Here is a 40,709-nt window from a genome sequence, read left to right on the forward strand (position 1 = left end):
GTTTGACGACGAAGGCATGCCGGTCATCCTGATCGGTGACAGCCTGGGCATGGTGATGCAGGGCCACAGCGATACCCTGCCGGTGACCATAGACGACATGGTCTACCACACCCGCTGCGTGCGCCGCGCCACCAGCAAGGCGCTGGTGATCGCCGACCTGCCTTTCATGACCTATGCCGACCCCTCAAGCGCCTGCGCCAATGCCGCCAAGCTGATGGCCGCCGGCGCCAGCATGGTCAAGATCGAAGGCGGCGACTGGCTGTGCGATACCGTGCGCCAGCTCAACCGCAACGGCGTCCCGGTGTGTGCCCACCTGGGGCTGACGCCGCAGTCCGTCCATGTGTTTGGCGGCTTCCGCATTCAGGGCCGGGATGAACAGCAGGCCGACGAGATATACCATCACGCCCTGGCGCTGCAGGCCGCCGGCGTCCAGCTGCTGGTGCTGGAATGTGTGCCCGCCGCCCTGGCCGAACGCATCACCAAGGCGCTGCGCATCCCCGTCATCGGCATAGGCGCAGGCAATGCCACCGACGGCCAGGTACTGGTGATGCACGACGCCTTCGGCGTCACCTCCGGCTACACCCCCAAGTTCACCAAGAATTTCCTGGCCGAGACCGGGGATGTCCGTGCCGCCGTGCGTCAGTACATGGCCCAGGTGGCCGACGGCAGCTTCCCCGGCCCGGAACAGACCTTCAACTAAACCGTTCAACCCGACTCGTATCAACCACGACTCCTGCGCCCCGCCCTCACGGGCGGGCAACGCGAAGCGTACCAAGGAGAAGTTCATGCACGTCGCCAACGACATTGCATCCTTGCGCCAAGCCATCCACTCGTTTCGCCACGCCGGCGATCGCATCGCCTTCGTGCCCACCATGGGCAACCTGCATGAGGGCCACCTGACCCTGGTGCGTGAGGCCCGTCGCCACGCCGCTCGGGTGGTGGTCAGCATCTTCGTCAACCCGCTGCAGTTCGACCGAGCCGAAGATCTGGCCAACTATCCCCGCACCCTGGAGGCCGACTGCCAGCTGCTGACCGGCGAAGGGGTGGATCTGGTGTTCACCCCCACCCCGGAGATCATGTATCCCAAGGGACTGGCCGCCCAGACCTTCGTCGAGGTACCCGGACTCTCCGACCTGCTGGAAGGTGCCCTGCGCCCAGGGCATTTTCGCGGCGTGGCCACCGTCGTCACCAAGCTGTTCAACCTGGTGCAACCGGATGTGGCCTGCTTCGGCCAGAAGGATTACCAGCAGCTGGCCCTCATTCGCCAGATGGTGGCGGATCTGGCCCTGCCCATCGAGATCATAGGTGTGCCCACGGTACGGGCCGCCGACGGCCTGGCCCTCTCCTCCCGCAACGGTCGCCTGACCCCGGCCGAGCGCGAGGTCGCCCCGACCCTGGCCAAGGTGATGGGCTGGATCGCCAGCCAAGTCGAGCATGGTGAACGGGACTGGGCCGCCCTGCGCCAGCAGGCCAGCCTGCAACTCAGCGCCGCCGGCTTCAAGCCCGACGCCATCGATCTGGTGGATGCCGACACACTGCAACCGGCCGATGCACAGAGCCAATCCCTGGTGATCCTGATGGCGGCCTTCCTGGGAGCGGTGCGGCTCATCGACAACCAGGTGGTGAATTTGCGCCCATAGGGCAGATGGTTTATAGTCCCGCCGCCGGATTTAACCCCGGTCGAGACGTGAAGAGGAATCGCAATGCAACGAATCATGCTCAGAGGCAAACTGCATCAGGCCCGGGTCACCCACGCGGTGCTCAACTACGAAGGCTCCTGCGGGATCGATCTCGATCTGCTGGACGCCGCCGGCATCCTCGAGAATGAACAGATCGACATCTATAACGTCGAGACGGGTGATCGCTTCCATACCTATGCCATCGCCGGCGAGCGGGGCTCCAAGATGATCTCCTTGAACGGCGCCGCCGCCCGCAAGGCTGCCGTGGGTGACCGCGTCATCATCTGTGCCTACGGCCTGTTTGATGAAAGCGAGCTGGCCGGCCACAAGCCGCGCCTGGTCTACCTGGACGCGCAAAACAACATCGCCCGCACCGGCAAGGACATTCCGGTTCAGTTGACCTGAGTCGGACAAGGCGGACGACGAGGCGGCCCAAGGCCGCCTCATTGTTTTTCGCCGCCCCCTGAGCCGCGTCTGCGGGTTGTGAGCAGGGGTGGGGCTGGCTAGAATATTGGGCTTGCCGGGGCGGCCGGATAAAAAACGAGCAGATGGCGTGAACAATCCAATCAAGCTAATCGTGGGGCTGGGTAACCCGGGTCCCGAATACAGCCAGACCCGGCACAATGCCGGCGCCTGGTATGTGACCGAGCTGGCTCATCGCCACGGCGGCAGCCTGCGGGAAGAGGCCAAGTATTACGGTCTCACCGGCCGCATCCAGCTGCTGGGCAAGGAGGTGCGGCTGCTGATCCCCACCACCTTCATGAACCTGAGCGGCAAGTCGGTGTCGGCTCTGGCCGGTTTCTTCCAGATCCCGCCCGAGGCCATCCTGGTGGCCCATGACGAGCTGGATCTGCCGCCGGGGGTCGCCCGCTTCAAGCAAGGCGGAGGCCATGGCGGCCATAACGGTCTCAAGGACATCATCAGCAAGCTGGGCAACAACAAGGAATTCCATCGCCTGCGGCTGGGCATCGGCCATCCGGGCGACAAGAACAAGGTGGCCGGCTTTGTGCTCAACAAGGCACCACAGAGCGAACAACAGCTCATCGATGCCGCCGTCGATGAGGCGGTGCGCTGCACCGACCTGCTGTTCGAACAAGACATGATCAAGGCCATGAATCGGTTGCATACCTTCAAGGCTGGCAGTTAACACACTCTCTTAAAGGATCTCACAATGGGTTTCAAATGCGGCATAGTCGGCCTGCCTAACGTCGGCAAGTCCACCCTGTTCAACGCCCTCACTCAGGCGGGTATCGAAGCGGCCAACTTCCCCTTCTGCACCATTGAGCCCAACACGGGTGTGGTCCCCATGCCGGATCCGCGCCTGGATGCCCTGGCCGAGATCATCAAGCCCCAGCGCGTGGTGCCCACCACCATGGAGTTCGTGGATATCGCCGGTCTGGTAAAGGGCGCCTCCAAGGGCGAAGGTCTGGGCAACCAGTTCCTCACCAACATCCGTGAGACCGACGCCATCGGCCACGTGGTGCGCTGCTTCGAGAACGAGAATATCGTCCACGTCGCCGGCGGCGTAAACCCGGCCGAAGACATCGACACCATCAACACCGAGCTGGCCCTGGCCGACCTGGACACCTGCGAACGGGCCATCCAACGGGTACAGAAGAAGGCCAAGGGCGGTGACAAGGACGCCAAGCTGGAACTGTCCGTGCTGGAGAAATGCCTGCCGGTGCTGGAAGAGGCCAAGATGCTGCGCACCCTGGATCTGACCGTGGAAGAGAAGGCCGCCATCCGCTACCTGAGCTTCCTGACCTTGAAGCCCACCATGTACATCGCCAACGTCAACGAAGATGGCTTCGAGAACAACCCCTACCTGGATCAGGTGCGGGCCATCGCCGCCGCCGAAGGCTCAGTGGTGGTGCCGGTGTGCGCCGCCATCGAAGCGGATCTGGCGGAGATGGACGAAGACGACCGTGCCGTCTTCATGGAAGAGATGGGCCTGACCGAGCCAGGGCTGAACCGGGTGATCCGTGCCGGGTACAGCCTGCTGAACCTGCAGACCTACTTCACCGCCGGGGTGAAGGAAGTGCGGGCCTGGACCATTCCGGTGGGCGCCACCGCCCCCCAGGCCGCCGGCAAGATCCACACCGACTTCGAGAAGGGCTTCATCCGCGCTCAGACCATCGCCTATGAAGACTTCATCACCTACAAGGGTGAACAGGGCGCCAAGGAAGCCGGCAAGATGCGCGCCGAAGGCAAGGACTACATCGTCAAGGATGGCGACGTGATGAACTTCCTGTTCAACGTCTAATCCTTGTTTTGAAATAAAAAGCCGCGCCTGTCGCGGCTTTTTGTTTTCCGGGATTACAGGGTTCCAGACAATGCCTAGACTCAATAGGGCCAGTGTACGCCTAGAAGGGGGCGACCTCGGTTTTTATACCTTTAGAGTTATAAAAAAACCGTTGGTCAATAACTAAATTCATAAAGGTGTAAATATATCGCAACTTTTAACTAACAAGGTTTGCAAGCCGGTAACGCCCCCCTAGAATACCGACGCAAAATTCCACGCCTGCCTGATGGGGTTGTTAGATGACAAAAAAATGGATGAGATGGCTACTGCCATCGCTGGCCATGCTGCTGAGCGGCTGCGACATGGCTCTCATGGATCCGAAGGGTGCCGTTGGTCTGGAGCAGCGCAGCCTGATCCTCACCGCTACCGGCCTGATGCTGATCGTGGTAATCCCGGTCTTCATCATGACCGTCTGGTTTGCCTGGCGCTATCGCGCCGCCAACAAGCAAGCCACCTATGCGCCCAAGTGGGCTCACTCCAACAAGATTGAGCTGGTGGTGTGGACTGTCCCCTGCATCATCATACTGGTGCTGGGCTATATCACCTGGCAAACCAGCCACAGCCTGGATCCCCACAAGCCACTGACCTCCGACAAGCCTGCGTTGCAGATCGATGTGGTGGCCATGGACTGGAAATGGCTGTTCATCTACCCCGAACAGGGCATAGCGACGGTGAACGAGATCGCCATTCCGGTGGATGTGCCGGTGCATTTTCGTGTCACCTCTTCCACCGTGATGAACTCCTTCTTCATCCCCCGTCTGGGTAGCCAGGTCTACGCCATGGCCGGGATGAACAACGATCTGCATCTCATCGCCAACGAGGCCGGCACCTACAAGGGTATCGCCGCCAACTACAGCGGCCATGGCTTCTCCGGCATGAAGTTCGCCACCCATGCGGTGTCCGACACTGACTTTGCCGCCTGGGTGGACAAGGTCAAGCAGGCGCCTATGGGGCTGGACAGCGCCCAGTACGCCGAGCTGATGAAGCCGAGCCAGAACGTGCCCGTGACCTACTTCTCCTCCGCCAAGCCCGGCCTGTATGAGGAGATCATCCAGACGTTCATGGGCGAGATGCCGATGCACGAACACAAGGCCATGCCCGCCACCATGGCGGATGGCGAGGCCATGGAAGGCATGCATGATCACGCCATGCACGCCGACACTTCCGGTACTGGGGAATAAACAATGCTAGGTAAATTGACTCTCGAGGCCATTCCGTATCACGAGCCCATCATCATGATCACCCTGGCGGCGGTCGGCCTCATCGGCCTGGGCCTGGTGGGTGCGCTGACCTATTTCGGCAAGTGGCGCTGGTTGTGGACCGAATGGCTCACCTCCGTCGATCACAAGCGGATCGGCATCATGTACATCATAGTGGCCATGGTGATGCTGCTGCGCGGCTTTGCCGACGCCATCATGATGCGCCTCCAGCTGGCGCTGGCCTCCGGCGGCTCGGACGGCTTCCTGCCGCCCCACCACTACGATCAGATCTTCACCGCCCACGGCGTCATCATGATCTTCTTCATGGCCATGCCCTTCATGGTGGGTCTGATGAACATCATAGTGCCGCTGCAGATCGGTGCCCGTGACGTGGCCTTCCCCTTCCTCAACAACCTGAGCTTCTGGCTGTTCGTGGTAGGCGTAGCCCTGATCAACATCTCCCTGGGGGTCGGCGAGTTCGCCCAGACCGGCTGGCTGGCCTACCCGCCCCTGTCGGGCCATCAATACAGCCCGGGGGTCGGCGTCGACTACTGGATCTGGAGTCTGCAGATCTCGGGCCTGGGCACCCTGCTCTCCGGCGTAAACTTCTTCGTCACCATCATGAAGATGCGCGCCCCGGGCATGAAGCTGATGAAGATGCCGGTGTTCACCTGGACCGCCCTGTGCTCCAACATTCTCATCATCATCGCCTTCCCGATCCTGACGGTGACCATAGCCCTGCTGACCCTGGACCGTTACCTGGGCACCCACTTCTTCACCAATGATCTGGGCGGCAACCAGATGATGTACGTCAACCTCATCTGGGCCTGGGGCCACCCCGAGGTGTACATCCTGATCCTGCCGGCCTTCGGCATCTTCTCCGAGGTGGTGGCCACCTTCTGCAAGAAGAAGCTGTTTGGTTATACCTCCCTGGTGTGGGCCACCGCGGTCATCACCATACTGTCGTTCATCGTCTGGCTGCACCACTTCTTCACCATGGGCGCCGGCGCCAACGTCAACGCGTTCTTCGGTATCGCCACCATGATCATCTCCATCCCCACGGGGGTGAAGATATTCAACTGGCTGTTCACCATGTACCGCGGGCGCATCGAGTTCAGCACGCCCATCCTGTGGACCATCGGCTTCCTGTTCACCTTTACCCTGGGTGGCATGACAGGGGTGCTGATGTCGGTACCGGCGGCGGACTTCGTGCTGCACAACAGCCTGTTCCTCATCGCCCACTTCCATAACACCATCATTGGTGGCGTGGTGTTCGGCTATCTGGCCGGCTTCAACTACTGGTTCCCCAAGGCCATGGGCTTCAAGCTCAACGAGAAGCTGGGCAAGGCCGCCTTCTGGTTCTGGATCACCGGCTTCTTCTTCGCCTTCGTGCCCTTGTACCTGCTGGGCTTCATGGGCATGACCCGGCGGGTGAGCCAGAATATCGATCCCGAATACCACAACCTGCTGCTGGTGGCGGTGTTCGGCGCCGGGCTCATCTTCATCGGCATCCTGTGCCAGCTGCTGCAACTGGCGGTGAGCATCAAGGACAGAGCCAAGAACCGGGATCTGACCGGCGATCCCTGGGGCGGTCGCACCCTGGAGTGGGCCACCTCCTCGCCGCCGCCCTTCTATAACTTTGCCACCACGCCCCAGGTCAAGGAGCTGGATGCCTTCTGGGAGATGAAGGAAGACAAGAGCGCCTATGTGCAGCCCAAGTCTTACCAGGAAATCCATATGCCCAAGAACACCAGTGCCGGCATCTTCATCGGCCTGTTCAGCCTGATCATGGGCTTCGCCCTGATCTGGTACATCTGGTGGATGGCCATCGCCGGGTTTGTCGGTGTCATCGCCACCTGGATAGTCCACTCCTTCAAGGACGACGTGGACTACTACGTGCCGGTGGATGTCATCACCCAGACGGAAAACGCCCATTTTGCTCAACTCAAACAGGCAGGAGTCCAGCATGTCGGTTGAAACCATGACCCATTCCAGCGTCCACGAGGCGCACCAGGATCACGAGCACCATGATGCCGGCGGCAGCAAGGTCTTCGGTTTCTGGATCTACCTGATGAGCGACTGCATCCTGTTCGCCTGTCTGTTTGCCACCTATGCAGTACTGACCACCGGCACCGCCGGTGGTCCTACCGGCAAAGAGATCTTCGAACTGCCCTATGTGCTGGTGGAAACCTTCTGCCTGCTCATCAGCAGCGTCACCTATGGCTTCGCCGTGCTGGCCATGAACCAGGGTAACCAGGCCGGCGTACAACGCTGGCTGGGCATCACCTTCCTGTTCGGTCTGGCGTTTATCGGCATGGAAATCAACGAGTTTGCCCACCTGATCCACGAAGGCTACGGCCCACAGCGCAGTGGCTTCCTGTCCGGCTTCTTCACCCTGGTGGGCACCCACGGTCTGCACGTGACGGCAGGCCTTGTCTGGATGCTGGTGCTGATGGTGCAGATTGCCCGCAAGGGCCTGACCGCTCGGATGAACACCCGGATCATGTGCCTGAGCCTGTTCTGGCACTTCCTGGACGTGGTCTGGATCTGTGTCTTCTCCATCGTCTATCTGCTGGGAGTCCTGTGATGAGTCACGCTAGCCACCTGCCTAACGACGCCGCTCACGGCAGCGTCAAATCCTATGTGACCGGCTTTATCCTGTCGGTCATCCTGACCCTGATCCCCTTTGCCGTGGTGATGACCGGGGATCTGGGCCACGCCGCCATCATCGCCATCATAGTGGTGACGGCCATCGCCCAGATCCTGGTCCAGCTGGTCTACTTCCTGCACATGAACACCAGTTCGGACGGCAGCTGGAACCTGCTCTCCTTCGTGTTCACCGTGCTGATCATCGCCATCGTGGTGGTGGGCTCCCTGTGGATCATGTACAACCTCAACGTCAACATGATGTTGTAAGAGCGGCGCCCATGTTCAAGCAGTACCTGCTCGTCACCAAGCCGGGGATCATCTTCGGCAACCTGGTCTCCGTCATTGGCGGTTTTTTCCTGGCGTCCAAGGGCAGCCTGGATCTGCCCCTGTTCCTGGCCACCAGCCTGGGGGTGTCGCTCGTCATCGCCTCGGGCTGTGCCATCAACAACGTCATCGACCGGGACATAGATTGCCTGATGGAACGCACCCGTCACCGGGTGCTGGTCCAGGGGCTGATCTCCCCCGCCGTGACCCTGCTCTATGCCACCGGCTTGGGGCTGGCAGGGCTGGTACTGCTCTATCTGGGCGCCAATCCCCTGGCGGCCCTGTTGGCCCTGCTGGGTTTCGTGGTGTACGTGGGGCTCTACAGCCTCTGGCTCAAGCGCACCTCCGTCTACGGCACCCTGGTGGGCAGCCTGTCGGGGGCGGCGCCGCCCGTCATCGGCTATTGCGCCGTCACCGGGCGCTTCGATGCCGCCGCGGGTATGCTGCTGCTGATCTTCAGCCTGTGGCAGATGCCCCACTCCTACGCCATCGCCATCTTCCGCTTCAAGGATTATCAACGGGCCGCCATCCCTGTGCTGCCCGTCAAGCACGGCATCCATGCCGCCAAGCACCATATCCTGCGTTACACCCTGGCCTTTGCCCTGGCCGCCCTGATGCTGACCCTGGGCGGCTACGCCGGCTATCGCTACGGCGTCGTGGCGGCGATCGTCGGTGCCATCTGGGTAGCTATGGCCCTGGGCGGCTTTCGCACCCGGGATGACAGTGCCTGGGCCAAGCAGCTGTTCATCTTCTCCATCCTGGCCATCACCACCCTCAGCGTCATGATGTCCATCGACTTCGCCACGCCGGATCCGGCTCAATTTCTGACCCTGCTGGATTGAGCATGTCGCCGTTTACCATGAACGCCAGCGAGCGCCGGGCCAGTCTCGGCCTGGGGCTGGTGTTTGCCCTGCGCCTGTTTGGCATCTTCATCGTGCTGCCGGTGCTTACCACCTACGGCATGGCGCTGCAGGGCGCCACCCAGTCGCTGATTGGCCTGGCCATCGGCATCTATGGCCTGACCCAGGCCCTGCTGCAGATCCCCTTCGGCCTGCTCTCCGACAAGCTGGGGCGCAAGCCGGTGATCATCGGCGGCCTGCTGTTGTTTGCCTTGGGCAGCCTGCTGGCCGGCAGCAGCGACAACATCTGGGGCATCATCGCCGGGCGCGCCCTGCAGGGGGCCGGCGCCATCTCCGCCGCCGTGCTGGCCCTGCTCTCGGATCTGACCCGCGAGCAGCACAGAACCAAGGCCATGGCCTTCATCGGCGTCAGCTTCGGTCTGACCTTCGCCGCCGCCATGGTGCTGGGCCCCCTCATCACCCCGCACCTGGGGCTCAACGGCCTCTTCTTTGCCATCGCCGTGCTGGCGCTGCTGGCCATCCTCATCACCTGGCGCCTGGTGCCCGCCGCGCCGGCACAGCGCCGCAACCGGGAAGCCAACCTGGTCACCGCCAGCCTGGGCCGGGTACTGACGGATCCGCAGCTGATGCGGCTGAACCTCAGCATCTTCTGTCTGCACAGCCTGCTGATGGCCAGCTTCGTCGCCCTGCCGCTGATGCTGGTAGACAGCGGCGTGGCCAAGGAGCAGCAATGGCCCATCTATCTGGTGACCCTGCTGGTATCCTTCGTCGCCATCGTTCCCTTCATTCTCTATGCCGAGAAGCGCCATCAACACAAGCGGGTACTGCTGGGAGCCATCAGCATACTGCTGCTGACCGAGCTGTTGTTGTGGCAGGCCCAGGGCAGCCTGCCCCTGCTGGCGGGCATCCAGTTGTTCTTCGTGGCCTTCAACCTGCTGGAGGCCTTGCTGCCGTCCCTCATCAGCAAGGAGGCCCCCGCCGGCTACAAGGGCACGGCCATGGGCGTCTATTCCACCAGCCAGTTCTTGGGCGTGGCGGTGGGCGGAGCCCTGGGTGGTCGACTGCTGGATCTGTTGGGTCCCCATGCCGTGTTTGTCGGTGGCGTGCTGATCAGCCTCTTATGGCTGCTGTTGGCCAGCGGTCTGCGGGCGCCCGCCAGCCTGCGCACCCTGCGCCTACCCCTGCCGGTGGCACTGGATGCCCAGCAAAGCCGCGTGATCCTGGAACGCCTGCAGGCCCAACCCGGCGTGGCCGAAGTGGCCCTGGTGAGCGAAGAAGCCAGCGCCTACCTGAAAATCGATCCCCGTCAGGTGGACAGAGCACAGCTGGAATCCTTGCTGGTCAACTAGACCTGAGGTCGTCATTAAAGCAGTCTGCCATGTTTACCGGCACGGATGCTGAGGCGGGATATGTCCTGGGCACCCGGTCATGGCTGCCCAGGGGATGTCTCCGTGGAATTAATTTGCCACTGTCTCGTTACGCAAGCTGAGCGATCTTTTTATGGGCATATCCACGGCAAACCTCGCCTTATCACTTGGTGATGGGCTGTTCATCGGTTTTCGGCTGGGCAGCTCGGTAGGCGTCCATGATGGGCGCCCAGGCCATGCCCAACGGGATGGGATATTGTTTAAACAGGGCACCGTATTTTTCATCAAATACAGCCAAGTTGTTTTTATATTGACGTGCTATGGGTATCCGTTTATCCCGCCAATCATCCGTCACCTCGCTGGCGATGCCGCGGGCCAGTAATATATCCGGGCTTACCCCGAGGAGCCCTCCCTGTAACAGCACCTCGTAATAGCCCCCCGGTGCTAAACCAAAATAGAGGAAGTCGCGCCTGTCATGGCGCCCATCAACCAGATAAACCTGTTGCATCTGCCGGCCCAGATCGGCAGGTAGATCCACCTCGATGCGGTAACGCTTGTGATCGTGGTAGGAGACCATCTCCAGCAGCGCCTTATCCGGCACAGGTGTCCCCTTGGTGGGGAAACCACCTCGCCCCCCCCAATAATTAGATTTCCGCATAATGCCTTTTTTAGTGGCGCCAACATAAATCCCCGCGCCGCTGTCGCTATAGACCTCTCGTTGATTGCGGTAAAATACCGTCCTGGTAGCCTCGATATCATCAATATTACTGCCGACCCCGTAACGCCATGGCATATAACTGACAGGCTCACTGGCTTGGGCCAGTAGCGAAAGGCATAGGCACAGCATCACCAATACTTTTCTCATCATTCATCCAAATTCCCGATTAGTTGCCGCCGCTGCCTGCTGACGATCTTTTTATGGGCATCTCCACGACAAACCTCGCCTTATCACTTGGTGATGGGCTGTTCATCGGTTTTCGGCTGGGCAGCACGGTAGGCATCCATGATGGGCGCCCAGGCCATGCCACTGGGGGTGGGGTATTGCTTGTAAGCATCCCTGTAATCCTTGTCAAAACGGGCCCAAGCATTTTTAAACTGACTGGAGAGTGGGTAACGTTGATCATAGGGGTCATCTGTGACCTCTTTGGCGATCCCCCTGGCCAGCAGGATATCCGGCGTCACTCTGACACTGGTTAAAAAGGCTTCCACATAGCCGCCGGTGGCCATGCCTAAGCCGATATTATCCCGCCGCTCTTCACGCCATTCTTTGCCAACCTTTACCCGGTAACGCTGCGCAATCATACTTTCCAGCTCAGCTGGCAACGCCAGGCTAATGCGATAGCGCTTCTTGTCATGATATGAAACCCACTCCACTTCTACCCGATCGGGTGCTGGGTGAATATCACGGCGGCCCTTGCCAATGCGCCAACGATAATCTTTGGCCTTAAGAGCTTTAGGGCCGACAAAACCGGCTGAACCATTGGTTGAGGCATCTACCAATTTGTCCTGACAATAAAAGAGTACCTCCGTCACCCATATCTCATCAGCATTCGAACCCACCATATGGCGCCAGTCCAGCGGTTTGGGGCCTGTGGGGGCAGCTTGGCAGGCTGCGACTAGCGGCAACAGCAGCAATAAGAGGATCAGGCGGATCGAAGTCATCATTTCACTGGGCAGTATCTGTCTTGGGCTGTGCTACGCGGTAAGCGTCCATAATCGGAGCCCAATCCATCCTGCTAGGAGTTGGGTATTGCTTGAATAGTTCGCCATATTTTTTGTCGAAATCATCTATCCCATATTGGCGATCTATTGGCACTTTCTGGTCATACCAATCATCGGCCACCTCTTCGGCGATACCACGGGCGAGCAGTAGGTCCGGGCTGAGTTGCAATCCGCCTCCGGTTAATATGACTTCGAAATACCTACCAGGAGTCAAACCAAAATAGAGGCGATTTCGTCTATCATAACGCCCATTGACCAAATACACCTGACGCATTATCTGCTCTAGATCGTTGGGTAAATCCACCTTGATGCGATAACGCTTGCGATCATGGAACTAAACCATCTCAATCACAGCTTTATCGGGGATGGGAACGCCATCGGTAGGTAAGCCACCGCCGCCCGCCCAATAGTAACGCTGTCCCTTGATTCGGTCGGCAAGTAAACCTCCTGCCCCACCTCCAGCCAAGCGGTCGGCATAAACCAGTTTTCCTCTAAGATAGAATTCGGTCTTGGTGTTCTTAGTAAGGTCTATATTACTGCCTGTACCATAACGCCAAGAAAATGGCTTGATCTGTGTATCCGCAGCACAAGCCAAAAGTGGACAAAGCAGGCCAAGTACTAACATCCATCGCCTTAACATCATGACACCTTATTCCCTATCAGTTCGCGCCTCTCTTTACTGACACTCGTTTCGTCTTTATTTGTATTGGCCGGATTTGCGATGCCATTGTTGCTGGCACTGTGGTGCAGATAATAACGACGCAAGGCGCGGTGACTCCGCCACAATAACGACCCCTCTCTAACCGACAAAGCACATCATGGTTGTATCACGGTAAAGCCACCGCCCTGCTTTTTTAATTTCTCGATGATCTCATCACCCCAGTCTTTCTCCTTTTTCTGCTCGTAGTAGCGGTATGGCCGGGGATCGTATTCATTGATTGCCACATCGCCATTGGGATAGTGCACTTCGCTTCTGTTGGTTTTCTTGGCCTTACTCCCTGAATATTTGTCATAGACCACATAGTCCATATCCACTGTGGGAGAGAACTCGATGACGCCCAGCTCCTCCCGACCATCGGTAGGGTAGATAAAATCGCTGTCCACTGGCATCCGCCACGGAGTCTCGCCTGCCGTAGCAAAGGAAAATAGCCGGTAAATATCCGAATCGAATGACGCAATAAACGATGGATAATAGGCGGACTTCAGATGCAGAGGTTGCTCGACGGCTTTAGTTACCTTGAACCGCGACTGCGTAATTTGCACCGTATCCGGGTAGACATGCACGGTTTCATAACTGGCCGCATGCTCGAATTTTATCGACTGCCAGTCAGACGGCAGCTTGGCCTGATAGGGAGCGACGCTCTTGGCCCCAGTAAAAAACAGGATATCGTATAATTGCCAGTCACAGCGGCTGCCGCCATGCAGATAGACCCGGCCCTGATAGCTGCCATCCGGCTCGGGCCGTATGATGATCTCATAATCGGCAATGCTGCCCTCCGCGCCTACGCTGCCATCGTCATGGGCCCGAGGCCGCATGCAGACAGTGGATCGGTATTTTGCATAGAGAAAGCCGTTGATATTGGGCGGCAGTTTGCCCCGGATGGTGAACCACTGATTCTGTTCTGGCGGGTCAATCGGCGCGTAGTCATAGTGATAGCGGCTGCAACCGCCCAGCCCGCAGGCCAGGCCGATAAGCAGGCTGGTGATTAGCGTGTTGTGCTGGGTGCCGCACCATAGACCGCCGCTCATGGTTGTATCACGGTAAAGCCACCGCCCTGCTTTTTTAATTTCTCGATGATCTCATCACCCCAGTCTTTCTCCTTTTTCTGCTCGTAGTAGCGGTATGGCCGGGGATCGTATTCATTGATTGCCACATCGCCATTGGGATAGTGTATTTGACTTCTATTGTTTTTCTTGACCTGACTCCCGGTGTATTTTTCATAGACCACATAGTCCATATCCACTGTGGGAGAGAACTCGATGACGCCCAGCTCCTCCCGACCATCGGTAGGGTAGATAAAATCGTTGTCCACTGGCGGCAGGTCCGGGCTTGAATTGGCCACATCAAAGAACAAACGCCGATGATTATCCGGGTCGAAAGACGCCGTAAAGAATGGATAATAGGCGGACTTCAGACGCAGAGGGTGCTCAACGGCTTTAGTTACCTTGAACCGCGACTGCGCAAGTTGCTCCGTATCCGGGTAGACATGCACGGTTTCATGATTGCTCACGGTCTCGAATTTTATCGATTGCCAGTTAGGCGGCAGCTTGGCCTGATAGGGAGCGACGCTCTTGGCCTCGGCAAAAAACAGGATATCGTATAATTGCCAGTCACAGCGGCTGCCGCCATGCAGATAGACCCGCCCCTGATAGCTGCCATCCGGCTCGGGCAGTATGGTGATTTCATAATCGGTGATGCCATCCACCCTGCTCACGTTGCCATTGCCATCGTTGTGCGGCCGCATGCAGACGCTGGAGCTGTATTTGGGAACGAGTGTGCCGGTCACGTTGGGCGGCAGTTTGCCCCGGATGGTGAACCACTGGTTCTGCTCCGGCGGGTCAATCGGCGCGTAATCATAGTGATAGCGGCTGCAACCGCCCAGCCCGCAGGCCAGGCCGATAAGCAGGCCGGGAATGAGATATTTCTGCATCTTGGCTCCCTGAGAAAAGTTGCGTCCTAATTGTTGGTCGGTGCCTGGGCCTGCTCCAGGCGCCGCAGGCCGCGCTGCAGTGGAATGCCATCGGCCGGAGGCAGGGTCTGCGCCAGGCGGCTATCAAGCTGCAACAGGGCATTTTCCCGTTGGCTGACCTCACTGGGCAGTTGTGGCATATAGTCCGTCAACGCCCGGAGATAGGCGCTATTTTGTGTCGTATTAGGGTCATCCGAAGCCAGCAGACCGGCCAGGCGACCATAAATATAGCGCGCATATTCGGCACTGCGATGGGCCGCCGGTGCAATACCCGCGCGCATGGCGGGGTTGTCGTGGGTCGGCAAGGCACGCCTTAGGGCCTGACACTGTTTGGCCTCTTGGGCCTGGCGCTCTTGTTCTTCCAGGCGCTGGCACTCCTGCTGGGCCAAGGCGGGCACCAGATAGAGCTTGGTCTGCTGGGGCAGCAAGACCGGATAATGGCTTTCGCCCCGCCCTATGGGCACCTCGTAGCTGACCTGAGTCTGATAGAAGTGCACCACCTGACCATGGTGCTGGTAGGGATCCATGTCTGGGGTCAGCAGTGAGACGGGCGCATGGATCGGCGCCAGTGCATAGCCCAGCACGGGCACATCAAACAAGGGGTTGTCAAAGCCGCGCCCCGGCGGCACCGCCGGCACCGGGTCGTCTTCGTTGAGGTGCCGGTAGTGGGTGAAGGCCAGCTCGGCCACCGCCGCCTCGGTAAAGGTGCGGGGCATGCCATAGCTATAAAGCAGAGGATCGTGTCCCTCGTTCTTGAGGGTGGCGGCATGGATCAGCGCCAGGGCACCGCCCAGGGAGTGACCGCAGATATAGAGCTTTTTCTTCTGAATTGATCGGCTGATGGTCTCATAAACCTCCCTGATTTCCTGTTTCGGATGCTGCTCCACCGCTCGAAACTGGTGATAGAAGCCATCATGCACCTTGCCCTGGCAGGCCATCTGCGGCGGGCAGGGCACGGGGCGAAAGCTCAGATCGGTGAGCGCATCGAACTTGCTTTCGGTGCCGCGCCAGCACACGAGCAGCTCCTCGTCCCGCTCTACGTAGAAAAACTGGGTGTCAAAGGGGAAGTTAAAATCACCCTTGACGGCAGAGGCATCGATAAAGACGGGCGGGCTATAGCGAGAATGGAAGGGGACATCCTTGACCAGCAGGGGGAATTCATTGGTATTCAGATGCCGAGGCAGGCAGGAGAGATCCTGTAACTGACGATTAAAAAAGTCATCTATGGAGCCAGAAGCGCTGTCCCGCCCTGGTTTGTCCCCCCCTTTGGCATAGGTCAGCACACTCATCAGCGCCAGGTTATAAGCATTGCCCAGGTCATATTCGGGGGTGTGATTAAGGGCCAGCACCCAGGCGCGGAACGGGCAGACCTCGATGGTCAGTTTGAATACCCCGTTTGAGGTAGGTAAGAACCCCAACGGCAGCCCCCTGAGCACCTCGCCCCCTTTAGGAAAGTGGTAAGCCGGCGGGGTGGCCTCATGCCAGTCGGGAATATGCGGCATCGTAGCCACCAGGTCACCCAGGCGGGCGTAGCGATAGGCCCGCCCTTCGGCCAGGGCCTGCTGGCGCACCGCCGAGTCCTCCAAGCGCCTGGATAAGCGCAGATAGCGATCCGGCTCCTCTAATACCTTGGCTAACCGAGCGGCATCCAGCACCAGACGCAAAGAACCGGCCGGCAGCTCTGTTTGTACTATCCGACCATCGCCATCACTGATCCCTTCCCGAGGGGGAATGGAAGCCTTATCGCCTTTCAGTGCCAAGCTGGCCTCGCTGGCTCCGTCATAGAGTCGATAGGGCACGTTGGGGATGGGCGTCCCTTGTTCATCCACCAACAGGATATCGACGCTGTATTTGAGTTTTTCACAGGGTATGCAACCGCTCATCATGCCTGCCTTTTCATTGTGTTATCCCTTGTCTTCAACCATGCCTGTGCCGTAGGCAGCGTGGCCTCGCGCACCCGGCCCCCATCAGCCAGCCAGGCTTGCAACCAACGCTGGAGTTGTACACTTAGGGGCGCATGGGCTTCCCATTCTTCGGCCTGGGCCGGATCCTGCTCCCACAGGGCCAGGGTCAGTTCCAGAATTTTGTTCTCTTGCCCCAATGGGCTGTCATGCCAGGCATGGCTGAGCGGATCGGGCAATGCCCAGGGAAAGGCATCGTTGAGCGGCTGCCAGGCCACCGGCCGTTGGTAGATCTCCGTGCGGGAGAGAAACACGGTAGCGATGGGTGCCAGCAAGCCATGCCATAGGGCCTCCTGCGGCTCGGCAAGCCAGAGAGAGAGGATGCGGGGATCCTGAAACCGGACGGCCCTGAGATCGCCATCAATCACTATCCGTAGATAGTTTTGCCAGTGTTGGCGTTGTGCCCACCAGGCTTGCGGGCTGGCATAAAGCCATCCCCAGCTCGGGCTGGTTTGTGCGTCGCACCAGGCCAGCACCTGATGGAGACACTCGGGCTGGATCTGCAGCAACCAGGGACTGGCCGGCAGTATGCTTTCCATCGGTGTCAGGATGTAGAGCGGTATTTGCTCCGCCGCCCAACCCTGCTCGCACCAATGCTGGACAGGGTTTGGCGTCGCCAAGGGGTTAAGCATGGCATAAAGGTAATGGGGGGCTTGGCCTGGCCGAGCCAAGAGGAGCTCTTCACTTGTCATGATGGCTCGCACTCATTGATGGACATACCGCCGGTCTGCTCGGCCAATAACGGGCAGGCAGCCCCGCCCTTAAACACAGGCGGCGGCGTGTAGGGCGGGCAGGCCACCTCGCCGGGTTGTTTGGGCGGCTGGGGGGCGCAGCCGGCGCCGGTGCCCGGGCTGCCGCCTGAGTTCATCTTGATGCTGGGGCCGGACAGGGTGACGCCGCCGCTGTCCACCTTGATAAAGCTGCCCCCCACCTTGACGGAAATCTCGCTGCCGGCTTCCAGCACCACCTTGGCGCCGGCCTTGATATGCACCTGCTGGCCGGCCTGGGTCAGCCAGCTTTGCCCCAGCTTGTGGTGCTGGCTGCCGTCCACGGTGAGCGAGTAGTCCTGCTGGATATGGTCGCGCTTCTCCCCTTGCACCGTCAGGTGGTCGTGGGCCTGGATGCGGGTCACCCGCTCGTGGTCGATGTCTGTGTGCAAGTCGTGTTTTATGTGCCAGGCCGCATCATTTTCGATGAGCAGGTTCAGGTCTTTTTGGCCGTGGAGGTATATCTCTTCGGCGCCGGCCTGGTCTTCAAAGCGCAGCTCGTTGAAGCCCTCGCCCTGGTGGGTCTCGGTGCGCAGCACGGTGCGGGTCTTGTGCTCCGGCAGCGCATAGGGCGGCCGGTTGGTGGCATGAAAGGTGCGGCCGGTGACGATGGGCTGGTCGGGGTCGCCTTCCAAAAACGAGACGATGACCTCGTGGCCGATGCGCGGCAACGCCAGCATGCCGTACTGGCCGCCGGCCCAGCCCTGGGCCACCCGCACCCAGCAGGAGCTGTGTTCATCACTTGAACCATAGCGGTCCCAGGGAAACTGCAGCTTCACCCGGCCGTGCTCGTCGCAGTAAATCTCCTCGCCCTGGGGGCCCACCACGGTGGCCATCTGCGGGCCGTCCACCCTGGGCTTGACCCTGGGTTGCGGCCGCCAGGGAGTCTGGGCCGGCACCAGGGTGAACTCGTTGAGATAGACGGTGGCCTCGCCGCCCCCCTCTTCCTCCAGCGCCTGGGGCTGGCGGCCAGTGTGCTGGATACGCACCGGCTGCCAGGCGATGTTGCACGCCGGGTTGGGGTGTTCACTCAGGCTGAACTGCTGACCCGGCCGCAGGCTGGCGGCGTTGGACGCCCCCAGGGCGCGCTGGGCCTCGGCCCGCAGGGCGTCCAGCCGATAGTCGGTGAAGGCCTGGCCGCTGGGGTCGGCCTTGAAGCGACCGGGGTAGTCGAAGTGCTCATAGTGCTGTTGCGGCAGCTCACCGGCCTGGGCCTGATGCAGCAGGCCGTAGGCCGGGGTCTTGAAGCTGTAATCCTTGAGGGCCACCTCGTCCGGCGCCACCGTCTGCTGGCAGCTCAGGCGGCGGATGAAGGCCCCCTGCTGCAGCCCCTGGTTGGCCGGGTTGTAGAAGAGGTCGGGGCCGGAGCCCAGGGCCTGTACCGTGTCCGCCAGCACCAGGCGATGGACCCCCTGCTCGAACTCGTGAAAGTAGAACAGCCCCTCTTCGGCGGCCAGGCGCTGGACAAAGTCCAGGTCGCTCTCCCGGTACTGCACGCAGTACTTCCGTTGGGCATGGTCGTGCTGCAGGGCGAAGGCGTAGTCGCTGATGCCCGCCTCCTGCAGCAGCACGCTGATAATCTCCTGGGGGGTGAGGGCCTGGAAGATGCGGCTGTTGTGGCGCAGCCCCAGGCGCCACAGGGCCGGGCGCACCTCCAGCTGATAGCGGGTGCGGCGAAAGCCGGTGTCGCCCTGGGCAAACTGGCTCACCACCCCCTGAACGCGCCGCTGCAGCTGACCGTCGAACCAAATCAGCAGCTCACAGGGGTGCTCCAGCAGTTCGGCGGCCTGGATATCCGGGCGTGGGCTGGCCAGGGCGAGCCGCAGGGTGAAGGGGGCGCTCAAGGCCTCCTCCAGGCTGAAGTCCACCACCGCCAGGCCCTGGTCGGTGCCGCCGTCGAAGGTGACCGTAAACTGTAATCCCGTGCTGTTTGCCATCTGCTGCTGCCTTGTCTGGCGGGAAAGACCATGGCGACCGCACGCCCGCGGCGCCCTGCTCTGTCCCAATACCTATGTTTCTTGATTAACAAGCGGACGGCGCAGGCCGCCTGCCTGGTCTGCCTGGCTCGGCCGGGTGCTTAGCCCGCACGGGCGCTGCCGCTGCCGATCACCACTCCGCCACAGCTGATGTCGCTGCCGGTGACCGCCACCGGCTTGCCGTTGATCAGCACGCTGGCCTCCCCGCCAGCGATGCTGCGGGGGTGCGGCCCATGCTTGGGCTTGGTATGCGGTGCCAGGGCGTCCCCCTGGCGGGCCACCGGCTTGTTATCCAGCAACACATCCGGGCTGGCGCTGATGATGGGGGACGGGTGGAAACCGTCATGATCGGTTCCCATGTCTCCCAACAGGGCAATGGATGGACACATGTCTGTTCTCCTTGTGATGGAAGCTGGGCTTAACCCGGTTGTCGCGCCGCCTGTTGCAGGTGATAGAGCCGCAGATCCAGCGCCTTGAGCTCATCGGCCAGACGGCTGAGCTGGGCAGGATCCAGCGCCTGGCGCTCCAGCCGGCTTAGCCGCTCCAACTGACTCAGCCGCTCCGCCAGGGGTTCCCCCTGAATTAGGCTCTTTTGAACCTCATACAGCTGGGACTTGAGGTAGGAGATGGTCACCGACTTGTGCTGCCGCTCCAGCTCCAGCAAGCGATCCAACAAGGCATCCACCCCCTGGCGGGCGGTCAGATAGGCAGGGTCCTGCCCCGCCCCCACCGCGCCAGGCGCCAGACTCCGCTGCCATTGCTGGGTCATGGCCTGGACCGCCAGGGAGTCGGGATAGAGCTGCTGCATGGCCCGATTGAGATCGTCGCCGTACTGATACCAATACAGGGGAGTGACCTGGGAGAGCCGTTGCAGCTGGGCCTGGTAGGCCGCCACCAGCGTCCCCTCCTGCTGCTGCAGGCGCGCCTCGCCTAGGGTCTGCCGCACCTGACGCAAGGTCTGGCCATCCGGCGCCAACGGCAGGGCCGCCGCCGGGTCATTCAGTTGAGCCCAGGCCGCCAGCTGTTCCTGTTGCCACTGCTGCCAGCCCCACCACAGGGCCGTAGGCAGGGCGCAGCTGAGCAGGCCACAGGTAAACCAGAAGCGCCCGGAGAAGCGGCGGCGGGGTTGCAGCTTGAGTCGCGTGGGCTGGATCGCGGCCTTGTCCCGGCCTACCAGCAGGCTGCCCTGGGGCAGGACGGCGGCTTGTCCACCGGGCTCGCCAGGCTCTTGCTGAAAAAACACCAGAGGCGGAATGCTGAGCCCCGCCACATCCTGCACCTCCGCCACACCGTCGTCGGTCTCCACCACCAGCTGGGTCTCGTCGAACAGCTGGGTGAAGCCCTCTATGTAGTGCAGCAGGTTCTCGATGCGAGGGACCCGGGCCAGGCCGCAGCCGTGCAACTTCTCGCTGATGAGCTGCAAGGCCCGCTCGCAACGGTAGACCAGGCGCTTTTGCTCCTGGCCGATGACAAACTGGCGCAGCACCTCCCCCACCCGGGCGATAAACCAGTCCAGCATCTCCACCCGGGCCCGGGCCTGGCTCGGCGCCGGCCAGAACAGATCCCACTGGGTCACGATCAGGTTGGCCAGAAACTCGCAGCCCTCGGTGAAGCCCTGCAGGCCGTACAGGCGAGCGCGGGCCAAGCAGAAATAGAGGCTGGTCTGCAGATCCACCCCGTGCTTCTCGAAGATGGTCTGACACAACCCATGGATCCGCTGCCAGTCCACCTCGGGACGGGAGGCGTGGCTGAGCTTGTTGATCTCGGCCCGCAAGGCCTCGTATTCCGGCAGCAGGCGGGGATCCCGCCCCACCTGCAGGGCTTGTTGCTTGTCTTGCATGTCCATTCATCCATCAACGGGGCCAGGCCCCGTGGCTCAATACAGGGTGTCCGGCAGATGGAACTGGCTGAACAGCCCACCGGCGAAGGGGTTGTGCCGCGCATCGGCGTAGACCCGATAGGTCATGGCGCCGTTATCCACCGGGAAGCGCACATCGAAGGTGCCTTCATCCACCCGGGTCAGCTCGGCCTTGTCCATCAGACGGAACATGGCCCAGGGGCCCACATAGCCCTGACTACGGGGCGAGCGCTCCCGTTCGTTGGGCACCAGGGTGATCTTGCTCTCGGCACCGTCGCGCATGCTGTTGGGCCAGATCAGGGGGATCTTGCTGCGACGGCCATGGGCATATTCCAGCAGCTGACCATCCAGGTTGAGCACGCTGCGTCGCTTGTTGGCCGACAGATCCACCGGCTCCACCGCGAACTGCACCTCCAGCCCCCCCTGCGGGTTGAACAGGGTCTCCCGGATCTGCTGTCCACGGGCCAACTGCTTGAGCAGATCGCTTTGCAGCGGCGAGCCCAAGTCATCCCCCAGCAATCCGGCCTCGATCATGGGCTTGAGATTGCTCTGATAGAAGCTGTCCAGGATGCCCCCCGGTGCGAAGAAGCGCTCCATCTGCGACAGCGGCACATCCTTGGCCGCGGTCGGGGCAAAGGGGTAACGACCGGCCAACTGCTGCTGGAACGGCGCCACCACCTGCTCCTGCCAGGACTGATTGAGGGAGGCCATGGCCAGATCCACCACCAACTGGCTGCTTTGCTGGGCCAGTTGGCCCACCCAACGATCCATGGGGGTCGGCAAGCCCTGGGCGTACTGCTGCAGGGTAAACAGGGGATCGGCGAACTTGTTGTTCAGCCGCAGTTGAATGGCCTTCATGGCGGACTGGCCAGGGTCGTTGGCGTTGACGATCAGCTCCAGATAGTGGTACAGCTCGGTGAGCTTCTTGTTCACCTCCTGCAATTGCGGCACCTGGCTGCCTTGCCCGATCAGCAGGCCATTGGTGGCCAGGAAGGGGCGATTGATGCGGGCCGCCAGCCCGTCCGCCAGTGGCGACGCCTCAGGATCCCGCTCGCGGGTGTTGTCAGCCAGGGTACTCAACACCCGGGCAAAGGGTTGCTCATCCCCCGTGATGGCGGCCAGTACGTCCAGCGCCTGCTCCGGGCTGTGCAGCGGCTGCACATCCAGGTTGCTGAGCAGCGTCTGCCAACGATTGACGTAGTTGCTCACGTAACGATCGTTAAGCTGCCGCCCCATCTCCTGCCGATCCGCCTCGCTCAGATGGCTCTGACTTCGCTGCCCCAGCACCCAGGCATCCTGGGCCGTCAGGGCGATGAGCGATTGGTCCTGCTTACGGTAAAAGTCACTGAGTCCGGTATAGGTCATCAGGCGCGCAATCTGACCGGCCGGCTCGCTGCGCAAGGTAAAGACGGTGTCGAACAGGGGGCCGACCTCGTCTCGGATCAGCAGAGCCGGCGGCAAGGTCTCATCGGCCCGAATCACCAGCCCCTGATAGACCCGCTGGAACATGGGCAACTTGCCCAGCTCATGCTGCGCCGCCTTGATGGGCTCGCGGAACGGGACAAAATCAGCGATGGCCTGAGGATCACGGGCCAGCCGATCCCCGTGCCAATCGGTGTGATCCAGGGCATAGGCCAGATGGGTCAGCAGCTGCTCCTGGATCAGACCCTGTCCGGGGAAGGCCTGTTGCCAGCGCTGGGCCATGAACTGCTCCACCAGCGGCTTACTGCGTCCCGAGGCATCGTCCAGCATGCGCATCACCCGCAGCACCGCCATCTTCTGCTCGCTGCCCGCCGGTGCCTGCTGCAGATCGGTCAGCAGGCCGCCCATCACCGCCGGCAAGAAGCGTTGCCGCAGCAGCTGCAGGTAGGTCTCCTCCACGAAGGGTCCTATCTTGCTGCCCTGATAGAGCCCCAGATCCGCCAACAAGGGCACGCGATCCCGGTAGTTGCCAAAGGCCAGAGTCGCCTCGCGGATCAGGTTGAGCCGGGGCAGCTGGCGGTAGCCAAAGCCCTGTTGACCCGCCAGCTCAGCGGTATCGGAGAAGGCCTGGGTCTTGTTGAGCACATTGATCCCGGCCTGCTCGTTCACCCGGTAATAGTGCTGCCAGCCGGCCACCAGGCCGACGCCCAGCAGCAGGCTCAACCCAGCCCCCAGGGCCAGCCGACGCTGGCGCTGATGACGATGGCGTCGGTTCTCCCCCGCCAGGTGCCCTTCGTGAAAGATGTGTTTGGCAAACAGGGCATGCACAAAGTAGGTCAGGGATTCGCCCCGCCGGGCGGGCAATACGGCCTCCGCCAGCTGGTAGCGCGCCACCGTCGCCTGGCCAAAGGCATCCAGCGGCACCCCCTGCTGGTAGACAGAGGTCAGGTAGAGACCGCGGATCTGCATGGGGCAGGCCTCTTCCACGGCCAAGGACTCGGCCAGCAGCTCATTGACCTGCTCTCTGAGCCCGGCCAGCTGGCGGGTGAAGGCAAACAGGGCGGCGCGATCCACCGCATCCAGCCTGTCCAGCCTGTCCAGCCTGTCCAGCCTGTCCAGCAGTTGATGGGGCAGACGCTGATTCAGGTGGGTCAACCACTTGTCCCAGAACGCCTCCAGCTGGGGCTGCCAGCGGGCCGCCTCCATGGCATCGGCGGTGAAGGTCACCCCCAGGATCGCCTCCCGCTGTGCCTTGTCCAGCTGGCGGCAGGCCACCTCGAAGCCCCGCAACAGATCCAGCTTGGTCAGGGTCACATACAGGGGCAGGCGGGCACTCATGCTGGTGCCCAGCTCCTGCAACCGGCTGCGGATCAGTTGGGCAAACGCCTTGCGCTCGGACACGCTGGCCTGCGCCAGCCAGGCCAGATCCACCGTCAGGATCAGCCCATTGAGCGGCTGGCGCCGGCGCTGCTGGGTCAGCCAGCCCAGCAACTGCCACCACAGCCGCTCGTGCTTACGCTCCGCCGGCGGCAGTTCCGATTCCGGCAGCAACAGCTGGCCGTCGGGATCCAGCACCACGGCATTGTCCCCCAACCAGCAGTCCACGGATTGCTGGGCCGCCAGATCCCGCAGCGTCGGCTCCAGTTTGGGGTTAAGCCGATTGGGCTGATTGCTGCGCTGCAGCAAACTGCTCTTGCCACTGCCCGGCAGACCCAGCATCAGGTACCAGGGCAGACTGTAAGGGCCCTTCCCCCCCAGCTGTGCCTGCAGCAACTGCAACCAGCGATCCAGGAAAGCACCCTGACGCTGGAGGGCGGGCTTGACCGGATCCTGCTCCAGCATGGCCTGTTCGTGCAGCTGGGCCTGACGCCGTTGACGGCTGCGCCACTCACGCCAGGAGAGCACCCCCAGGATCAGCCACAGCCAGAACAGGGTGAACACCACCCGGGCCCAGATCGACTGCAGCGGTTTGGCCTCACCCAGGGAGAGCAAGGGTCCCAACCACCAGGCCAACAGCAGCAACAGGGTCCACAGCAGGATCCACAGACCCGTCCAGGATGGCTGCCACCGGGTGCGACCTTGCCATAGCGCAGAAACAATGCGTTTGAACATACTGACGTTTAACTCCGACTCTCTGAAGTGATTCCTGTGTTGACCTTATGCGCCAGGCGGTTGACCAGCCCGGGCTCCCACTGTGCCAGGCCCAGTCGCTGGGTTTCCTGCCATAACTGTCGAAATTGCTGCGCGGCCAGCAGGGCCAGGCCGACACTGTCCAGCAGATCGGCCTGCGCCAGCTGGGCCAGGAAGCGACTGCGCGGCTCCTGTAACACCGCCAGCTGCTCATCCAGCCAGGCCAGGGCCGCTGCCAGCCCCCGCTCGTCACAGCAGGCCTGCAGTGCCGTCTCCAAGCCGTCCGACTCGGCGGTCATATGCGGCTCGCCCTGGGACAACCAGCGTTGGCAGTGCGGAGGCAAAAACGGCGTGCCATCGCTGAAATGCAGGCTGCTCAGGGCCGGCAGGCGCCCCAGCAGGGCCGCCAGCTCCTCGGCGATGGCACTGGCCACCGCCCCCTGTCCCAACTGCTCGGCCACCTGGGCCGACAACCAGTGCCCTTCAAACCAGAAGGGCGCCAGACAGAGGCTCTGCTCGATGCGCTGCCATAAGCTCAGATCCGCCTGGGGCAGAGCCGCCTGGTATTCCTCCACCCGATCCGCGGCCACCGCCGCCAGTTGGGTGCGCCCGGCGGCATTGGTAGCCGGGGCCGTCGTGATGCTGCTCCACAGGGCATGCCGCCGCAGGCGATAGCCGATGGGCAGCTCCGGTTGCTGTTCGATCAAGAGGGCCGCCACCTTGAGCTGGGTCTGCCGCCAGCCCCGCTCGCTGGAGGTATCCACCACCGGCAACGGCGGCTGAGCCTGAGGGGACTCGCTGGCCGCGGCCGCCGTTGGGGGGGCCGACGCAGCGACCTCGACCGGTGGCGCGGGATGGCGTTCGGCCCGCGCCAGCTCACTGCGCCGCAGCAGGCTCAACCAGCCGTCCAGCAGATCCGGTTGCGCCGACCACCAGGTCTGCCCACGCAAGGCCAAGGACTCGCTGAGCTGGCGCAAGTGACCCAGCTCCGCCAGACTGGCCTGCTCGGCCAGTCTTGGGGCGGTGGCTTCGAAGCGTTTGACGATGGGCTGGAGCAGGCGCAACTTGTGGGCCGCCGGCGCCGGCCAGGCCTGTGACCAGTAGGCATCCAGCCAGGTCTCCAGCAGCACCAGGGCCAGGGCCAGGGTGTCGGCACGGGCCGGCTGCTGCAGGCAGCGCAGCAGCTGCACCAGGATGCGCATGTCCTTGCTGTGCCCCTCCAACAGGCTCAGGCACTGCTCCGCCAGGGCCGCCAGATCCACCTGACCATGGGCCAGGGAGCCCAGTTTGACCGTCTGGGTCTCCACGGCCTCCCACAGCGGGTGATCCGGCGCTATGGGCTCGCTGACCGCCGACGCCGACAGCGGTGCCAACAGCCGGGCGCACCAGGGATGCCGGTCTTCGACTGCCGTTACCATCGACACTGCTCCCGCACCGGCTGTAGCGCCTGAGTCAACCCGCTGAGATCAAACAGCAAACGAGCTCCCTGGCTGCCCACCAGGGTCAGTTGGCCATGCTGCCGCCACGCCTGCAGCGTCGCGATAGCCGGCAGACCGCGGCCAAACTCCAGCAGCCAGCCCCGATCCCGGACAAACCAGCTCCCGGACAGCGGCCGCCCATCCAGCTGCATGCTGACCTCATCGCCCACCCAGGGCGCATCCAGTCGCACCCGCAGATAGGTGATGTTATGGGCACAGCCGATGGCCAGGGTGGCTCCGCGGAGGGCCGGACGAGTGAGTCTGACCTCGTCCTGCGCCTCATCCCGCGCCAACAAGAACAGGGGCGATGCATCTTGACGCCCCTGCTCCTGCTGCCAGATGGCCTGCCAGCTGGCAGCGCGGATCTGAGTCCCGACTGCGGCCGATGCCATCTGTTCCGTCTGTCCCAGGGCGTCATAGCAAGCCAGCCGCACCAGGGGGGCCGCCTCGTCACGGCACGCCTGCCAGCGCTGGGGCCACTCCTGTGCCTGGGCGGGCAACACCAACAGCAGTCCGCTGATCAGCAACCATATCCGCATCAGCGCACCTCCAGCTTCTGGCACTTGTGATCCAGGGTGCGCTTGGGCAGGTTGAGGCTCTGGGCCACCTGCAGCCGATTGCCACCAAACAGGCGCATCCGGGCGGCAATCACCGACGCCTCAAACTCCTGCATCGCCAGGCGCAGATCCCGGATGTGGTGATATTCATCCTGCGGGCGAGCCACTGACTGACCAAGCCGTGACATCAGTTCACCGGGCAGGGCCGCCAGTCCAATGGGTTGCCCCAGCGGCGTCTGGGCACAGGCCACCTCCAGCAGATTTTTCAGCTCCCGCACATTGCCGGGGAAGCCGTAACCCTGCAGTCGACGCAAAAACGCCGGCTCCAGCGCCCCCAACTGCCGCCCCTCCCGATGCGCGAATTCCGCGATGAAATGGTCGCTCAGCGGCGCTATGTCCTCCGGCCGCTCCCGCAGCGGGGCCAGCCAGATCAGGCATTGGCACAGTCTGTGGTAAAGATCCTGGCGAAAACGCCCCTCCCGCACATGGGCCTCCAGGGGTTGGTGGGTCGCCGCCACCAGGCGAAAATCCGAGTGTTGCTCCCGCTCGGCGCCCAAGGGGCGAAAGTGGTGGCTCTCCAGCACCCGCAGTAATTTGGCCTGCATTGCCGGGGGCATGTCCCCCACCTCATCCAGAAACAGGGTGCCGCCATTGGCCTGGGCCACCAGCCCCTGCTTGCTATGCTGGGCGCCGGAAAAGGCCCCCTTCTGATAGCCAAACAGCTCGCTTTCGATGAGATTCTCCGGGATGGCGGCACAGTTGATGGCCACAAAGGGCTGCGAGGCGTGCGCCGAGCACTGGTGCAGCAGACGGGCCACCACCTCCTTGCCACTGCCGGTCTCCCCCTGGATCAAGACACTCAGGCGGTGCCCGGCGGCCTGCGTCACCTGCTCGCGTAACCGCTGGCTGGCCTGGGAGTGCCCCAGCAGCTGGCCGACCCGGGCGGCACGCTGCTGTCGCTGCCGCGCCTCCTCGGCCGTCATCTGCCGCAGGGAGTCCTGCAGGGCATGGCGGTCCCGCTCGCTGCGGCCCAGCTCCCGCAGCAGGGCAAGCTGGCGAACATACAGACAGCTGAGGGTGGCCAGCATGTGCGACGCATTCAGAGCCTGCAGCCGGGTGCCGTCATCCAATAACGCCAGCACGCCCAGGGGGCGCTGCGCCCCATCCAGCAATGGCATGGCATGCAAGCCGCAGTGGCGCGGCGCCTCGGCCAGCAATTGGCGAAACCCCTCATGTTCGATGCGGGCGCCGCCATGCAAGGAGTCCCAGGTCCGGTTCTGCCCCCGGTTCAGCACAAAGGCCAGCGGGTGGCTGAAATCATCCGCCGCCAGCGTCAATGACAAGGAGGCCTGTTGCAGCCAGCCTTGGCATGCCAGCTCACGACCGCTGACATCCAGCAGGGCCAGCAAGGCCCCCTGTGGTTGCCAGTGTGCTCGCACCGTCGACAACAGCCACTCCCCCAGGGCCCCTTGGTCCTGGGCCTGACTCATGGCCAGGGCAAACTCAAGGCAAGCCTGCATCCTAATCCTCCACCGTCGAAACAAACTGGCCGTCCTGCACCCGCAGGCTGACCCGGCCCACCGTTTGGCCGGCCGCCATCCGCTGCAACAGCTGTAACGACAGGGGCGGCAGCAGGGCACCGTCTATGATGGACTCCAGCATGCGGGCGCCGTTTTCACTGCGATTGGCCCGCCGCAAGATCTCCTCGGGCACCGCCTCGTCGATGCAGACGGCGGCGGCAAAGCGTTGCGCCAGCAGACCTTCCAGCCGGGACAACTTGTCGCGGACTATGGCCAGCAGGCTGCTGTGCGCCAGCGGCAGATAGGGCACCACCTCCATGCGGGCCAGCAAGGCGGGACGGAAGAAGGCCGCCAACTCGGGGTAGAGTGCCGAGAGCAGTTGCTCCGGCTGGTCGGCATGCTCCACTATGGTCTGGAAGCCCAGGTTGGAGGTGAGGAAGAACACCAGGTTCTTGCAGTCGATCAGCCGGCCTTCCCCATCGGCCAGCTCGCCCTTGTCAAAGGCCTGGTAGAAGAGGTTGAGCACATCCGGGTGGGCCTTCTCCACCTCGTCCAGCAACACCACCGAATAGGGCTTCTGACGAATGGCCTCGGTGAGGACGCCCCCCTCGCCGAAGCCGACATAGCCAGGCGGCGAGCCGATGAGGCGGGAGACGGTATGTTTCTCCTGGTATTCGGACATGTTGATGGTGGTCAGGTACTGACGACCGCCAAACAGCAGCTCGGCGATCTGCAGCACGGTTTCTGTCTTGCCCACCCCGCTGGGGCCCACCAGCAAGAAGGCGCCCAACGGCCGGCCCGGGCGCCGCATATCCGCCCGCGCCGTCAGCAGATGCTTGTGCAGCTGGGCGATGGCCAGGGGTTGCCCCTTGATGTGGCGCGTCAGATGTGCGGGCAAGTCGGTGACCACCTCCAGCTCGGCCAGGGAGAGGCGATTGAGCGGCACCCCGGTCCATTCGGCGATCACCTCGGCCACCTGAGCCCGCCCCACATGGGGGGATACCAGGGCCGCCTGTTGCTGCAGCTCGGCCAGCTCAGACTCAAGGCCTGTCAGACGCTCGCTCGCCTGCGGCTCGCTCAAGGGCGGATCCAGCTGTGCCAGCTCGATATCCGGCGCCTCCGCCAGCAAGGCGCCACGCAAGGCCACGATTTGTTGCACCAGCTGTTGCTGCTGCCGCCAGTCCGCCTCCACCTTGATCCGCTGGGCCTCGATCTGGGCGACCTCCGCCTCCAGTTGCAGCAGGCGCTCCGGCGTGGCCAGCAGGCCGATACGGCCCTGCCGCTGCAGCTGCGTGGTTTCCAGCGCCAGCTGGTGCAGCTGATTGTGCAGGCGGCTCAGGGCCCGCGGCGGCGAGGTCATATTGATGGCTACCCGGGCGCTGGCGGTATCCAGCACATCGATGGCCTTGTCCGGCAGCTGCCGGCCGCACAGGTAACGGGCCGACAGGCTGGCCGCCGCCACCAGGGCCTCGTCCTCGATCAGCACGCCGTGTTCGCGCTCATACAGGTGGCGCAAACCACGCAGTATCACGGTCGCCTCCTCTGTGCTGGGCTCCTTGAGCTGCACCAGTTGGAATCGCCGGGAGAGGGCCGCATCCTTCTCGACGTATTTCTTGTATTCGCTCCAGGTGGTGGCCGCTATGGTGCGCAGCTCCCCCCGCGCCAGCGCCGGCTTGATCAGGTTGGAGACATCCAGGCCGCCTGCCTGGTTGCCGGCGCCGATCAGGGTGTGGGCCTCGTCGATAAACAGGATCACCGGCCGGATGGCCTCCTTGACCTCCTGCATCACCCCCTTGAAGCGTTTCTCGAACTCGCCCTTTACCGCCGCCCCGGCCTGCATGGCCCCCAGATCCAGGCTCAGCAACTCCACCTCCCTGAGCTTGTCCGGTACCTCCCCGGCCAGGATCCGCAGCGCCAGGCCTTCGATGAGGGCACTCTTGCCGACCCCGGCCTCCCCCACCACGATGGGATTGTTCTTACGCCGCCGGCAGAGGATGTCGATCATCAGGTCGATCTCGTGATCCCGGCACAGCACGGGATCCAGACGTCCCTGGCGCGCCTGCTCGGTGACATTCTGGCTGAAACGGGCCAACAGCCCCGCCTCCGGCATCTTGGCTTGGCCGGCAGGACGGGCCGCCTCGTCGGGCTGCTCCGCCGAGCCTAAGACCCACTCATCAAACTGCTGACGCAGCAGATCCCGGTTGATCTGGCTCAGCAGGCACACCGCGGGCGCGGCCAGGTAGCGATTGGCTGTCATCAGCAGCACCAGCAAGAGTACACCGCTGCGCAATTGCGCCTGGCCCAGCTCGGCGGAGGCCAGCAGCCAGCTGTCCTGCAACCACTCCACCAGCAGTGGGGAAAACGCCGGGTAGCCCTCCCGACTGGCCGGCTCGGCCGGCAGGGGCAGCAGCAAGGGGCGCAGGGCCTCCAGATCCACCTCGGCCCGCGTCAGGATCAGCCGGGCATCCGACAGGGGCGTGTCCAGCATCTTCAGCAGCAGATGCTCCACCCGGATCTCCGCTTGCTGCTGGTTGACGCACAGGGCGGCGGCCTCTTCCAGCATGTGGCGACACAGGGGGTTCAGCCGCTCCACCAGGGCCGGCAGTTCTAATCGAATCACAGGTGCTCTCCTCGGATTACTTCAGCAAGTCGCCCAGTTGTTGCAGCAAGGCCTGGGTCTGGTTATTCAGTTGATGGTGATAAAGCGCGAAGATCAGCGCCAGCAACACCCCAGTCCCCAGCAGTAACCGCCCCAGGGACCATTGCGGCGGAAGGCGATAGCGCGCCGGCTGTGCCCCCAAGTCCAGATGAAAGGCCGCCACCGGCGAGGGCTGATCGCCGTAGAGGGTCTGGTGCAGATCCCGCACCAGGCGATCGAAGGCCTCACGGCCATGGCTCATGACCCGGTAACGGCCCTCGAAACCCAGGCACAGGCACAAGAAGATAAATTCCAATATGTCCCGATAGCGCTGCGGATCCGCCTGCAGCTTAGCCAGCAGGACGAAGACCTTCTCGCCCCCCCAGGTCTCGTTGTGGAAGCGAGCCAGCAGGGAATGCTCTGACCAGGCACTCTGACTGCCCCACTCCCGGGTCATCACGGCTTCATCGATAAAGGAGCAGAGGATGTAGCGAAACGAGAGCACCACACCGTTCTCATAGCCCTGGGCCAGCAACTCCTGCTCGATCGCCTGGATCTCGCAGACCACCTGCTGGTACAGGACGTCCACCTGGTCGTGGTGGGACAACTGTCTGACCCGCAACACCATGCCCAGCAAGGGCGTCACGGCATCCACCATGGGGTTTAGGCTGTGTCCCCGCAGGCTGAACCAATGATCCGAGTCCAGATCCAGCTGCTCGGCATGCTCATACAGCAGATCCGACAGTGGCTGACGCTGCAGGATATCCATGTTCATCGATCACTCCTTACTGACTGCGGATAGCCCAGAGCTGCATATCCAGCTCGGGGAACTCACCGGCGATGTGGAAGGCGAAGTTGTTGCCCTTGGCCAGCATGGCCCAGGCCGGGCTTTGCCGATCCAGCTGGAAGTAGCTGTAACCGGCGTGGTAGGGCAGCTGACGGGGCGCCACCGGCAAGGGCAGCAGGGGGATGCCGGGCAGCTGCAGGCTGATGAGTTCCCGGATCCGTTCGCTGGAGGCAATCTTGGTCTGTTGCAACAGCTGCTTGCGCAGCTGCTCCTGGGGCATACGCGCCTTGACCGCCAGCACGAACTCGGCACTGCTGAGCAGCTGGGTGTCCCCCACCACGGCCACCATGATGCCAAAGCCATGCTTGCGCAGCTGGATGGACACGGCCCGTGGCGACAGGACCGTGCTCAGGGCTTGCCGCAGGGCCTGCATCAGGGGCTCGAAGCTCTGTTGCAGGTCCCCATGGACATAGGGCGGCAACACAGGGGGCAGACGCGACTCATCGGTGAAGGTCATCAACTCGCCGCACAGCTGCAGCAGGGTCTCGTATAACCGCTCGGGATGCAGGGTGCCCAGACTGGCCAGATGCGACAGCTGTGGCTGAGCCCGATTGAGCAATTGCAGCATCATGAACTCGGCCACATCCGCCACCCCCTGTTGGGTTGGAGCGGCCAGCCGGGCGGCCAGACTGCGGGCCCGTTCGGCCACCAGTCCCGCCAATTCCCCCAGGAACCGCTGCAAGGCCGGGATGGCCGCCACACTCACACAACAAGGTATGAAGCCCGGATCCAGCAGCACGCCGCCATCGGGGCGCTTGTCCAGGATGCGGGCGACGGCCAGGCAGCAATAGGCGCTGCGGTCGTCCCGCTCCAGCAACAGCCGCAGGCTCACCCGCCCCAGCTCCATGGCGGTCACATCCCCCGGTTGGCTGTGCAGATCCCGGATCTCCTGCCGATGGCTCAGCAAGCGGGTGGCAATCTGCTGCTCGGGTTCGCTCAGTTCGCTGACACCATTGACGGCCAGCGGCAAGGCCAGGTAGACGATCTGGTTGGCCGCCGAGGCATCGGGGATCTCCAGGGGCGGCGGCAAGAGATCCTCGCCAGGGATATCGAACACGGTACCGTCGGGCATGATGCCGGCGGCGGCCACCAGGGCGATCCGGCCAAAGTTCAGGTACTCCTGATTGATGGCCAGCTTACGCAAGCCGAAGACGTAATCCCCCAGGGCATTGAATCGCGCCTGCAGCAGGTAATCGGCATGGCGTTGCTGCTGTTGGAAATGTTGCGGCTTGATGAAGAGACCATCACGCCAGATGACCCGGTTTTTACTTAACATGTCATTCTTCTTCTTTGAGGAGTTTCACTTCGTCCTGTCGCAGATCCAGCAACAGCTGATAGGCGCGCCCAAGGCTGCGCACCTTGACGACCTTGCGCCACTGGGCCTGCTCAGGATCGGCATAGCGGGCCACCACGCCGATGTAGCGGGTTTTCTCATCTAGCGGCACAGGCGGCAGGTATTTGAACTGGCCGGGCAGCAGGGTGTAGTCCTGATGATCCAGGTAGTTCTTGCCCAGCGCCTTGGACAGGTCTGCCGTCACCTGATCAAAGTCGCTGGCCAGCAGCCGTGAATCCTCGGCCAGCCACACCAGCTGAAACTCGATGGGGGAGGCCTCTCCCTGCTCATTGGGATTGACATCCGGCTCCGCCAACAGGCTGAAGCCCACCGTCGAGGGCTGAGCCTGGCTACTACCCACCTGGATATCCGGATTCAGCAGCACATCGGTCATCTTGCCCAGGGTGGTGCAACCACTCAGCCACACCGGCAGCAGCCAGAACCATGGAGGCACACGCATCAACAGGCTCCCTGCCGCTCGCGCACCGCCTTGTCATAGGCCTGGGCGTATACCTGATGAAAGAGCTTGTCGAACCCCTGCTGCCGCAGCGAGGTCAGCTCCTGGTAGTAGTGGCGATACATCTGCCAGGCCCAGCCATCGTCGGTCGGCGCCCCCTCTCCTGAACGGCGGTAATGCATGAAGCGTTGCTCCAGCGCCGAGGGAGAAAACGCCTGCAATATGCTCTGCAACGCCGAGGCGATGGCCTGCTGATTGGCCTGATGATGGATGCGTACGTTGCGCAGCACCTCGCCCACCGCCGCCGGCGCGGACAGGTGTACCGGGCTCTTGCCATCGGCAAACAGCAGGCCCAGGGTATTGCCGTAATCCAGCCCCAGGCGCAGAGGATTGTCCTCAATGGGCCGCAGGTGTTTGTCGGCCAGGGCCGCCTGCTCGGCCTGCAGGGTCAGCAGTCCCTCCACCATGGCCTTGAGGGTGCGCCCCATCTCCTCGAGCATGTCGTGGGCCTGCTGGCTGTCGGCCAAGGGCAGCGGCTGCCCCAGGCCCCGCATCAAGGGCGCCAGGGCCAGATGCTCCGATTCCGCCAGGCCGGCGGTGGCAGTGGGCCGGATGGCGGGAATGTCGATAAATTCTTGTTCCATGGTGTCCTCCTGACACAGGCTGGTGGGTTGGCGGTCGAGCACGGCTGACGCCGAGATGGGCATGGTCTGCAGGCAGCCCTGCTCCTGTTGCAAGGCCCAGAGCGGGTCACGCCGGTCGGGAACCGACTCGGATTCGGCCTCGTCGGGGGCGCGGCTGAGCCACTGCACCAGATCCCCCTCATCCTCGTGCCCCAGCACCTGCTCCAGCCGGCGCTCGGCCTGTCGTTCCCCCAAATAGGTACGCAACCGGTAGGGACCTATGCCCAACTCATCCCCCTGCGCCAACTGCACCCGCCGGCCTCGACCTATGGGCGCGGTGGCGCCATTGATGAAGGTCTGACCGCTGAGATCCAGCAGACAGAAGTGGCCGTCCAGCCATTCGATCCGGGCATGGGCCGGCAAGACGGCCCCCAGTCGATCCCGCAGCTGCCAGTCATCCTGCTCGGCAGCACCCAGGGTGCCGCCCTGTTCGGTAAACCCATGCTGCACCTGGTAATGGCCATCCAGCTGTTCACTGTTGAGCACCACCAATGAAAGTTGTTCCTTGACGTTGTTCACCCTTACTCCTGCACACATATGGTCACAAAAGGCTCCGCCGGGGGCTGCCCCAGGAAGCTGCTCCAACCCAGACAACTGCTCTGTATCTGGCCCAACTGCATGGGTCTGGCCTCATCACGGGCCAGCTCCAGGCGCAGATCCCACGCCATCTGATCCCGCAGCATGAAGGCCACAAACTGCACCAGGGGACGAAAGTGCTCACCATCGGGCAAGAACCGCCGAAACTGGGCAAAGCTCAGTTGACCCAAGCGCAACAAAAACTTACCGGCGCAGTCGCCGACCTTGTCCCCCAGCACCAGCGACTGCCCCAGGCTGACGTTGGTCCGGCCCAACCGATTCTGCTGATCCGGCTGCACCGGCACCCGTCGGGTCTGCCAGGCATCCACCTGCACCCAGGGCAGGTCGAAACAGTGGGCCACCAGGCCGGACACCACCTCGGGGGAACGGCTCGGACTGGCCAGCAAGCCGGCATAGGAGAGCATCTTGGCCCGATTGACCGGCAGGCTCTGACGCACCACCGGATTGGCCAGCCCCACCAGGGCAAACATCAGCTGGGAGAAGCCGTCTTCACCCTGATGCTGAAACCGCACGTGATAGCGGTACTTGCGCCAGGCCCGATGCAGCAGGGTCAGCAGCCGGTGATGAAAAAAATCCAGAAAGTGGCCCAGGGTCTGCTCGCGCTGGGCGTATTCCCAGGCCAGCTCGTCCAGGTAGTAGCCCGGCATGGGAGACTGACTGCCGTGCAGCCCCAGAAAGGCCACCTCCAGCTGATGCCGGCCCTGCGCATCCGGTTGTAGTGTCTGCACCTCCCGTGCCGGGAAGCCTAAGGAGGCACTGGCGCGATAGCGGATCCGCTCCGCCGTGGGGAGAAAATCCAGCGCCCGCTCCTGATCCACCCCCTCCAGTCGGCTGATCAGCTCCACCAGTTGATAAAACTCGAAGCCGGCGGTGCCTCTGTGGGCGATCACATCAGGGAGTGCTGCCCGATCTGCACCGGCCATCGGTACTGCTCCTTGTTATCCAGATTGGTGACTTCCAGCAGGTGGAAGGCGTTGACGCTGGCATACAGGGAGAAGAAGTGCGCCAGCACAGTACTGAACAGATACAGCTCCCCCTCGCAGCCAAACGCCGCCTGCCGGATAGACAGGCTGGACTTGAGCCCCCTGACCGGCATGCCGCGCACCAGGCGATCCACCGGCCGGGTCTCTATCTGCTCAATCCCTGCCAGACGCTTGCGGGACGCCTGCTCCGCCTGCTTGTCATGCAGTGCCGGGAAGTCATAGGTGCGCAGGATCTGCACCAGGGCGTCCCGTTGCAGCAAGGAGACATAGTTGAGGGAGAGGTTGGAGATCAGGGTCCAGTGCAGGCTACCATCCAGCGCCGGCCGCAGGGGCCGGGTCGGTCGGGTCAGGTTCTTGAAGGTGACAAAGCTGGGTGAGCTGCCCGTGGGCACACAGATGGCCCCCTTGGACAGGGCCGCCGCCTTGTCCCGGTTGGTGCAGGTCAGGGCGATGCTGATGGACTCATCAAGGTGAGCCACTTGCGTCTCATCCCCCCGCACAAATGAGAGGCTATGGGCCAGACCGGCATCGGCAACGGCGGCCTTGACCCGCACCCGGTAATAGAGTGCCTCCCGCCCCTGGCTGCGCTCTATCTGGTGCTGAAAACTCTCAAAGGGTTGATACAGCCGATACTGACCGCGGGTCCGCCCGGGATGCCCCTCCAGCCAGCCTTCCACCTTGTCCACCGAGAAGATTTCATAGCTGTCGGCCTTACGGTAGCTGGCCTTCAAGGCGTAATCGGTCCGCCGTCCATCCAGGTTGATGGGCTCGGCATCATGGGGGAACAGATTGATGGCCGGCACGCAGTTGAGCAAAAAGGAGTCAGGCCGGATCTTCAGCTCCGCCGGCAAGGGTTGCCGAAAACAAAAATGCAGGCGAAATGCCTCAATCGGTCTGTCGGTCAGGGGTAAAGCACCTGGCGCCAGATTGAAAAACAGGAAGTTTTCCGGGAAACAAAAATACTCCTGCAAGATGCGATAGCCGGAATAGACGTTGCTCGGATAAGGCAGAAGCGCATCCCCGCGCTCAAAGCCCACGGGCTGCAGCGCCTGGGGGGGTAGCCTGAAGCGCTGCTGCCCACACTCCAGCTCCACATACTCAAGCTTGCTGGAGAGCCAGTAGTAGAGTTCGTAGGCGGTGTAACTGTCGCCCCCCAGATAGAATCGCAGCTTATCCAGTTGCAGCTGTTCCAGCGGCAAGGGGGCATGCAGCGCCACCTCCAGGCTGATCCGGGAGAGATCACTGCCACTTTGCGCCTCGACGGCCACCAGATCCGCCGGATAGACCCAGGCATCATGACAGGTCTGGAAATGACAGCTGACGCCCTCCATCGGCAGGCTATCCAGCAAGCAGCCTCTCGCCACCAACGCCGGCCGAGCGATGGCTCCTGGGATCACGGAAAACTGCATTATGGTCATGCTGGGCACAGGCCGCAGGTAATTGGGCCACAGGAGAGCCAGCAGACCGTGGGTCAGCTCTGGAAACTGATCCTCGATCTTGGCTCGCAGGCTACCGCTCAAGAAGGCAAAGCCCTCCAGCAACCGTTCCACATCGGGATCGGCCGTCTGCTCAGACAGGAAGCGGGTCAGTTCGGGATGAGCCTGGGCAAACTCACGCCCTTGCAGGCGCAGGTAGGCCAGCTCATCCCGGAAGTATTGTTCCAACGGCATAGCTCACACCATTCGATAGTGACGATAGCTGTCCATGTGGATATTGAAGGAGGTCACCTGCTCGAGGGTTTCCAACCGTACGTGAGCCGTCACCTGAAAAGCCATCTCCAGCGGGGAATCCGCAGAGGGCGGTGAGCAGACATCAACCCGCACGATGCGGGGTTCGTACCGACGGATACAGTGGCGAATCGCCTCGCGGATCCGGCCCTGGATGTCGGCAGTGCCCTCGGTGGCGTCGTTAAAATCCATGACGCCCAGCTCGGGGGCACTGCAACAGCTGCCAGGTCGGGTATTGAGCACCTGCAAAAGCTGCCGTTTTACCGACTCAATCAGGCACTCCAGCTCGGAGGCGGCATCCTCTTGCCCCCGGATCCGGTCGAACAGGCTGGCCGAACTCCCCCTGCGCCAGGCTAGGAGAGACGACATCTCCCTTATTCCTTATCCAAGCGACCGACCAGAGAGAGCTCGAAGCTCGCACCCATGTACTTGAAGTGCGGACGAACCGCCATGCTGACCTGATACCAGCCCGGCTCACCCTCCACATCCAGAACCCGGATCTGCGCCGCCCGCAACGGACGCCGACTTCGTACATCGGCCGGAGGATTTTCCTGATCCGCGACAAACTGTTTGATCCAGCCATTGAGCTCGCGCTCCAGATCCTGGCGCTCCTTCCAGGCGCCGATCTGTTCCCGTTGCAACACCTTGATGTAGTGTGCCAGCCGGTTGATGATGAACATGTAGGGCAGCTGGGTGCCCAGCTTGTAGTTGGTTTCGGCCTCCCGTCCTTCCTTGGTATTGGGGAAGATCTTCGGCTTTTGCACCGAATTGGCGGAGAAGAAGGCGGCGTTGTCACTGTCCTTGCGCATGGTCAGGGTGATGAAACCTTCATCGGCCAGTTCGTATTCACGACGGTCGGTGATGAGCACTTCGGTGGGGATCTTGGCCTGCAACTGCCCCATGGCCTCAAACACATGCACCGGCAGATCCTTGATGGCCCCGCCGCTTTGCGGCCCTATGATGTTCGGGCACCAGCGATACTGGGCAAAACTGTCGGTGAGCGCCGTGCCCATCAGATAGGCGGTATTACCCCACAGATAGTTTTCATGGCTCTGCTGGGTTTCTTCCTGGTAGTTGAAGCCCTTGATGGGGTTTTCCACCGGATCGTAGGGCAGACGCGCCAGGAAGCGGGGCGCCGTCAGTCCCAGATAACGAGCATCTTCAGATTCACGCAAGGAGCGCCATTTGGTGTAGGCCGGACCTTCGAAGACAGACTTGAGATCCTTGATGGCCGGCAGCTGGGTGAAACTGTCCACCCCAAAGAAGGTCGGAGCCACCGACGAGATGAAGGGCGCATGGGCCATGGCCCCCACAGCGCTGACATACTGCATCAGCTTGATATCCTGCGCGCTCTGGCTAAGGGCATAATCCCCTATGATGGCGCCCACCGGCTGACCGCCAAACTGACCATAGCCGCTGGAATAGACATGGCGATAGAAGCCTGACTGGCTGATTTCCGGAGAAAACTCGAAATCCTCCAGCAGCTCTTCCTTGGTGGCGTGCAAGATCTGGATCTGGATGTTCTCGCGAAAATCGGTGCGATCCACCAGCAGCTTGAGGGAACGCCAGGTGGACTCCAGCGCCTGCAACTCTGATGCGTGCAAGATGGCGTCCATCTGCTTGCTCAGCTTCTTGTCCAGCTCGACAATCATGTTGTCCACCAGCGCCTTGTTCACCGGCTCGCTGGCGTTGCCATTATCCAGTATGTTGGCCACCAGGGTGGCAATCCCCTGCTTGGCGACCTGATAGGCCTCATCCACCGGCGAGATACGCGCCTGGGCCATGATCTCATCCAGCAAGGATACGGGGGCCGTACGGCTTACTGACTCTAGAACTTGTTCTTCAACCAAAGACATCTGTCACACTCTCTTCTCGTCAGGCCGATCACTCGGCAGATTTCACCAAGTTCAGCTCATTGAGCAGCTGCTCGCGAGCCTCCTCACTGGCCAGCAAGGCCTGCAGGCGATTGCGGAACGCCGGGATGTTGCCAAGGGGCCCCTTCAGGGCCACCAGCGCCTCCCGCAGCTCCAGCAGCTTGTTCAATTCAGGCACCTGACGGGCAATGCTGTCTGGAGAGAAATCAGCCATGGAACCTATGTTCAGGTTAACCGGCAGGATGTCCTGATCGTCGTCCTCCAGTCGATTGGCCACCTGAAAGTTCAGCTGCAAGCCGGCTTCCTTCATGACGGATGAGAAGTTGTTTTTGTCGATAGAAATGGTCTGACGCTCGTCCAGTGGGGTCTCTTCGGTACGGCCCTTGAGATTGCCCACCACCATCATGGTCAACGGCAGCTCGACCTCACCCTGCTGCCCACCGGTGGACGGAACATACTTGATATTGACGCGCTCTCTTGGCGCGACAGTGGCGCCATCTGTTGATGTTTTACCCATGCTTGTTTACCTAGTTAGTTTTATTTTAAAGAAAACTCACCCAACCCAATCAAATAGATGAATGGATAGGACTGGTTTATTTAATCCGTAAAAACGGACAGGGGTTAATCTGAAAACCCCAGCATTAGACAAAAAGACTGATTAATTAAGGTGGGGATCTCTACCGTCGTTTAGATGCAGATAAGAACGCAACCATGAACAGGCAAACACCATTAATTACATAGCCATAAAACAGGGCGCACTTTGCATCAACAATTTAGCAACAACAATCTGCCATATGTGACAGCTGCAAAATATGACAATAAGGTTAAAAAAGTCTTGACTCAGATGAAACCTACAGACCACCTCTTTGATATATTTGGCATGTATTTTTAAATGACGAAATCGTTAGGCTTAAAATATGATAAATATTTTTACACTGTGAATTAGATCACCACTTAAAACATTAATAGTCAGGTTGAAGAACAGAATTTTTTGTCATTTAAGCTAATAAAAATGGCTTACATATTTTGTCTCCGCCCTAAATAACCGTTCCGAAATGTAGATCACTTGTCCGGGGAAGAAGGGAACTCGGCGTCGTTTGTGCGATCTG

Annotated in this window: 34 protein-coding genes and 1 pseudogene (1 of these 35 running past the window's edge); 11 read left to right on the top strand and 24 right to left on the bottom strand. The window is 61.8% G+C overall.

From position 1 onward, the window contains the following. From panB to ABD847_RS07105, 11 genes are all read left to right on the top strand, one after another. A protein-coding gene (gene panB, locus ABD847_RS07055; protein WP_345011392.1) for a 3-methyl-2-oxobutanoate hydroxymethyltransferase crosses the window boundary here: on the top strand, nucleotides 1-700 show its 3' portion. Its footprint begins 95 nt before the window's first position; the window shows 700 of its 795 coding nt (coding positions 96-795); its start codon lies off the left edge, out of view; its stop codon occupies nucleotides 698-700. An 85-nt stretch (nucleotides 701-785) separates the two neighbouring features. Then, nucleotides 786-1,640 carry a pantoate--beta-alanine ligase gene (gene panC / locus ABD847_RS07060; protein ID WP_345011394.1) on the top strand — a complete coding sequence of 285 codons (855 nt, stop codon included), beginning with the start codon at nucleotides 786-788 and terminating at the stop codon, nucleotides 1,638-1,640. A gap of 63 nt (nucleotides 1,641-1,703) precedes the next feature. Beyond that, nucleotides 1,704-2,084 carry an aspartate 1-decarboxylase gene (gene panD / locus ABD847_RS07065; protein WP_345011396.1) on the top strand — a complete coding sequence of 127 codons (381 nt, stop codon included), beginning with the start codon at nucleotides 1,704-1,706 and terminating at the stop codon, nucleotides 2,082-2,084. Nucleotides 2,085-2,232: 148 nt separating this feature from the next. After that, nucleotides 2,233-2,826 (top strand): aminoacyl-tRNA hydrolase, encoded by a 594-nt coding sequence (pth, locus tag ABD847_RS07070; RefSeq protein WP_345011398.1) that lies wholly within the window; start codon nucleotides 2,233-2,235, stop codon nucleotides 2,824-2,826. Between the two features lie 24 nt (nucleotides 2,827-2,850). Beyond that, nucleotides 2,851-3,942, top strand: coding sequence for a redox-regulated ATPase YchF (gene ychF, locus ABD847_RS07075; RefSeq protein ID WP_345011400.1), 1,092 nt, complete (start codon nucleotides 2,851-2,853; stop codon nucleotides 3,940-3,942). A 293-nt stretch (nucleotides 3,943-4,235) separates the two neighbouring features. Continuing rightward, nucleotides 4,236-5,162 carry a ubiquinol oxidase subunit II gene (gene cyoA, locus ABD847_RS07080; protein WP_345011402.1) on the top strand — a complete coding sequence of 309 codons (927 nt, stop codon included), beginning with the start codon at nucleotides 4,236-4,238 and terminating at the stop codon, nucleotides 5,160-5,162. Between the two features lie 3 nt (nucleotides 5,163-5,165). Further along, entirely contained in the window at nucleotides 5,166-7,157 is a 1,992-nt protein-coding gene (gene cyoB / locus ABD847_RS07085) for a cytochrome o ubiquinol oxidase subunit I (RefSeq protein WP_345011404.1), read from the top strand. Continuing rightward, nucleotides 7,147-7,767: a cytochrome o ubiquinol oxidase subunit III gene (locus ABD847_RS07090; protein ID WP_345011406.1), complete on the top strand. Its 621-nt coding sequence runs from the start codon at nucleotides 7,147-7,149 to the stop codon at nucleotides 7,765-7,767. The genes cyoB and ABD847_RS07090 overlap by 11 nt, the downstream gene beginning before the upstream one ends. Beyond that, nucleotides 7,767-8,096 (top strand): cytochrome o ubiquinol oxidase subunit IV, encoded by a 330-nt coding sequence (locus ABD847_RS07095; protein WP_345011407.1) that lies wholly within the window; start codon nucleotides 7,767-7,769, stop codon nucleotides 8,094-8,096. Before ABD847_RS07090 ends, ABD847_RS07095 begins: the two co-directional genes overlap by 1 nt. Before the next feature lie 11 nt (nucleotides 8,097-8,107). Next, nucleotides 8,108-8,995 carry a heme o synthase gene (cyoE, locus tag ABD847_RS07100; protein WP_345011408.1) on the top strand — a complete coding sequence of 296 codons (888 nt, stop codon included), beginning with the start codon at nucleotides 8,108-8,110 and terminating at the stop codon, nucleotides 8,993-8,995. Nucleotides 8,996-8,997: 2 nt separating this feature from the next. Further along, complete coding sequence (locus ABD847_RS07105; RefSeq protein WP_345011409.1) at nucleotides 8,998-10,362, top strand: MFS transporter; 1,365 nt, start codon at nucleotides 8,998-9,000, stop codon at nucleotides 10,360-10,362. 181 nt (nucleotides 10,363-10,543) lie between these two features. Here the strand turns inward: ABD847_RS07105 and ABD847_RS07110 are convergent, their stop codons facing one another. From ABD847_RS07110 to tssB, 24 genes and pseudogenes are all read right to left on the bottom strand, one after another. Further along, nucleotides 10,544-11,245 (bottom strand): DUF2931 family protein, encoded by a 702-nt coding sequence (locus ABD847_RS07110; protein WP_345011411.1) that lies wholly within the window; start codon nucleotides 11,243-11,245, stop codon nucleotides 10,544-10,546. An 83-nt stretch (nucleotides 11,246-11,328) separates the two neighbouring features. Next, nucleotides 11,329-12,033, bottom strand: a complete 705-nt coding sequence (locus ABD847_RS07115; RefSeq protein WP_345011475.1) for a DUF2931 family protein — start codon at nucleotides 12,031-12,033, stop codon at nucleotides 11,329-11,331. Between the two features lie 13 nt (nucleotides 12,034-12,046). Further along, a pseudogene (locus tag ABD847_RS07120) lies at nucleotides 12,047-12,742 on the bottom strand (DUF2931 family protein). 176 nt (nucleotides 12,743-12,918) lie between these two features. Next, nucleotides 12,919-13,851 (bottom strand): hypothetical protein, encoded by a 933-nt coding sequence (locus ABD847_RS07125; protein WP_345011412.1) that lies wholly within the window; start codon nucleotides 13,849-13,851, stop codon nucleotides 12,919-12,921. Then, a complete protein-coding gene (locus ABD847_RS07130) occupies nucleotides 13,848-14,753 on the bottom strand; it encodes a hypothetical protein (protein ID WP_345011414.1) in 906 nt (301 codons plus the stop codon). The genes ABD847_RS07125 and ABD847_RS07130 overlap by 4 nt, the downstream gene beginning before the upstream one ends. Before the next feature lie 26 nt (nucleotides 14,754-14,779). Next, nucleotides 14,780-16,675 (bottom strand): lipase family protein, encoded by a 1,896-nt coding sequence (locus tag ABD847_RS07135; protein WP_345011416.1) that lies wholly within the window; start codon nucleotides 16,673-16,675, stop codon nucleotides 14,780-14,782. Further along, on the bottom strand, nucleotides 16,675-17,445 hold the full coding sequence (locus tag ABD847_RS07140; RefSeq protein WP_345011418.1) for a DUF4123 domain-containing protein: 771 nt from the start codon (nucleotides 17,443-17,445) through the stop codon (nucleotides 16,675-16,677). The genes ABD847_RS07135 and ABD847_RS07140 overlap by 1 nt, the downstream gene beginning before the upstream one ends. Continuing rightward, nucleotides 17,442-19,457: a type VI secretion system Vgr family protein gene (locus ABD847_RS07145; protein ID WP_345011420.1), complete on the bottom strand. Its 2,016-nt coding sequence runs from the start codon at nucleotides 19,455-19,457 to the stop codon at nucleotides 17,442-17,444. The genes ABD847_RS07140 and ABD847_RS07145 overlap by 4 nt, the downstream gene beginning before the upstream one ends. A gap of 140 nt (nucleotides 19,458-19,597) precedes the next feature. Then, a complete protein-coding gene (locus ABD847_RS07150) occupies nucleotides 19,598-19,885 on the bottom strand; it encodes a type VI secretion system PAAR protein (RefSeq protein WP_345011421.1) in 288 nt (95 codons plus the stop codon). A 29-nt stretch (nucleotides 19,886-19,914) separates the two neighbouring features. Then, nucleotides 19,915-21,336, bottom strand: a complete 1,422-nt coding sequence (locus ABD847_RS07155; protein ID WP_345011423.1) for a VasL domain-containing protein — start codon at nucleotides 21,334-21,336, stop codon at nucleotides 19,915-19,917. A gap of 36 nt (nucleotides 21,337-21,372) precedes the next feature. After that, nucleotides 21,373-24,888, bottom strand: coding sequence for a type VI secretion system membrane subunit TssM (gene tssM, locus ABD847_RS07160; protein WP_345011425.1), 3,516 nt, complete (start codon nucleotides 24,886-24,888; stop codon nucleotides 21,373-21,375). Nucleotides 24,889-24,896: 8 nt separating this feature from the next. Next, nucleotides 24,897-26,324 carry a type VI secretion system protein TssA gene (gene tssA, locus ABD847_RS07165; RefSeq protein ID WP_345011427.1) on the bottom strand — a complete coding sequence of 476 codons (1,428 nt, stop codon included), beginning with the start codon at nucleotides 26,322-26,324 and terminating at the stop codon, nucleotides 24,897-24,899. Further along, nucleotides 26,318-26,923, bottom strand: coding sequence for a type VI secretion system-associated protein VasI (vasI, locus tag ABD847_RS07170; protein WP_345011428.1), 606 nt, complete (start codon nucleotides 26,921-26,923; stop codon nucleotides 26,318-26,320). Before vasI ends, tssA begins: the two co-directional genes overlap by 7 nt. Next, nucleotides 26,923-28,461, bottom strand: coding sequence for a sigma-54 interaction domain-containing protein (locus tag ABD847_RS07175; protein WP_345011429.1), 1,539 nt, complete (start codon nucleotides 28,459-28,461; stop codon nucleotides 26,923-26,925). Before ABD847_RS07175 ends, vasI begins: the two co-directional genes overlap by 1 nt. Before the next feature lies 1 nt (nucleotide 28,462). Further along, nucleotides 28,463-31,081, bottom strand: a complete 2,619-nt coding sequence (gene tssH / locus ABD847_RS07180) for a type VI secretion system ATPase TssH (RefSeq protein WP_345011431.1) — start codon at nucleotides 31,079-31,081, stop codon at nucleotides 28,463-28,465. A 16-nt stretch (nucleotides 31,082-31,097) separates the two neighbouring features. After that, nucleotides 31,098-31,874 carry a type IVB secretion system protein IcmH/DotU gene (gene icmH / locus ABD847_RS07185; protein ID WP_345011432.1) on the bottom strand — a complete coding sequence of 259 codons (777 nt, stop codon included), beginning with the start codon at nucleotides 31,872-31,874 and terminating at the stop codon, nucleotides 31,098-31,100. A gap of 10 nt (nucleotides 31,875-31,884) precedes the next feature. After that, nucleotides 31,885-33,222, bottom strand: a complete 1,338-nt coding sequence (gene tssK / locus ABD847_RS07190; protein ID WP_345011434.1) for a type VI secretion system baseplate subunit TssK — start codon at nucleotides 33,220-33,222, stop codon at nucleotides 31,885-31,887. A gap of 1 nt (nucleotide 33,223) precedes the next feature. After that, entirely contained in the window at nucleotides 33,224-33,739 is a 516-nt protein-coding gene (gene tssJ, locus ABD847_RS07195; RefSeq protein ID WP_345011436.1) for a type VI secretion system lipoprotein TssJ, read from the bottom strand. Further along, on the bottom strand, nucleotides 33,739-34,938 hold the full coding sequence (gene tagH, locus ABD847_RS07200) for a type VI secretion system-associated FHA domain protein TagH (protein ID WP_345011438.1): 1,200 nt from the start codon (nucleotides 34,936-34,938) through the stop codon (nucleotides 33,739-33,741). Before tagH ends, tssJ begins: the two co-directional genes overlap by 1 nt. 2 nt (nucleotides 34,939-34,940) lie before the next feature. Continuing rightward, nucleotides 34,941-35,939, bottom strand: coding sequence for a type VI secretion system baseplate subunit TssG (gene tssG, locus ABD847_RS07205; RefSeq protein WP_345011440.1), 999 nt, complete (start codon nucleotides 35,937-35,939; stop codon nucleotides 34,941-34,943). Further along, nucleotides 35,903-37,669, bottom strand: a complete 1,767-nt coding sequence (tssF, locus tag ABD847_RS07210) for a type VI secretion system baseplate subunit TssF (protein WP_345011442.1) — start codon at nucleotides 37,667-37,669, stop codon at nucleotides 35,903-35,905. The genes tssG and tssF overlap by 37 nt, the downstream gene beginning before the upstream one ends. 3 nt (nucleotides 37,670-37,672) lie before the next feature. Continuing rightward, nucleotides 37,673-38,095 (bottom strand): type VI secretion system baseplate subunit TssE, encoded by a 423-nt coding sequence (gene tssE / locus ABD847_RS07215; protein WP_345011443.1) that lies wholly within the window; start codon nucleotides 38,093-38,095, stop codon nucleotides 37,673-37,675. Nucleotides 38,096-38,100: 5 nt separating this feature from the next. Then, entirely contained in the window at nucleotides 38,101-39,582 is a 1,482-nt protein-coding gene (gene tssC, locus ABD847_RS07220; RefSeq protein WP_345011444.1) for a type VI secretion system contractile sheath large subunit, read from the bottom strand. A 28-nt stretch (nucleotides 39,583-39,610) separates the two neighbouring features. Then, nucleotides 39,611-40,117, bottom strand: a complete 507-nt coding sequence (gene tssB, locus ABD847_RS07225; RefSeq protein WP_345011445.1) for a type VI secretion system contractile sheath small subunit — start codon at nucleotides 40,115-40,117, stop codon at nucleotides 39,611-39,613. Nucleotides 40,118-40,709: the final 592 nt, after the last annotated feature.

This window comes from Pseudaeromonas paramecii, assembly GCF_039540575.1.
GTDB lineage: Bacteria > Pseudomonadota > Gammaproteobacteria > Enterobacterales > Aeromonadaceae > Pseudaeromonas > Pseudaeromonas paramecii.

What these genes read in the sequence shown, in the direction of transcription:
- cyoE (WP_345011408.1), top strand. Translation starts at nt 8,108, where the DNA reads ATGTTCAAGCAGTACCTGCTCGTCACCAAGCCGGGGATCATCTTCGGC.
- panC (WP_345011394.1), top strand. Translation starts at nt 786, where the DNA reads ATGCACGTCGCCAACGACATTGCATCCTTGCGCCAAGCCATCCACTCG.
- vasI (WP_345011428.1), bottom strand. Translation starts at nt 26,923, where the DNA reads ATGCGGATATGGTTGCTGATCAGCGGACTGCTGTTGGTGTTGCCCGCC.
- ABD847_RS07145 (WP_345011420.1), bottom strand. Translation starts at nt 19,457, where the DNA reads ATGGCAAACAGCACGGGATTACAGTTTACGGTCACCTTCGACGGCGGC.
- tssG (WP_345011440.1), bottom strand. Translation starts at nt 35,939, where the DNA reads ATGGCCGGTGCAGATCGGGCAGCACTCCCTGATGTGATCGCCCACAGA.
- tssF (WP_345011442.1), bottom strand. Translation starts at nt 37,669, where the DNA reads ATGCCGTTGGAACAATACTTCCGGGATGAGCTGGCCTACCTGCGCCTG.
- ABD847_RS07150 (WP_345011421.1), bottom strand. Translation starts at nt 19,885, where the DNA reads ATGTGTCCATCCATTGCCCTGTTGGGAGACATGGGAACCGATCATGAC.
- tssB (WP_345011445.1), bottom strand. Translation starts at nt 40,117, where the DNA reads ATGGGTAAAACATCAACAGATGGCGCCACTGTCGCGCCAAGAGAGCGC.
- ABD847_RS07125 (WP_345011412.1), bottom strand. Translation starts at nt 13,851, where the DNA reads ATGAGCGGCGGTCTATGGTGCGGCACCCAGCACAACACGCTAATCACC.
- ABD847_RS07140 (WP_345011418.1), bottom strand. Translation starts at nt 17,445, where the DNA reads ATGACAAGTGAAGAGCTCCTCTTGGCTCGGCCAGGCCAAGCCCCCCAT.
- ychF (WP_345011400.1), top strand. Translation starts at nt 2,851, where the DNA reads ATGGGTTTCAAATGCGGCATAGTCGGCCTGCCTAACGTCGGCAAGTCC.
- tssC (WP_345011444.1), bottom strand. Translation starts at nt 39,582, where the DNA reads ATGTCTTTGGTTGAAGAACAAGTTCTAGAGTCAGTAAGCCGTACGGCC.
- ABD847_RS07105 (WP_345011409.1), top strand. Translation starts at nt 8,998, where the DNA reads ATGTCGCCGTTTACCATGAACGCCAGCGAGCGCCGGGCCAGTCTCGGC.
- cyoA (WP_345011402.1), top strand. Translation starts at nt 4,236, where the DNA reads ATGAGATGGCTACTGCCATCGCTGGCCATGCTGCTGAGCGGCTGCGAC.
- ABD847_RS07135 (WP_345011416.1), bottom strand. Translation starts at nt 16,675, where the DNA reads ATGAGCGGTTGCATACCCTGTGAAAAACTCAAATACAGCGTCGATATC.
- tssJ (WP_345011436.1), bottom strand. Translation starts at nt 33,739, where the DNA reads ATGCGTGTGCCTCCATGGTTCTGGCTGCTGCCGGTGTGGCTGAGTGGT.
- tssE (WP_345011443.1), bottom strand. Translation starts at nt 38,095, where the DNA reads ATGTCGTCTCTCCTAGCCTGGCGCAGGGGGAGTTCGGCCAGCCTGTTC.
- tssK (WP_345011434.1), bottom strand. Translation starts at nt 33,222, where the DNA reads ATGTTAAGTAAAAACCGGGTCATCTGGCGTGATGGTCTCTTCATCAAG.
- panD (WP_345011396.1), top strand. Translation starts at nt 1,704, where the DNA reads ATGCAACGAATCATGCTCAGAGGCAAACTGCATCAGGCCCGGGTCACC.
- tssM (WP_345011425.1), bottom strand. Translation starts at nt 24,888, where the DNA reads ATGTTCAAACGCATTGTTTCTGCGCTATGGCAAGGTCGCACCCGGTGG.
- icmH (WP_345011432.1), bottom strand. Translation starts at nt 31,874, where the DNA reads ATGAACATGGATATCCTGCAGCGTCAGCCACTGTCGGATCTGCTGTAT.
- ABD847_RS07155 (WP_345011423.1), bottom strand. Translation starts at nt 21,336, where the DNA reads ATGCAAGACAAGCAACAAGCCCTGCAGGTGGGGCGGGATCCCCGCCTG.
- ABD847_RS07110 (WP_345011411.1), bottom strand. Translation starts at nt 11,245, where the DNA reads ATGAGAAAAGTATTGGTGATGCTGTGCCTATGCCTTTCGCTACTGGCC.
- cyoB (WP_345011404.1), top strand. Translation starts at nt 5,166, where the DNA reads ATGCTAGGTAAATTGACTCTCGAGGCCATTCCGTATCACGAGCCCATC.
- ABD847_RS07090 (WP_345011406.1), top strand. Translation starts at nt 7,147, where the DNA reads ATGTCGGTTGAAACCATGACCCATTCCAGCGTCCACGAGGCGCACCAG.
- ABD847_RS07095 (WP_345011407.1), top strand. Translation starts at nt 7,767, where the DNA reads ATGAGTCACGCTAGCCACCTGCCTAACGACGCCGCTCACGGCAGCGTC.
- tssA (WP_345011427.1), bottom strand. Translation starts at nt 26,324, where the DNA reads ATGGTAACGGCAGTCGAAGACCGGCATCCCTGGTGCGCCCGGCTGTTG.
- ABD847_RS07130 (WP_345011414.1), bottom strand. Translation starts at nt 14,753, where the DNA reads ATGCAGAAATATCTCATTCCCGGCCTGCTTATCGGCCTGGCCTGCGGG.
- ABD847_RS07175 (WP_345011429.1), bottom strand. Translation starts at nt 28,461, where the DNA reads ATGCAGGCTTGCCTTGAGTTTGCCCTGGCCATGAGTCAGGCCCAGGAC.